This window comes from Mesorhizobium sp. M0923, assembly GCF_040319365.1.
In the GTDB taxonomy this organism is placed as follows: domain Bacteria; phylum Pseudomonadota; class Alphaproteobacteria; order Rhizobiales; family Rhizobiaceae; genus Mesorhizobium.
On the sequence record NZ_JAMYNW010000005.1, the window covers coordinates 163,388 to 220,132 of the forward strand.

At 63.0% G+C, this 56,745-nt stretch carries 52 protein-coding genes, 1 other RNA gene and 1 pseudogene (2 of these 54 only partly in view); 40 read left to right on the forward strand and 14 right to left on the reverse strand.

Translation table 11 applies throughout. The features are described from left to right. Window positions 1-1,108: the 3' portion of a serine hydrolase domain-containing protein gene (locus NKH89_RS10890; RefSeq protein WP_023721218.1), read on the forward strand. The gene continues 272 nt to the left of window position 1, outside the view; 1,108 of the gene's 1,380 nt are visible here — the last part of the coding sequence; its start codon lies beyond the left edge, outside the window; it ends in the stop codon at window positions 1,106-1,108. A gap of 209 nt (window positions 1,109-1,317) precedes the next feature. Here NKH89_RS10890 and NKH89_RS10895 read toward each other — a convergent pair whose 3' ends face one another. Genes NKH89_RS10895 through NKH89_RS10905 form a run of 3 tightly spaced genes read right to left on the reverse strand, consistent with a single transcriptional unit; the run spans window position 1,318 to window position 7,191 of the window. Further along, a complete protein-coding gene (locus tag NKH89_RS10895) occupies window positions 1,318-1,983 on the reverse strand; it encodes a class I SAM-dependent methyltransferase (protein WP_023721217.1) in 666 nt (221 codons plus the stop codon). Next, window positions 1,980-3,278 carry a BtaA family protein gene (locus NKH89_RS10900; RefSeq protein WP_031194591.1) on the reverse strand — a complete coding sequence of 433 codons (1,299 nt, stop codon included), beginning with the start codon at window positions 3,276-3,278 and terminating at the stop codon, window positions 1,980-1,982. Before NKH89_RS10900 ends, NKH89_RS10895 begins: the two co-directional genes overlap by 4 nt. 31 nt (window positions 3,279-3,309) lie before the next feature. After that, complete coding sequence (locus tag NKH89_RS10905; protein ID WP_352908852.1) at window positions 3,310-7,191, reverse strand: hydantoinase B/oxoprolinase family protein; 3,882 nt, start codon at window positions 7,189-7,191, stop codon at window positions 3,310-3,312. A gap of 172 nt (window positions 7,192-7,363) precedes the next feature. Between NKH89_RS10905 and NKH89_RS10910 the strand changes: the two genes are divergently transcribed. From NKH89_RS10910 to NKH89_RS10940, 7 genes and pseudogenes are all read left to right on the forward strand, one after another. Further along, window positions 7,364-7,570: a hypothetical protein gene (locus NKH89_RS10910; RefSeq protein ID WP_023721215.1), complete on the forward strand. Its 207-nt coding sequence runs from the start codon at window positions 7,364-7,366 to the stop codon at window positions 7,568-7,570. Between the two features lie 319 nt (window positions 7,571-7,889). Then, the gene (locus NKH89_RS10915; protein WP_023721214.1) at window positions 7,890-8,609 is read left to right on the forward strand and encodes a J domain-containing protein; all 720 of its coding nucleotides are present in this window, start codon (window positions 7,890-7,892) and stop codon (window positions 8,607-8,609) included. Further along, window positions 8,606-9,373, forward strand: coding sequence for an N-acetylmuramoyl-L-alanine amidase (locus NKH89_RS10920; RefSeq protein WP_352481545.1), 768 nt, complete (start codon window positions 8,606-8,608; stop codon window positions 9,371-9,373). Before NKH89_RS10915 ends, NKH89_RS10920 begins: the two co-directional genes overlap by 4 nt. Before the next feature lie 185 nt (window positions 9,374-9,558). Continuing rightward, a complete protein-coding gene (locus NKH89_RS10925) occupies window positions 9,559-10,302 on the forward strand; it encodes a lytic transglycosylase domain-containing protein (protein ID WP_352481544.1) in 744 nt (247 codons plus the stop codon). Window positions 10,303-10,361: 59 nt separating this feature from the next. Then, an RNA gene (rnpB, locus tag NKH89_RS10930) (RNase P RNA component class A) lies at window positions 10,362-10,760 on the forward strand. Between the two features lie 151 nt (window positions 10,761-10,911). Then, on the forward strand, window positions 10,912-11,196 hold the full coding sequence (locus NKH89_RS10935; RefSeq protein ID WP_352481543.1) for a type II toxin-antitoxin system ParD family antitoxin: 285 nt from the start codon (window positions 10,912-10,914) through the stop codon (window positions 11,194-11,196). After that, a pseudogene (locus NKH89_RS10940) lies at window positions 11,193-11,485 on the forward strand (type II toxin-antitoxin system RelE/ParE family toxin). The gene NKH89_RS10935 and the pseudogene NKH89_RS10940 overlap by 4 nt, the downstream one beginning before the upstream one ends. 9 nt (window positions 11,486-11,494) lie before the next feature. On the opposite strand, the gene NKH89_RS10945 reads toward NKH89_RS10940, so the two are convergent. Beyond that, window positions 11,495-12,610: a cystathionine gamma-lyase gene (locus NKH89_RS10945; RefSeq protein WP_352908855.1), complete on the reverse strand. Its 1,116-nt coding sequence runs from the start codon at window positions 12,608-12,610 to the stop codon at window positions 11,495-11,497. Window positions 12,611-13,016: 406 nt separating this feature from the next. On the opposite strand from NKH89_RS10945, the gene mraZ reads away from it, so the two are divergent. The 21 genes from mraZ to NKH89_RS11050 all read left to right on the forward strand — a co-directional run bounded on the left by mraZ (window position 13,017) and on the right by NKH89_RS11050 (window position 39,057). Then, on the forward strand, window positions 13,017-13,475 hold the full coding sequence (gene mraZ, locus NKH89_RS10950) for a division/cell wall cluster transcriptional repressor MraZ (RefSeq protein WP_352481541.1): 459 nt from the start codon (window positions 13,017-13,019) through the stop codon (window positions 13,473-13,475). Next, window positions 13,472-14,503 (forward strand): 16S rRNA (cytosine(1402)-N(4))-methyltransferase RsmH, encoded by a 1,032-nt coding sequence (gene rsmH / locus NKH89_RS10955; protein ID WP_023721208.1) that lies wholly within the window; start codon window positions 13,472-13,474, stop codon window positions 14,501-14,503. The genes mraZ and rsmH overlap by 4 nt, the downstream gene beginning before the upstream one ends. Window positions 14,504-14,507: 4 nt before the next feature. Continuing rightward, window positions 14,508-14,885, forward strand: coding sequence for a cell division protein FtsL (ftsL, locus tag NKH89_RS10960; RefSeq protein WP_023676771.1), 378 nt, complete (start codon window positions 14,508-14,510; stop codon window positions 14,883-14,885). A gap of 14 nt (window positions 14,886-14,899) precedes the next feature. Next, entirely contained in the window at window positions 14,900-16,627 is a 1,728-nt protein-coding gene (locus NKH89_RS10965) for a peptidoglycan D,D-transpeptidase FtsI family protein (RefSeq protein ID WP_352481539.1), read from the forward strand. A gap of 54 nt (window positions 16,628-16,681) precedes the next feature. Beyond that, a complete protein-coding gene (locus NKH89_RS10970) occupies window positions 16,682-18,136 on the forward strand; it encodes a UDP-N-acetylmuramoyl-L-alanyl-D-glutamate--2,6-diaminopimelate ligase (RefSeq protein ID WP_023721206.1) in 1,455 nt (484 codons plus the stop codon). Further along, window positions 18,133-19,566, forward strand: a complete 1,434-nt coding sequence (locus NKH89_RS10975; RefSeq protein ID WP_023721205.1) for a UDP-N-acetylmuramoylalanyl-D-glutamyl-2,6-diaminopimelate--D-alanyl-D-alanine ligase — start codon at window positions 18,133-18,135, stop codon at window positions 19,564-19,566. Before NKH89_RS10970 ends, NKH89_RS10975 begins: the two co-directional genes overlap by 4 nt. Before the next feature lie 24 nt (window positions 19,567-19,590). Next, on the forward strand, window positions 19,591-20,673 hold the full coding sequence (gene mraY, locus NKH89_RS10980) for a phospho-N-acetylmuramoyl-pentapeptide-transferase (RefSeq protein ID WP_023721204.1): 1,083 nt from the start codon (window positions 19,591-19,593) through the stop codon (window positions 20,671-20,673). Window positions 20,674-20,681: 8 nt separating this feature from the next. Beyond that, window positions 20,682-22,082 carry a UDP-N-acetylmuramoyl-L-alanine--D-glutamate ligase gene (murD, locus tag NKH89_RS10985; protein WP_023721203.1) on the forward strand — a complete coding sequence of 467 codons (1,401 nt, stop codon included), beginning with the start codon at window positions 20,682-20,684 and terminating at the stop codon, window positions 22,080-22,082. Next, window positions 22,082-23,233, forward strand: coding sequence for a putative lipid II flippase FtsW (gene ftsW, locus NKH89_RS10990; protein ID WP_023721202.1), 1,152 nt, complete (start codon window positions 22,082-22,084; stop codon window positions 23,231-23,233). Before murD ends, ftsW begins: the two co-directional genes overlap by 1 nt. Before the next feature lies 1 nt (window position 23,234). Next, on the forward strand, window positions 23,235-24,359 hold the full coding sequence (murG, locus tag NKH89_RS10995; RefSeq protein WP_352908857.1) for an undecaprenyldiphospho-muramoylpentapeptide beta-N-acetylglucosaminyltransferase: 1,125 nt from the start codon (window positions 23,235-23,237) through the stop codon (window positions 24,357-24,359). Next, window positions 24,359-25,765, forward strand: a complete 1,407-nt coding sequence (gene murC, locus NKH89_RS11000) for a UDP-N-acetylmuramate--L-alanine ligase (protein ID WP_023721200.1) — start codon at window positions 24,359-24,361, stop codon at window positions 25,763-25,765. The genes murG and murC overlap by 1 nt, the downstream gene beginning before the upstream one ends. After that, window positions 25,762-26,727 (forward strand): UDP-N-acetylmuramate dehydrogenase, encoded by a 966-nt coding sequence (gene murB, locus NKH89_RS11005; RefSeq protein WP_031194586.1) that lies wholly within the window; start codon window positions 25,762-25,764, stop codon window positions 26,725-26,727. The genes murC and murB overlap by 4 nt, the downstream gene beginning before the upstream one ends. Window positions 26,728-27,042: 315 nt before the next feature. Then, the gene (locus NKH89_RS11010) at window positions 27,043-27,969 is read left to right on the forward strand and encodes a D-alanine--D-alanine ligase (protein ID WP_023721198.1); all 927 of its coding nucleotides are present in this window, start codon (window positions 27,043-27,045) and stop codon (window positions 27,967-27,969) included. Continuing rightward, window positions 27,957-28,898, forward strand: a complete 942-nt coding sequence (locus tag NKH89_RS11015) for a cell division protein FtsQ/DivIB (protein ID WP_023721197.1) — start codon at window positions 27,957-27,959, stop codon at window positions 28,896-28,898. Before NKH89_RS11010 ends, NKH89_RS11015 begins: the two co-directional genes overlap by 13 nt. After that, window positions 28,895-30,202, forward strand: coding sequence for a cell division protein FtsA (gene ftsA / locus NKH89_RS11020; protein WP_023721196.1), 1,308 nt, complete (start codon window positions 28,895-28,897; stop codon window positions 30,200-30,202). The genes NKH89_RS11015 and ftsA overlap by 4 nt, the downstream gene beginning before the upstream one ends. 67 nt (window positions 30,203-30,269) lie before the next feature. Next, the gene (gene ftsZ / locus NKH89_RS11025; protein ID WP_023721195.1) at window positions 30,270-31,940 is read left to right on the forward strand and encodes a cell division protein FtsZ; all 1,671 of its coding nucleotides are present in this window, start codon (window positions 30,270-30,272) and stop codon (window positions 31,938-31,940) included. A gap of 279 nt (window positions 31,941-32,219) precedes the next feature. Continuing rightward, on the forward strand, window positions 32,220-33,167 hold the full coding sequence (gene lpxC, locus NKH89_RS11030; protein WP_352481535.1) for a UDP-3-O-acyl-N-acetylglucosamine deacetylase: 948 nt from the start codon (window positions 32,220-32,222) through the stop codon (window positions 33,165-33,167). Between the two features lie 204 nt (window positions 33,168-33,371). After that, on the forward strand, window positions 33,372-34,241 hold the full coding sequence (locus NKH89_RS11035) for an outer membrane protein assembly factor BamD (protein WP_352456160.1): 870 nt from the start codon (window positions 33,372-33,374) through the stop codon (window positions 34,239-34,241). Window positions 34,242-34,254: 13 nt separating this feature from the next. Beyond that, window positions 34,255-35,928 carry a DNA repair protein RecN gene (gene recN, locus NKH89_RS11040; RefSeq protein ID WP_352495123.1) on the forward strand — a complete coding sequence of 558 codons (1,674 nt, stop codon included), beginning with the start codon at window positions 34,255-34,257 and terminating at the stop codon, window positions 35,926-35,928. A 229-nt stretch (window positions 35,929-36,157) separates the two neighbouring features. Next, on the forward strand, window positions 36,158-38,365 hold the full coding sequence (gene ligA / locus NKH89_RS11045; RefSeq protein WP_023721191.1) for an NAD-dependent DNA ligase LigA: 2,208 nt from the start codon (window positions 36,158-36,160) through the stop codon (window positions 38,363-38,365). Further along, complete coding sequence (locus NKH89_RS11050; protein WP_023721190.1) at window positions 38,365-39,057, forward strand: DUF2461 domain-containing protein; 693 nt, start codon at window positions 38,365-38,367, stop codon at window positions 39,055-39,057. The genes ligA and NKH89_RS11050 overlap by 1 nt, the downstream gene beginning before the upstream one ends. A gap of 16 nt (window positions 39,058-39,073) precedes the next feature. On the opposite strand, the gene NKH89_RS11055 is transcribed toward NKH89_RS11050, so the two are convergent. Further along, complete coding sequence (locus NKH89_RS11055) at window positions 39,074-39,871, reverse strand: class I SAM-dependent methyltransferase (protein WP_031194584.1); 798 nt, start codon at window positions 39,869-39,871, stop codon at window positions 39,074-39,076. A 242-nt stretch (window positions 39,872-40,113) separates the two neighbouring features. Between NKH89_RS11055 and NKH89_RS11060 the strand changes: the two genes are divergently transcribed. Both NKH89_RS11060 and NKH89_RS11065 read left to right on the forward strand, forming a co-directional pair. After that, window positions 40,114-40,842, forward strand: coding sequence for an AzlC family ABC transporter permease (locus tag NKH89_RS11060; RefSeq protein ID WP_352855193.1), 729 nt, complete (start codon window positions 40,114-40,116; stop codon window positions 40,840-40,842). Then, window positions 40,839-41,135, forward strand: a complete 297-nt coding sequence (locus NKH89_RS11065; protein WP_023721187.1) for an AzlD family protein — start codon at window positions 40,839-40,841, stop codon at window positions 41,133-41,135. Before NKH89_RS11060 ends, NKH89_RS11065 begins: the two co-directional genes overlap by 4 nt. Before the next feature lie 42 nt (window positions 41,136-41,177). Here the strand turns inward: NKH89_RS11065 and NKH89_RS11070 are convergent, their stop codons facing one another. Beyond that, on the reverse strand, window positions 41,178-41,624 hold the full coding sequence (locus tag NKH89_RS11070) for a cupin domain-containing protein (RefSeq protein WP_502895805.1): 447 nt from the start codon (window positions 41,622-41,624) through the stop codon (window positions 41,178-41,180). A 329-nt stretch (window positions 41,625-41,953) separates the two neighbouring features. Here NKH89_RS11070 and NKH89_RS11075 point away from each other — a divergent pair, with 329 nt between their 5' ends. Beyond that, a complete protein-coding gene (locus NKH89_RS11075) occupies window positions 41,954-43,297 on the forward strand; it encodes a winged helix-turn-helix domain-containing tetratricopeptide repeat protein (RefSeq protein WP_352788536.1) in 1,344 nt (447 codons plus the stop codon). Window positions 43,298-43,386: 89 nt separating this feature from the next. Here NKH89_RS11075 and NKH89_RS11080 read toward each other — a convergent pair whose 3' ends face one another. After that, window positions 43,387-43,677: a hypothetical protein gene (locus NKH89_RS11080; RefSeq protein ID WP_156948172.1), complete on the reverse strand. Its 291-nt coding sequence runs from the start codon at window positions 43,675-43,677 to the stop codon at window positions 43,387-43,389. Between the two features lie 113 nt (window positions 43,678-43,790). Here NKH89_RS11080 and NKH89_RS11085 point away from each other — a divergent pair, with 113 nt between their 5' ends. Continuing rightward, window positions 43,791-44,681: a LysR family transcriptional regulator gene (locus NKH89_RS11085; RefSeq protein WP_352855195.1), complete on the forward strand. Its 891-nt coding sequence runs from the start codon at window positions 43,791-43,793 to the stop codon at window positions 44,679-44,681. Here the strand turns inward: NKH89_RS11085 and NKH89_RS11090 are convergent. Next, window positions 44,671-46,515: an aminopeptidase P family protein gene (locus NKH89_RS11090; RefSeq protein WP_352908860.1), complete on the reverse strand. Its 1,845-nt coding sequence runs from the start codon at window positions 46,513-46,515 to the stop codon at window positions 44,671-44,673. The genes NKH89_RS11085 and NKH89_RS11090 overlap by 11 nt on opposite strands. 36 nt (window positions 46,516-46,551) lie before the next feature. Here NKH89_RS11090 and NKH89_RS11095 point away from each other — a divergent pair, with 36 nt between their 5' ends. After that, a complete protein-coding gene (locus NKH89_RS11095) occupies window positions 46,552-46,896 on the forward strand; it encodes a hypothetical protein (protein ID WP_348633244.1) in 345 nt (114 codons plus the stop codon). Between the two features lie 31 nt (window positions 46,897-46,927). Here NKH89_RS11095 and NKH89_RS11100 read toward each other — a convergent pair whose 3' ends face one another. Further along, complete coding sequence (locus NKH89_RS11100; protein ID WP_023721180.1) at window positions 46,928-47,800, reverse strand: 50S ribosomal protein L11 methyltransferase; 873 nt, start codon at window positions 47,798-47,800, stop codon at window positions 46,928-46,930. Window positions 47,801-47,811: 11 nt separating this feature from the next. Next, window positions 47,812-48,390, reverse strand: a complete 579-nt coding sequence (locus NKH89_RS11105; RefSeq protein WP_352495129.1) for an SCO family protein — start codon at window positions 48,388-48,390, stop codon at window positions 47,812-47,814. Window positions 48,391-48,597: 207 nt separating this feature from the next. Here NKH89_RS11105 and NKH89_RS11110 point away from each other — a divergent pair, with 207 nt between their 5' ends. The 3 genes from NKH89_RS11110 (at window position 48,598) to NKH89_RS11120 (ending at window position 50,343) form a co-directional block, all read left to right on the forward strand. Beyond that, window positions 48,598-49,086 carry a CreA family protein gene (locus NKH89_RS11110; protein WP_023721178.1) on the forward strand — a complete coding sequence of 163 codons (489 nt, stop codon included), beginning with the start codon at window positions 48,598-48,600 and terminating at the stop codon, window positions 49,084-49,086. Between the two features lie 96 nt (window positions 49,087-49,182). Continuing rightward, window positions 49,183-49,824: a DapH/DapD/GlmU-related protein gene (locus NKH89_RS11115; protein ID WP_023721177.1), complete on the forward strand. Its 642-nt coding sequence runs from the start codon at window positions 49,183-49,185 to the stop codon at window positions 49,822-49,824. An 87-nt stretch (window positions 49,825-49,911) separates the two neighbouring features. Further along, a complete protein-coding gene (locus NKH89_RS11120) occupies window positions 49,912-50,343 on the forward strand; it encodes a low affinity iron permease family protein (protein ID WP_031194582.1) in 432 nt (143 codons plus the stop codon). Window positions 50,344-50,383: 40 nt separating this feature from the next. Here NKH89_RS11120 and NKH89_RS11125 read toward each other — a convergent pair whose 3' ends face one another. Then, window positions 50,384-51,247: an SDR family NAD(P)-dependent oxidoreductase gene (locus NKH89_RS11125; protein WP_352481527.1), complete on the reverse strand. Its 864-nt coding sequence runs from the start codon at window positions 51,245-51,247 to the stop codon at window positions 50,384-50,386. A gap of 129 nt (window positions 51,248-51,376) precedes the next feature. On the opposite strand from NKH89_RS11125, the gene NKH89_RS11130 reads away from it, so the two are divergent. Then, entirely contained in the window at window positions 51,377-51,658 is a 282-nt protein-coding gene (locus NKH89_RS11130) for a hypothetical protein (protein WP_023721174.1), read from the forward strand. A gap of 122 nt (window positions 51,659-51,780) precedes the next feature. Here NKH89_RS11130 and NKH89_RS11135 read toward each other — a convergent pair whose 3' ends face one another. Further along, entirely contained in the window at window positions 51,781-52,356 is a 576-nt protein-coding gene (locus NKH89_RS11135; protein ID WP_023721173.1) for a TMEM175 family protein, read from the reverse strand. A 175-nt stretch (window positions 52,357-52,531) separates the two neighbouring features. Between NKH89_RS11135 and NKH89_RS11140 the strand changes: the two genes are divergently transcribed. Beyond that, window positions 52,532-53,719 carry an MFS transporter gene (locus NKH89_RS11140; RefSeq protein WP_352481526.1) on the forward strand — a complete coding sequence of 396 codons (1,188 nt, stop codon included), beginning with the start codon at window positions 52,532-52,534 and terminating at the stop codon, window positions 53,717-53,719. Between the two features lie 9 nt (window positions 53,720-53,728). On the opposite strand, the gene NKH89_RS11145 is transcribed toward NKH89_RS11140, so the two are convergent. After that, window positions 53,729-55,201 (reverse strand): MATE family efflux transporter, encoded by a 1,473-nt coding sequence (locus NKH89_RS11145; protein WP_352481525.1) that lies wholly within the window; start codon window positions 55,199-55,201, stop codon window positions 53,729-53,731. A gap of 199 nt (window positions 55,202-55,400) precedes the next feature. Between NKH89_RS11145 and NKH89_RS11150 the strand changes: the two genes are divergently transcribed. Further along, window positions 55,401-56,189 carry a L,D-transpeptidase gene (locus NKH89_RS11150; protein ID WP_352481524.1) on the forward strand — a complete coding sequence of 263 codons (789 nt, stop codon included), beginning with the start codon at window positions 55,401-55,403 and terminating at the stop codon, window positions 56,187-56,189. Between the two features lie 147 nt (window positions 56,190-56,336). Here NKH89_RS11150 and NKH89_RS11155 read toward each other — a convergent pair whose 3' ends face one another. After that, on the reverse strand, window positions 56,337-56,745 hold the 3' end of the coding sequence (locus NKH89_RS11155; RefSeq protein ID WP_352482897.1) for an esterase-like activity of phytase family protein. The gene runs 1,070 nt beyond the window's last position; only the last 409 of its 1,479 coding nucleotides appear in the window; its start codon lies off the right edge, out of view; its stop codon occupies window positions 56,337-56,339.

Below are 56,745 nucleotides of genomic sequence, written 5' to 3' on the forward strand. Positions count from 1 at the left end.
CGGCGGGCTCGGCAAGAGTGTCGCGGTCGCCCGCGACGGGCTCGGCTGCGCCTCGGTTCCCGACAGCGATATTGCCGCCGCCAAGGCTGTCGCGGGAGTTGCACCGACGCCGGCGCCGCTGCCCGATGCGATCTGGCCGGAGGGCGACAAGGCCGATGCCTCGCAGGATCCCGAGGTCACGGCAATCCTCGACGATCCGGCATTGACCGGTGCTGGCATGCGGGCGGTGGTGGTGGTCAAGAACGGCCGCATCGTCGCAGAGCGCTATGGCGACGGCTTTTCCGAAAAGACCCCGCTACTGGGCTGGTCAATGACCAAGACGGTGAATGCGGCGATCGTCGGCACGCTGATGAAGGACGGCAAGCTGGCGATCACCAACCAGGGCCTGTTTCGACCCTGGCAAGCAGATGGCCGTGCCGTGATCAGCCTCGCCGACATGATGGCAATGTCGAGCGGACTGGAATTCAACGAGGATTATGGCGACGTCGCCGATGTGACGCGCATGCTCTATCTCGAACCGGACATGGCAGGCTTTGCCGGATCCAAGCCGCTGACCGGCGAGGTCGGCAAGGTGTTTTCCTATTCGAGCGGCACGGCGGTGATGCTGTCCCGATTGTGGCAGGACGCGATCGGCGACAAGGACAAGGCGCTGGCGTGGCCGAGGGTCGCGCTGTTCGATCCGCTCGGCATGCGGAGCGCGGTGCTAGAGGCCGACGAGCACGGCACCTTCGTCGGCTCGTCCTATCTCTATGCCACGGCACGCGACTGGGCGCGCTTCGGCCAATTCCTGCTGCAGGGTGGCGTCTGGAACGGCAAGGCGATCCTGCCCGCCGGCTTCGTCGACTGGATGCGGGAACCGGCAACTGCCTCGAAGGTCTACGGCAAGGGGCAATTATGGATCGAAGGGCCGGGCGACGAGGAAAATCCCGGCGCCGGCATTGCCGCCGGCCTGCCCAAGGACACCTACTGGATGGAGGGGCATGATGGGCAAACGGTCGCCATCATTCCCTCCGAGCAGCTGGTTGTGGTGCGGCTCGGGCTGACGCCGGCCAGGCTCGGCTACCGGCCGCAGGTAATGGTGGCGGCGCTGGTCAAGGCGCTGCATTAGGCTGTATCGATATTCAGGTGATACCGGCCTGCAAACGGCGGTTTCCTGCGCTTCCGGCCTTCGCCGGCCAAAGCACTCATGAGCGGTCGTGGCAGTTAAGGCTACGGCCGGCGTAGGCCGGTGCTCACGTACCCAAAAGTACACCCCGCGCCGGTTCTCGGAGCCCACCGTTTTCGACTCGGCCTGACCTGAATCTCAACACACCCTGGCTATCGACCTAGGCCGATCACAGCGAGCCACGCATAGCCGCGATAAAGCGCTTGGAAACGGAAGCTTGCACCGGTTCTTGCAGATTCCGAATCCAGAACCGCGCGCAGCGATTGACGTGGCTCGACATGGAATTTTTTCAGCCAGCCGCGCAGCAGCGTGCGGAACCAGCGGGGCAGGGCCTCCTGCTGGCCGAAATCGACGATATGCAGCGAGCCGCCAGATGACAGGGCAGCAAGAGCCGCGGATACCGTCTTCTCCCAGCCGGGGATCATCGACAGCGAATACGAGACAAAGACGCGGTCGAAATTTTCGACGCCGAACAGCGCCTTTGCGTCGAAATCCGTGGCATCGCCGCGCGCCAGCGTGACGCGGCCGGAGAGGCCTTCGCGGGCAAGGGCGGCGGTGGCCGTCTCCAGCATCTCGGCCGAAATATCGAGGCCGAAGAAGCGCGCGCCGGGATAGCGGCGGGCGGCAAGGATGATGTTGCGGCCGGTGCCGCAGCCGAGCTCGAGCACGGTGCCGCCGGCCGGCACATCCAGGCCGGCGATAAGCCGGTCGCGACCGAGCAAATAATATTTGCGGGTCAGGTCGTAGATATGACGCTGCCAGCGGTAAACGCCGTCCATCAGCTCGGCATGGCTGGCCGGCAACTCGGTCGTGCTCATGCGCCCTGCTTCACGTAGAGATGAAAGCCGCCATAGATCGCCGAGCGGTCGCGCGCCGAAAACTCGCGCGAGGCGTCGTTCTCGTAGCGCCACTGGTCGAGCAGCGAATTCGAGACGCGGCCGGGCAGCAGGCTGGGTTCCGCTGCGGTGCGGAAGATGACGCGGGCGCCGGTGGAGGCGGTTCGGGTGATCTCGGCCCACAACCCGTTGAGCTGGTCGTCCGTCATCCAGTCCTGTGCGTCGAGCAGCACGAAGCGGTCGACCGAACCGGCATCCTTGCCGGCAAGGAACTCGATCAGATTGGCATGGTGGATTGCCACGCGATCGACATTGTTGCGGATCGTCTTGTAGTTGCGCTTTTCGAGATAGGCGGGCAGGGCGGCCTCGCCGGGATTGGGATAGCGGCGGGCAAAAGCCTGCCAGGCGAAATAGTTGGTCTTCAGCGGAAAATCGCAGGCGAGCTTTTCCAGCCGCGCCTTGAGCACGCTGGCCATGGTGCCGTCACCCGAGGTGATCAGCGAATCGTACTGGGCCGGCGGAATGCCGAGGCCGAACAGCGAAGCTTTTCGCGAAGTCGCCCATTTCAGCAGCGGTTTTTCGAAGACCGGCGCCAGCTCTTCGTCGAAGAAGCGGCGCTGATCGGCGATGCTCTTGGCGTCCATGATGTCGGCCGGGTCGACGCCGAAGAATTTTGCGGTGCGATGGCCCATGGCGATGAACAGGCCAAGCAGGCCGGTCTGGTAGAAATTGCGGTCGAAGACAGCGATGCGGCGACGGCCGCGCCAGCTGCGGCGCTCCCAATAATGGCGGCTGACCGGGTCGAGATGCGGTGCGATGAAGCGGTCGTAGGCCTGCGAATTGTGCCCGGTCTCAGCCGCGCCGAAGAAACGGAACAGGTCGCCCTGCGACGGCAGGTGACGGACGGCTTCGAGCTTCATACGGTTCAGCGCGATGTGGGCGGTGTTGAGGTCGACGGCATCGATCCTTTCCGGCGACCGGGTGAGATAGGCGAGGATGTTGCAGCCGCCCGAGGCAATGGTGACGATGCGGTGACCCTTGCCGAGCTGCATCGCGTCCATGTCGATTTCGGGGTCTTCCCAGATCTGCGGGTAGACAAGGCCGGAGAACAGGAACGCGAACAAGCGCTCGGAGATGCCGGCTTTCGACAGCGGGCGGTTCTGGTAGACGGCTTTGCCAACTTCCTTGCCGCGGCGAAAAACCAGTTCTCCAGAAATGTCCGTCATGGCAAGGCGATTCCCCGTTTGCTTTGCCGCAAGCGGGTAGCGCAGGGTCATGACAGGCCGGTGACAGCCTGTTGACGCGAGTTCAGGCCTTGCCAAATCCACCAGGCGTCGGCGTCGTCACGATGACTGCCTCGCCGGCGTCGAGGATGGTCTGATCGCAGGCCTTCAGGACCTCGACGCGGCCATCCTTGCGCCGGACCTTGGTCGAGCCGGCCTCGCCATCGCCGCCTCCGTCCAGTCCCTGCGGCGGGCGGTTGCGATGCGAGGACAGGATCGCGCATTCCATCTTTTCAAGAAAGCGGATGGTGCGCTTGGTGCCGTCGCCGGCGCTCCATTTGCCTTTGCCGCCGGAACCTTCGCGGATATGAAAGTCCTCGAGCAATACCGGGAAACGCAGTTCCAGCACTTCCGGGTCGGTCAGGCGCGAATTGGTCATATGGGTGTGGGCGCCGGAGGTGCCGTCAAAGCCGCGACCGTTGTTCATGCGGCCGGCCGGCGAACCGGAGCAGATCGTCTCATAATACTGGTACTGCTTGTTGCCGAAGGTGAGATTATTCATCGTGCCTTGCGCATTGGCCATTGCCCTCATCGCGCCGAACAGCGCGTTGGTGACGTGCTGCGAGGTCTCGACATTACCGGCGACGACTGCCGCGGGATAGGCGGGCTTCAGCATCGAGCCGTCGGGAATGATGATGTTGATCGGCCGCAGACATCCGGCATTCATCGGGATGTTGTCTTCGACCATGACGCGGAAGGCATAAAGCACCGCGGCACGGGCGACCGGCTCTGGCGCGTTGAAATTGTTCTTCATCACTGGCGACGTGCCGGTGAAGTCGACGGTCGCTTCGCGCTTGTGCCGGTCGACCGATATCTTCACCTTGATCATTTGGCCGGTGTCGGTCGGATATTCGTATTCGGAACTGTCGGGCAGCCGCTCCACTACGCGACGCACGCTTTCGGCGGCATTGTCCTGGACATGGCCCATATAGGCTTCGACGACGCCAAGGCCGAAATGCGCGACCATCTTGCGCAGCTCGGCGACGCCCTTTTCGTTCGCGGCGATCTGCGCCTTGAGGTCGGCGATGTTCTGGTGCGGATTGCGCGCCGGGTAGGGGTGGTCGGTCAGCAGCGTCTCCAGGTCCTTCTCGCGGAACCTGCCGCGATCGACGATGCGGAAATTGTCAAACAGCACACCTTCCTCATCGACGGTAGTGGCAAGCGGCGTCATCGAGCCGGGCGCGGTGCCGCCGATGTCGGCATGGTGGCCACGCGAGGCTACGTAGAAGAGGATCTCCTCCCCCCTCGAGGGGGAGGTGGCGGCGAAGCCGCCGGAGGGGGTCGTTGCGGCAGTGCTCGACGCATTTGTGGTGCCTTCTGAGAGGACCCCACCCGGCCGCTTCGCGGCCACCCTCCCCTCGAGGGGGAGGGAAAACACCGGTGTCACCACGGTGATATCAGGCAGATGCGTGCCGCCATTGTAAGGGGCGTTCAGGGCAAAGACGTCGCCGGGGTGAATGTCGCCGGAATTGAGCCGGATGATGGTCTCCACCGAGCGGTCCATCGAGCCGAGATGCACCGGCATATGCGGCGCGTTGGCGACCAGCGCGCCATTCCGGTCGAAAACGGCACAGGAGAAGTCGAGCCGCTCCTTGATATTGACCGAATAGGCGGTGTTCTGCAGCGTTACGCCCATCTGCTCGGCGATCGACATGAACAGATTATTGAAGACCTCCAGCATCACCGGATCGGCTTCGGTGCCGAGTGCGGCCTGCCGGTGCTTCTTCTCGATGCGGCGCATCAGTACATGGTCCTTGGCGGTGATCTCGGCCTGCCAGCCGGGCTCGACGACGATGGTCTGGTTCGGCTCGATGATCAAAGCGGGGCCGGCGATCTTGTTACCGGGCTTCAGCGTTTCGCGAGGGAAGATGCCAGCGTCGCGCCAGATGCCGTCGACGAAAATTTTCCGCGTCCCGGAAGGACTTGCGGCCTTGTGTTCAAGAAATGAATCGCTTTCGTCGCGGCCGGTGCTGCCGGTATCGGTACCTTCGACGCCGACCGATTCGACGATCATCGGCTTGTCGTCATAGACGAAGCCGAACTGCGCCTTGTGCGCCAGTTCGAAGTCCGCCTTGGCCTGCGCAATCGAGCCGTGCCCAAAGTTCACAGGCAGCGCGGTATCGGTGCCGTCATAGCGGATCTGCAGCACCGGCTTCGAGGCGACCGCGTCTTCGGTGATGCCTTGCGCGGCGAGTTCGTCGATGACGGCTTTGCGCAGCGTTGCGATGAGCTCGTTGATCGCCGGCCCGGAATCGTCCGCCAGCGGCTTCAGCAGCGCCTGCTGGCGTGACGCAAACACCGAGGACAGGCCGATGCCGTATGCCGAGAGCAGGCCGGAAAAGGGATGGATCAGCACAGCCTCCATGCCGAGCGCATCGGCGACGAGGCAAGCGTGCTGGCCGCCGGCGCCGCCGAAACAATTCAGCAGGTATTCGGTGACGTCGTAGCCGCGCTGCACCGAAATCTTCTTGATGGCATTGGCCATGTTTTCGACGGCGATGGTGACGAACCCTTCGGCAACGGCTTCCGGCGAGCGGCCGTCGCCGATTTCGGCGGCAAGTGCGGTGAACGTCTCGCGAACTGTCCGCACGTCGAGCGGTTCGTCCTGGCCCGGCCCAAAAATGGCCGGAAAGAAGTCGGGCTGCAGCTTTCCCAGCATGACATTGGCGTCGGTGACCGCAAGCGGACCGCCGCGCCGGTAGGCGGCCGGGCCGGGATTGGCGCCGGCCGAATCCGGCCCGGCGCGAAAGCGGCCGGCCTCATAGTGCAGGATCGAGCCGCCGCCGGCGGCGACGGTGTGGATGCGCATCATCGGCGCGCGGATGCGCACGCCGGCGACCTCGGTGTCGAAGGCGCGCTCGTAGTCGCCATCATAGTGGGCGACATCGGTGGAGGTGCCGCCCATGTCGAAGCCGATGACTTTGCCGAAACCGGCGAGTTTTGCCGTCTCGACCATGCCGACGACGCCGCCGGCCGGGCCGGACAACAGCGCATCCTTGCCCTGGAACATGTCGGCGGCGGTGAGGCCGCCCGACGACATCATGAACATAAGGCGGGGGGATTGGCCAATCTCCCCCGTTGTGGGGGAGATGCCAAGTGGCGGCAAAGGGGGCAGGGCAGAGGGGGGCGTGACAGACTGAGATGTTGGCGGGACAGCGCCCCCCTCTGTCGGCTTCGCCGACATCTCCCCCACAAGGGGGGAGATTGGCGCGGCACCCAGTTCCGCCGCAACCCTTTGCACATACCTTGCCAGGATCGGCGACAGATACGCGTCGACCACCGTGGTGTCGCCGCGGCCGACCAGCTTGATCAGCGGCGAGACCTCGTGGCTGACCGAGACCTGCGAGAATCCGAGCTTTCGACAGACTTTGGCGACCGCCTTTTCGTGATCGGGATGTTTCCAGGCATGCATGAAGACGATCGCGACCGCATCGATACCGTCAGCCTTGGCCTGTTCGATGGCAGGACGCACGGAGGCGATGTCGAGCAGGCGTTCGACACGACCGTCGGCGCGCACGCGTTCGTCTATCTCGATGACGTGCTCGTAGAGCTGTTCGGGAAGGATGATCTGCTTGGCAAAGATATCGGGCCTGGCCTGATAGGCAATCCTCAGCGCATCGCGGAAGCCCTTGGTGATGAGCAGCAGCACGCGGTCGCCCTTGCGCTCGAGAAGCGCATTGGTGGCGACCGTGGTGCCCATTTTGACGTCGCCGATCAGAGCGGAAGGGATTGGGGCGCCGGGCTGGACGCCGAGCAGTTCGCGAATGCCCTGGATGGCAGCGTCGGCATAGGCTTCGGGATTTTCCGAAAGGAGTTTCCTGGGATGCAGCCCGCCTTCCGGGTCCCGGCCGATGATGTCGGTGAAGGTACCGCCGCGGTCGATCCAGAAATCCCATCTTGCGGTCATGGCAGCGCCTCCGGCATTTTCATTTTACGCATCCTGTTAGTGCTCAACGCTTTGTACGGCCAAGCGCTTGATGTTACACGCGGAAACGCAACGTTACGAAACTCATCATGACCTGATGCATTGTGTCCTCGATCGTCGCCGGTAACGGTGGCGTGATTAGAGGAGAGATATCATGAAGAAACTCATTCTTGCGTCGGTCTCGGCGCTTGCCTTGCTTGGCGTTGCGGCCTGCAGCGACAGCGGCACCGACAACACTACGACGCAGAGCACTAACCCGCCGGCATCCGACCAGACGATGAAGCCGGCTGCTCCTGACGCCAACAAACCTGCCGAGCCGGCCCCGGCCCCCGCTCCTGCGCCGGCTGCCCCGGCGCAATAATTGATGTGACAACCAAGAGAGGCCGGCCTCACACGCCGGCCTTTCTGCTGCTTACGATACCCGCGCTTTGCGGCCGAGTGCGCCGACGCAGGTAACCGCAACGCGAAAAGTACGCCTCGCCCCTTACTTGCGCCGAAACGACGACCCAAGGCGCCAATCGCCAGGCTCGCCGTTTGCGCGGCGAGGCTGCCGTCTGCGGATTTTCCATGGGTGAGCGCTAGCGCCAGCCGCCTCAGGCATTCCGCCAAATCGATTGGGCCAGCCCCTGCGGCACTGTCTTGGCTTGATAGCGATGGGCGGTTGGCCCTATGAAACCCTCATGTCGATTTGGGACCGCCTCGGCGACTTCGTCACACGCGTTTCATCTTCAGCGTCGTCAGGCGTCGCCGAAGTGGTCGAAGCCGTGCGCACGGTTTTCTCCGGCGATGCCGATCTGCGCCGGCGCGTCGCCTTCTCGGTGGCGATGATCGCGCTGTCGGCCAAGATGGCCAAGGCAGACGGCATCGTCACCCAAGACGAGGTGCGCGCCTTCCAGGAAATATTCGAGGTGCCGAAGGAACAGAGGCGCAATGTGGCGCGGCTCTACGATTTGGCCAAACGCGACATTGCCGGTTTCGAAACCTATGCCGAGCGGATGGCGCAGCTTTGCGGTTCGGGCCATTCGAATTGCCTGATGCTGGAGGACATACTCGACGGGCTGTTCCACATCGCCAAGGCCGACGGGCTGGTGCATGAGCGCGAGCGCCAATTCCTGCATCGCATCGCCGAGATCTTCCGCATCGATGAGGCGCACTACCAGAGCATCCTGGCGCGGCATGTCGATCTGGGCGCCGCCGATCCTTATGTTGTGCTCGGCATCGAGCGTGGGAAGCCGTTCGAGGAGGTCCGCAGGCGCTACCGCAAGTTGGTCTCCGACAATCATCCGGACCGGCTGATCGCACGCGGCCTGCCGCAGGAATTCATCAAGATCGCGACGACCAGGCTGGCGGCGATCAACGCGGCCTATGAGATGATCGAGCGAGGCCTGCGGCACGCATGAGCGGCTTTCCGCCCGACGAGCCGAGCGCCGAGGTTAGGGTATCGCCGAATTTCGGACCGCGGCGCGGCACGCTTAGACCCGATATGATCGTGCTGCACTACACCGGCATGGCGACCGGCGCCGGCGCCGAGGCATGGTTGTGCGATCCGGCAAGCGAGGTCTCGTCGCACTATCTGGTCCATGAGGACGGCCGCATTGTTCAGATGGTAAGGGAAAGCGATCGCGCCTGGCATGCCGGCAAGAGCTGGTGGTTCGGACAGAGCGACATCAACTCCTGTTCGATCGGCATCGAGATCGTCAATCCGGGGCATACTCTCGGCTATCGCAATTTTCCAAAACCGCAGATCGACGCGGTGATCGGCCTGTGCGTCGGCATTGTCGAGCGCCATTCCATTCTGGCGCAGCGGGTGCTCGCCCATTCCGACGTGGCACCGGGGCGCAAGGTCGATCCGGGCGAGAAATTTCCATGGAAAGCCTTGTTTGCCGCCGGTGTCGGCCATGTTGTGCCGGCAGCACCGATCCGGCGCGGCGCCGTACTGAAGCCAGATGATACCGGCGCCGAGGTCGAGGCGCTGCAGTCGATGCTGTCGCTCTATGGTTATGGCGTCGAGATCACCGGCGCTTTCGACCGGCAGACCGAAATCGTGGTCGAGGCATTTCAGCGGCATTTCCGGCAGCGCCTGGTCGATGGCATGGCTGACGGATCGACGATCCGCACGCTGGAAAGGCTGCTCGCTTCCGCAAGGATAGCCTCTCTCAAATAATCTTTTCCCAGATTAAAAGTTACAATCTGTTACCTAAAGTGACTTGCGCCGCCTTCTTTGGCGCCAATTCCGTCGTCAAAGGCGATCCGTACAGATTGTCGGACCTCTATCCCCCCAGATGTTCCGATGTTGATTGAGGGTATCTGCGCGAAGTTCTTTGTGCAGATCAAACAGAACAGGATCACATGCAGAAATTGACCGTTTTAACGGCAGCCATTGCTGCCGGCGTAATGACTTTTGCCTTCAGCGCGGCGAACGGCGCACCGCTGAGCCAACGGGCCGATCAGGGCTTCAGTGCCGCAGCCGGCAAAACCGCCATGCCGAAAGGTGGTGCAAAAGTAGAGAAGACCACCACCGCAAAAGTGGAAAAAGCGGCCGCGGTAAGAACGAAAAAGCCAGTCTCCGCGAAAAGGCCGACCGCTGCGAGAAAGACAATCTCCAAACAGCATGTGAAGCGTAACCGCAAACGCATCGACCGTATGGCAACGGCGTCAGTCGCTCCGAAGAGCAGGCCAGCGCCCCAGGCGGCGGTTGTCGGCGGCAGCGGACAGTATTCGGCGATCATTGCGCGATATGCCGCCAGCTACGGCGTGCCGGTGTCGCTCGCCAATGCCGTCATCAAGATCGAGAGCAACTACCAGCCGAACCAGGTCGGCAGCGCCGGCGAGATCGGCCTGATGCAGATCAAGCCGGCGACGGCAAGAATGATGGGCTATAGCGGTTCGGTTCAGGGTCTCTACGATCCCGATACCAACATCAAATACGGCATGAAGTACCTTGCCATGGCGCGGGATCTCGGCGGCGGCACGACCTGCGGCACGATCCTGAAATACAATGCCGGCCACGGCGCCACACGGATGAACCCGGTGTCCGCAGCCTATTGCGGCAAGGTCAAGGTGCAGCTGGCAGCACTTGGAGCGCCCGCCTGACAAGCGATAACTTGCTTTTTCGTTTGCGTTTTCGGGCCTGAACCCCTTTATACGCCTTGCCAGCTGGCCGGGCGGCCGCACCCGCGAAGCCGAAAGGCTGCGGGTGAGGAAAGTCCGGGCTCCATGGAGACACGGTGCCGGTTAATGGCCGGCGGGGGCGACCCCAGGGAAAGTGCCACAGAAAGCAAACCGCCACGATCTAATCGTGGCAAGGGTGAAAGGGTGGGGTAAGAGCCCACCGCGCGACTGGCAACAGGAGCGGCACGGTAAACCCCACCGGGAGCAAGACCGAATAGGGGCGGTGCGAGGGGAAACCCTCGAGGGCTGTTTCCGGCTCACCGTCCGGGTAGGTTGCGTGAGGCGCATGGCAACATGCGCCCAAGATGAATGGCCGCCACGTTCTCGCCCCGTACGGGGCGAGGGCCATACAGAACCCGGCTTACAGGCCAGCTGGCAGTTTCCCCGATAAAAGGAAATCTCCTGATATCAGCAGGTTACGTCTTCGGGCGCAGCCGTTGATTCACTTTTCGACCCGCAATCGAGCGCGACATTCCTTGAAAATGGTGCGATTAAATCGTACCAGTTGATGACGATATTCAGGAGCGCGTCATGGGACAGGTCGATAAACGTAGCATCACGCTGTCGCCGGAGTTGGCCGCGGCAGTCGACGACGTGGTCGCCGCCGGCGAATATGCCTCGGCGAGCGAGGTGATCCGCGACGCACTGAGGCAATGGAAGGACAGGCGCGACCTGCTCGGCTACACGGTCGAGGAATTGCGCAAGATGGCGCAGGAGGGGATCGACAGCGGACCGGCGCTGGACGGGCCGCCAATCATGGAACGGCTGCGCGCCAAATATCTGAAAATGGCCGAGGCCAAAGGCCTTGAGGAGTGAAATATCGCCTGCTTCCTCAGGCATTGATCGACCTCGAAGCCATCGTCGACTACATTGCCGAACAGAATCCAAATGCGGCGGTTCGCCTCGTGGATCTCTTGCAAAGGCGGTGGATTTGCTGACCCTGCATCCCTTCTCAGGTGCACCGCGCGAAGACATTGCGCCCGGCATCCGTCACCTGATCGTCGGCGAATACCTCACTTTGTATCGTGTCCGCGAAGAGGCGATCGAAATCGTTCGCGTTCTCCACGGCCGGCGCAAGATCGACGCCGGCGATCTGAATTCGTAGTCGCGCTGCTCAGGTGCCGATGCGGTCTAGCGACGTCTCGATCGCCTGCCAAAGCTCTTCCACCGGCTCGCAGCCGATCGACAAGCGAACGAAGCCGCGCGGAACGGCATCTCCCCTTTTTGATCGCCGTTCGGCCGAAGTGTGTACGCCGCCGAACGATGTCGCTGCCTGCATCAACGCGCAGTTGTTGATGAAATCCTCGGCCTTGTCCTCCGAGGCGAGCACGAACGAGATGAGAAATCCGAAGCGCTCCATCTGGGCGCGGGCAAGATTGTGTGATGGGTCGCTCTCCAGTCCCGGAAAGCGCAAGCCGCTGATTGCGCGATGGTCTTTCAGCCGTCGCGCTATCATTTCGGCGGAAGCGCACATGCGGTCGAAGCGCACGTCCAGCGTTTCGAGGCCGCGATGTACCAGCCATGCCTCGAACGGCCCGGGGATGGCGCCCGACGTCTCGCGCCAGTCGGTCACCCTCGAGATAATATCTGCGTTGCGGCTGGCGACATGGCCGAACAGCACATCGGAATGGCCGTTCGGCGCCTTGGTGTCGGCAGCAATGACGATATCGGCGCCGAGATCGAGCGGGCGCTGGCCGAAAGGCGTCATCGTCGTGTTGTCGACCACAAGCATCGCACCCGCTTTGTGCACGGCTTCGGCGACGGCTGCGATGTCGCATATGTCCAGTCCTGGATTGGCGGGCGTTTCGACGAAGGCAAGCCGGTATCCGTCAAAGCCGCCGTCGAGGAAGCTCGATGTCGGCCGGACATCGTACGCGACGCCGAAGGACTTCAGGAAACGGTCTGCCAGCGCTCTCGTCGTATGGTAGCCGTCGGACGGCAGCAGGATACGGTCGCCGGCTTTGAGCAGGCCGAAAAACACCGCCGAGATGGCAGCCATTCCCGAGGGAAAGGCGACGCATGGGGCGTCTTCCAGATGCGCCAGCATGTGCTCGACTGCATCCCAGGTCGGATTGCTGAAGCGGCCATATTGATCGTAGCCGGTGGCGTCACCCGGCGCGTGGAAAATGGCGGCCATGGTCAAGGGCAAGGGAATTGGGTCGCCCTTGGCCAGCCCGGCGCGACGCAGATGAGGAAGTGCCGCGGCGCGCGACTTGGCTGTTTCAGACATGGCTTCAAACCTCGTTACTGACCGGAAAAGGAGATGCCGAGGCTATGCGCGGCAACGATCCGCAGCAAGCCGCGTCCGGTTGGACCACACGGCTCTAAACCCTTCGTTAGGCTTAATGGAGGATAAAGACCGGAGTGCCGTCAAAGCTGCTCTCCCCAGTCGTGGCAGGCGCGTTTTGAAGACTGTTCCCGTTGACGCCCATAACACCCCATGATATCCCATTCCGATACTCAAGCCTTCGTTCCGTGTCAGGGTGAAGCGTACGCCAATCGGGCAGCCGCGGCGGCTGCGCGTTTGCCTGCGTTCGCCCGTCATAATGAAGTGGGTTTTGGACGGCGACCGGGCCGGGGCGGCGCGGACAGGAAGATGCAGAGGGGTGCGGCGGCGCAAGCGGCCGTAAGGCGTAATGGACCGGTTTCTGTCGAACGCGGTGAACAGGATCGATGCGAAGGGACGGGTGTCCGTGCCGGCGCATTTCCGTGCCGTTGTGCAGAAACGCGGCTATTCGGAACTTTATGCGCTACGCTGCCTGGATCGCCCGGCGATGGATGTCGGTGGGCTCGACCTGCTCGATCGCTACGAGCAGCGCATCGCGCAGGAAGACCCGTTCCTGCAGGCGGCGGACGACATGTCGTTCTTCTGCCATGGCGATGGAACGTTTCTGAAGCTCGACCAGGACGGCCGTATCACGATGAGCGATTTCATTCGCGAGCATACCGGCATTTCAGCGGAAGTGGCCTTCGTTGGCCGCGGCAATTTCTTTCAGATCTGGGAGCCGGGACGGCTCAGCGCCTATGGGACGGAAGCTCGCGCCCGGCTTTTGCAGCTTCGGCAGGGGACGAAGCCCGGGGAGCGGCCGGAATGATGGCGGGCGACGGCGATGAAGTTCATGCCGTTGGCGGACCAGCCCGTCACATTCCGGTCCTCCTTGCCGAAGTTCTGGAGGCGCTGGCGCCGACAAAAGGCGAGGTGCTCGTCGACGGCACGTTCGGTGCTGGCGGCTACACGAAGGCCATTCTGGCAAGCGGAGCCTCGGTCGTCGCCATCGACCGCGATCCGGATGCGATCGCGGCGGGGCGGACCCTTGAACAGCAGTCCGGCGGCAGGCTCAGGCTTGTCCAGGCACCGTTCTCAACGCTCGACGAGCAGGTTGAAAGTGCCGATGGCGTCGTGCTCGACATCGGCATCTCCTCCATGCAGATCGACCAGCCGGAGCGCGGCTTTTCATTCCGCGCCGATGGACCGCTCGACATGCGCATGGCGCAGGCGGGCCTGAGCGCCGCCGACGTCGTCAACACTTTCAAGGTGGGCGATCTTGCCCGCATCTTCGGTTTTCTCGGCGAAGAACGCCATGCTGGGCGCATCGCCCGTATGATCGAGAGCCGTCGCGAAAAACGCCCCTTTGAGCGCACGCTCGACCTTGCCGATGCCATCGAGACGCATATCGGCCGCGCGCCGAAAGACAAGATCCATCCAGCCACCCGGGTTTTCCAGGCGCTGCGCATCTTCGTCAACGACGAGCTCGGCGAGCTGGCAAAGGCGCTGTTTGCCGCCGAGCGCGTGCTGAAACCGGGCGGGCGGCTTGCCGTGGTGACCTTCCATTCGTTGGAGGACCGTATGGTCAAGCGCTTTATCGCCGACAGAGCTGATTCAGCGACCGGATCGCGGCACCTGCCCGAGGCGCAGGCGCGCACCGCCACCTTCACCAAGAAGGGCAGCGGCGTGACGCCTGGCGATGCCGAGATTTCGGCCAATCCGCGGGCGCGCTCGGCAAGGCTGCGCGCTGCGATCCGTACAGAGGCGCCGGCGCGCGCTGGTGATTTTTCGATTTTCGGCCTGCCAAAACTGCCTGGCCCAAAGCTTCCCGGTGCCGATCGACCGGGAGAGAGGTGAACACGTGTTTCGTACCAGCGACATAGTCCTGATCGCCGTCATGGTTTCGGCGGCTGCCTTGACCTACAAGACCAAGCGCGAGGCCGAGGAGCAACTGGCGGCAGTGCACAAGATCCAGGCGCAGATCCGTTATGAAGAGGACACGATCGACCTGCTCAAGGCGGACTGGAGCCTGCTTACCCAGCCGTCGCGCCTGCAGAAGCTCACCGAAATCTACAAATCGCAACTCGGACTCGAGCCGGTCAATGCGCGCCAGATCGTCGGGCTGGACGATCTGCCGGCCAAACCCGTCAACATCGAGGACCTTTCATCGCAGCGGCTGGGCGGCATGGCTGATATTGGCGGCAAGGATCCGGTGGTGACCGGAGGCATCGTCCAATGATCACCGGATTTCCAATGGCCGCCAGATTTCCACAGGTTGGCAGGCTGCTGAAGCGCGGTTCGAAGCCCGGCGCGGGCGGATCGATCGTGGTCGAAGGTGCCCGCAAGGCAACCGGTGGCAAGGGCAGGACCCGCATTGTCATGACGATGGCGGTGTTCTTCGGTATCTATTCGACCATTGCCGGGCGGCTGGTCTATCTGGGTTTCCAGAACCCCGACCTGTCGGGCGGGCCGCAGAGCCGGGTGACGGCATCGCGGCCCGACATCGTCGACCGTAACGGCGAAGTGCTGGCGACCGACATCAAGACGGCGTCGCTGTTTGCCGAACCGCGCCGCATCGTCGATGCCGACGAGGCGATCGAAAAGCTGTCGACGGTGCTTCCCGAGATCGACTACGAGCAGACATACAACAAGCTGAAGAGCGGCGCCGGCTTCGTCTGGCTGCAGCGGCAACTGACGCCGAAGCAGCAGGCCGATATCATGCAGCTCGGCATCCCCGGCTTCGGCTTCCGCACCGAAAAGCGCCGGTTCTATCCGGCCGGCGAAACCTCGTCCTACATTGTCGGCCTCACCAACATCGACAATCAGGGCATCTCCGGCATGGAGAAATACATCGACGAACAGGGCTTGAGCGATCTTCAGGCGTCGGGCCTGGCGGTGGCCAAGGATTTGAAGCCGGTCCAGCTCTCGATCGATCTGCGCGTCCAGCATATCGTACGTGACGAGGTCGCCACCGGCATGGAAAAGTACCATGCGATCGCGGCGGGTGCCGTCGTGCTCAACGTCAAGACCGGTGAGGTGCTGGCGATGGCGTCGGTTCCAGATTTCGATCCGAACAACCCCTATAACGCGCAGGACAAGGACCGGCTCAACCGTATGTCCGCCGGCCTGTACGAAATGGGGTCGACCTTCAAGAGCTTCACCACCGCCATGGCGCTCGATTCCGGCAAGATAACGCTGCAAAGCCGCTTCGACGCATCGCGCCCGATCAGGATCGGCCATCAGACCATCCATGATTTCCATGGCAAGGGCCGGGTGCTGTCGGTGCCGGAAGTGTTCATCTACTCATCCAATATCGGCTCTGCCAAGGAAGCCGAAGCGGTTGGCATTGACGGACACCGCGAATTCCTGCATCGCCTGGGAATCCTCGAGAAGATGCAGACCGAACTGCCGGAAGTCGCCCGGCCGACCGAGCCCAAGGTCTGGAAGCAGGTCAATTCGATTACCATCGCCTTCGGCCACGGCGTGTCGACGACCCCGCTGCAGACGGCGGTCGGCTGCGCCGCGCTGATGAATGGCGGCTATCTGATGGACCCGACCTTCCTGCCGCGCACCCAGGAGCAGGCGATGGCGGTGGCCAAGAAAGTGGTCAGCGACAAGACCGTCGAGGGCATGCGCTATCTCTATGCCCTCAATGCCGAAAAGGGATCCGGCCGCAATGCCCGGGTGCCAGGATACCGGGTGGGCGGCAAGACGGGAACGGCGGAGAAGGTCGTCAACGGCCGCTACTCGAAGGAAAAGAATTTCAACGCTTTCGTTGCGGCTTTCCCAATGGACGATCCGCAATACATAGTGCTTACGATCGCCGACGAACCGAAGCCGGAAAAGCCCGGCATGGGTGCCACGGCTGCCTCGAATGCGGGCATCATGGCTGCAAACATCATCCGACGTGCGGCTTCCATGCTTGGCGTGAAGCCAGATTTCAGCCATGAAAATGGTGCAACGCTGGTTTCCTATCAGTGATTCTTGGGGCGCGCCGGCAACTGCGCGCTATTTTGTTGCGATGAACGGGGTTCGATGAAGCTGAAAAATCTAGCCGGTATCCTGCCTGTCGAGGGGACAGCTTCCTTCGACATGGAGGTTACAGGGATTTCGTCGGACTCCCGCCAGGTAACACCGGGTGTTGTCTTTTTCGCGCTCACCGGCTCCAAGGCGGATGGCGCAGCCTATGCCGCCGATGCCGCGAGCCGCGGCGCTGCCGCGATTGTTGTCGGCAAGGGCAGTGCGGTCGCCGGGCTGCCAGTTCCGGTTCTTGTCGTAGACGATCCGCGCCTTGCGCTGGCGCTGAGTGCTGCCCGTATTTTCGGCAAGCAACCGCAAACCATGGTCGCGGTGACCGGCACCAGCGGCAAGACCTCCGTCGCCGCATTCACCCGACAGATATGGGAGCAGGCGGGTTTGGTCGCCGCTTCGATCGGCACGACCGGCGTGGTGGCGCCGGGCCGCAATGAATATGGCTCGCTGACCACGCCGGATCCGGTGGCACTGCACAGGCTGCTCAAGGAGTTGGCGGAGGCCGGCGTCACCCACGCCTCGATGGAAGCGTCCAGCCATGGCCTCGACCAGCGCCGGCTCGATGGCGTCAGGCTTGCGGCCGGCGGCTTCACCAATCTCGGCCGCGACCATATGGACTATCATCCGACGGTCGAGGACTATCATCGCGCCAAATTGCGTCTGTTCGATGCGCTGCTGCCGAAGGGCGCGCCGGCCGTCATCTTTGCCGACGACCCGTGGTCGGAGCCGACAATCAAGGCGGCGCGGGCAGCGGGACTGAACGTGCTGACGGTCGGCCGCCACGGCGATTTCCTGCGGCTGAAGCGGGTCGAGCACGAGCGCCACCGCCAACGCGCCGAGGTCGAAGTTGACGGCGTTCTCCATGAAGTCGACCTGCCGTTGGCGGGCGACTTCCAGATCGCCAATGCGCTGGTGTCGGCGGGCCTCGCCATTTCGACTGGAACATCTGTTGCCAAGGCGTTGATGGCGCTAGAGAAATTGAAGGGTGCGCCGGGGCGGCTCGACCTCGTTGGGACGGCCGCCAATGGCGCACCGGTCTATGTCGACTACGCGCACAAGCCGGACGCGCTGGAAAACGTGCTGGCTTCGGTGCGTCCCTTTACCACCGGCCGCGTCATCGTCGTATTCGGTTGCGGCGGCGACCGTGACCGGGGCAAGCGGCCGATCATGGGCGAGATCGCCACAAGGCTGGCCGATGTCGTCATCGTCACCGACGACAATCCCCGCTCGGAAGTTCCCGAGACGATCCGCGCCGCGATCCTGGAGGCCGCACCTGGCGCCATCGAGATCGGCGACCGGCGCAAGGCCATCCACGAGGCAGTCGGGATGCTTCACGCTGGCGACACGCTGATCGTGGCCGGCAAGGGCCATGAGGAAGGCCAGACCATCGGCACCGAGACGCTGCATTTTTCCGATCATGAGGAAGTTCGCTCGGCCCTCAGGGAGCAAGCGGCGTGAGCTATCTGTGGACCTCCGAGGCGCTGGTTGCCGCCATGGATGGCCGGCCGCTCGGTCCGATGCCTGAAGGCATCGCCGGCATTTCCATCGACAGCCGCAGCCTGCAGCCGGGAGACGCCTTCTTCGCCATCAAGGGCGAGGTGATGGACGGCCATGATTTTGTCACCGCCGCCATCAAGGCGGGCGCCGGCGTGCTTGTCGTCGCCGAGGGCAAGCTGCCGTCGCTGGGGCGGCTGACGGCACCGATGATCGTCGTGGAGGACGTGCTCGTCGCGCTGGAAAAGCTCGGCGTTGCGGCGCGCGCACGCTCGAAGGCGAGGGTGATTGCCGTGACCGGTTCGGCGGGCAAAACCACCACCAAGGAAGCACTGCGCCACGCTCTGTCCGCGGTCGGTACGGTGCATGCATCGGCTCAGTCGTTCAACAATCACTGGGGCGTGCCGCTGACACTGGCGCGCATGCCGCAGGATTGCGACTATGCCGTCTTCGAGATCGGCATGAACCATCCGGACGAGATCCGGCCCCTCGTCAAAATGGTCCGGCCGCATGTCGCCATCATTACGCTGATCGCGGCCGCTCATCTCGGCTTCTTCCGCAACCTGGACGAGATCGCCAAGGCCAAGGCAGAGGTTTTCGAGGGACTGGAGCCCGGTGGCGCCGCCCTTCTCAACCGCGACGACCAGCGCTGGAAGCTGCTGGAGAAGATGGCGAAAGAAGCGGGCGTCGAGCATGTCTACGGGTTCGGCGAGAATGCAAGGGCGACCTTCAAACTGATCAAATGCGAGCTCAATGCCGATCACTCCGTGATAGCCGCCAAGATTGGCGGACACGAGATTGTCGCCAGGATCGGCGCGCCGGGCCGCCATATGGTGCAGAATGTGCTGGCCGTGCTGGGTGCCGCGCATCTGGTCGGCGCCGACGTCACCAGGGTTGCGCAGGCGCTGGCCGATCTTTCGCCCGAACGCGGACGCGGCAAACGCTATGTGTTGCGCCATCCCAAGGGGCCGATCACACTGATCGACGAGAGCTACAACGCCAATCCGGCGTCGATGACCGCTGCAATGGCACTGCTCAACACCACACCGGTGTCGGGCGAGGGCAGGCGCATTGCCGTGCTTGGCGACATGCTCGAGCTCGGCAGCCATTCCGCGAAATTGCATGCCGCGCTTGCCGACCTGATCGTCGGCACCGATACGCGCACGGTTTTCCTCGGCGGCCCGGAAATGCGGGCGCTGGCCGACGTGCTGCCGGGCGAGATCAAGACGGAATACCGCGCCGGCGCGGAAGATCTGAAACCGGTGCTTCTGTCGGAATTGAAGCCCGGCGACGTGGTCATGATCAAATCGTCGAAGGGCATAGGCTTTTCAAAGCTGGTCGAGGCGTTGCTCGGCAAGTTTCCGGCGGAAGCCACAACCAGCAGACAGACCTAGGATCGGTCCGGGGGACGCAAGCGCATGCTAACACTGCTCGTCGAATTTGCGGACAAGATCTCGGTCTTCAACGTCTTCCGCTACATAACTTTCCGCACCGGCGGAGCGCTGATCACAGCGGCGCTGATCGTGTTCATCTTCGGACCGACCATCATCAATTCGCTGAGGCTGCGGCAAGGCAAGGGCCAGCCGATCCGCGCCGACGGGCCGCAGACGCATTTCAAGAAGGCGGGAACGCCGACAATGGGCGGACTGATGATCCTGTCCGGCATCGTCGGTTCGTCGCTGCTGTGGGCGAACCTGTCGAGCATCTACGTCTGGGTGGTGCTGCTGGTGACGCTGGGGTTCGGCTCGATCGGCTTCTACGACGATTATCTCAAGGTGACGAAGCAATCGCATCTCGGCTTTTCCGGCAAGGCGCGGCTCGGGCTCGAATTCGTCATTGCCGGCATCGCCGCCTGGGTGATCATGCATAACGGCCAGGTGCCGTTCTCGTCATCGTTGACATTCCCTTTCGCCAAGGAGTTTCTCGTCAATCTCGGCTGGTTTTTCATCCCGTTCTCGTGCTTCGTCATCGTCGGCGCCGGCAATGCGGTGAACCTGACCGACGGCCTCGACGGGCTGGCGATCGTGCCGATCATGATCGCGGCGGCGTCCTTCGGCGTCATCGCCTATCTCTCCGGCAATGCCGTGTTCGCTGAATATCTGCAGATCCATTTCGTTCCCGGCACCGGTGAGCTTGCCGTGGTCCTCGGAGCGGTGATCGGTGCCGGTCTCGGTTTCCTGTGGTTCAATGCGCCGCCGGCGGCAATCTTCATGGGCGATACCGGCTCGCTGGCGCTGGGTGGGCTGATCGGCACGGTCGCGGTGGCGACCAAGCACGAGATCGTGCTGGTCATCGTCGGCGGCCTGTTCGTCGTCGAGATATTCTCGGTCATCATCCAGGTCGGCTATTTCAAGATGACCGGCAAGCGCGTCTTTCTGATGGCGCCGATCCACCATCATTTCGAAAAGCTCGGCTGGACCGAAAGCCAGGTGGTGATCCGCTTCTGGATTATCGCCGTCATTCTGGCGCTGGTCGGGCTGTCGACCCTGAAGCTCAGATAGGAGGCCGCTTGATCCCCGCCGCATCCTTTTCAGGCAAGCGCGTTTCGCTCTTCGGGCTCGGCGGCTCGGGGATTGCCACGGCGCGCGCGCTGATCGAGGGCGGCGCGGACGTCCTCGCCTGGGACGACAATCCCGACAGCGTTGCCAAGGCCGGCGCGGTCGGCATCGCCACCGCAGACCTGCGCGGCGCGGACTGGGCGAGGTTTTCCGCCTTCGTGCTGTCGCCCGGCGTGCCGCTGACGCATCCCAAGCCACACTGGACCGTCGAGCTCGCGCGGGGCTCAGGCGTGGAGATCATCGGCGATATCGAGCTTTTCTGCCGCGAGCGGACGGCGCGGGCGCCGGCAGCAGCCTTCATCGCCATCACCGGCACCAACGGCAAGTCGACGACCACGGCATTGACGGCGCACATCCTCAAATCGGCCGGGCGCGACACGCAGATGGGCGGCAATATCGGCCGCGCGGTGATGACGCTCGATCCGCCGCAGCCCGAGCGGCACTATGTGGTTGAGTGCTCGTCCTATCAGATCGATCTTGCCCCTTCGATCAATCCGACGGCCGGCATCCTGCTCAACCTGACGCCGGACCATCTCGATCGCCATGGCACGATGCAACACTACGCCTCGATCAAGGAGCGGCTGGTGGCCGGCAGCGAGACGGCAATCATCGGTGTCGACGATTCCTGGTGCGCCCAGATCGCCGACCGGCTGGAGCGAGCGGGCCGGCAGATCATTCGCATCTCCAAGCGCCTGCCGCTGACCGACGGCTATTTCGCCGAAGGCACCAACCTGATGGAAGCCGTGCACGGCCGCTACAGCCGGGTCGCCTTTCTCGAAGGCATCGGCTCGTTGCGCGGCCAGCACAACGCGCAGAATGCGCTGGCCGCCGCCGCCGCCTGCCTCAAGGTCGGGCTCGAGCTCGGCGAGATCCAATCCGGACTGGAGAGTTTCCCGGGGCTGGCGCACCGCATGGAGCAGGTCGGCCGCAAAGGGCATGTGCTGTTCGTCAACGATTCCAAGGCGACCAATGCCGATGCCGCGGCACCGGCGCTGTCGAGCTTTGCGCGTATCTACTGGATTGCCGGAGGTCTGCCGAAAGAGGGTGGCATCGAGCCGTTGCGCGGCTTCTTCCCGCGTATCGCCAAGGCCTATCTGATCGGCGAAGCCGCACCGGCCTTTTCGGCGACGCTGGGCGAAGCGGTGCCCTACGAGATATCAGGCACGTTGGCTGCGGCGGTCGAACACGCCGCCCGCGATGCGGCCAAGGATAGTAGCGGCGAGGCGGTGGTGCTGCTGTCGCCGGCCTGCGCCAGTTTCGACCAGTTCAAGAATTTCGAAGTCCGCGGTGAGGCGTTCAGGCAAGCCGCAACCGCCATTGATGGCGTGAAGCCCATCGGAGGGACACGATAATGCAAAGCCGTCTCGACAAAAGCCCCGTGGCGACCTGGTGGTGGACGATCGATCGCTGGTTCCTGGCGGCGTTCCTGTCGCTGATGGGCCTCGGCATCGTTTTGTCCTTCGCCGCAAGCCCGGCGGTGGCCGAACGCATCGGACTAGACAGTTTCCACTTCGCCACACGCCAGATCATCTTCACCATTCCGGCACTTGGAGTGATGCTTGCCGTCTCGTTCCTTGAATCCAGGCAGATCCGGCGCATGGCGCTGGTCATGCTGTGCATCACGCTGTTTTTGATGGTGGCGGTGCTCTATATCGGCGTCGAGGTGAAAGGCGCGCGGCGCTGGGTATCGCTTGCCGGCCTGTCGATACAGCCGTCCGAGTTCCTGAAACCGGGCTTCGTCATCATCTGCGCCTGGCTGTTCGCCGAGCACAAGCGCCAGCCCGACATTCCGGGCAATCTGTTCGCCATGTTGCTGCTTGCGCTGGTCATCTCGCTGCTAGTGGCGCAGCCTGACCTGGGGCAGACCATGCTGGTGCTCGGCACCTGGGGGGTGATGTTCTTCATGGCCGGGCTGCCGTGGCTGTGGATCGTCGCGCTGGGTGCTGCCGGCGTCGGCGGCGTGTTCGCCGCCTATGCGGTGTTCCCGCACGTTGCCGGCCGCATCGACCGCTTCATGACCGGCGAGGGCGACACGTTCCAGGTCGACATGGGCCGCGAGGCGCTGATCAATGGCGGCTGGTTCGGCGTCGGGCCGGGCGAGGGCACCGTCAAGCGGGTCATCCCCGACAGCCATGCCGATTTCGTCTTCTCGGTCGCTGGCGAGGAATTCGGGCTGATCATGTGTTTCTTCATCATGTCCATCTTCGGCTTCATTGTGCTGCGCGGCCTCAACACGGCACTCAAGGAGCAGGACGATTTCACGCGCTACGCGGTTGGCGGCCTGGTCACCGTCTTCGGCCTGCAGTCGGTCATCAACATGGCCGTCAATCTGCAACTGATGCCGGCCAAGGGCATGACGCTGCCGTTCATCTCCTATGGCGGTTCCTCCCAGATCGCGATCGCCATCTCGATGGGCATGGTGCTGGCGCTGACGCGCAAGCGCCCGGAAAAGCGCAAGCAGCTGGGCTTCATGCCGTCGCCGCGTGCGATGCCGGCGGAGTGAGATGGCGAAGGGGGTCATCCTTCTAGCTGCTGGCGGAACGGGCGGACATCTGTTCCCGGCCGAGGCGCTGGCACATGAGCTCAAGGCGCGCGGCTGGGCGGTACATCTGGCCACCGACGACCGCGCCGAGCGCTTTGCCGGGCAGTTCCCGGCGACCGCCATCCATCCGATCCAGTCGGCGACGATGGGCTCGAAGAATCCTTTTGCCATGCTCGCCGCGTTTTGGAAAATCTGGCGCGGGGTGCGGCAGGCGTCGGCCGTCATCGCCAGCATCAAGCCCGCCATCGTGGTCGGCTTCGGCGGCTATCCGACACTGCCGCCGCTTTACGCGGCGACCCGGCGCAAGGTGCCGACGCTGATCCACGAGCAGAATGCGGTGATGGGCCGCGCCAATCGGGCGCTCGCCGGCCGCGTCGACGCCGTTGCCGGCGGGTTCCTGCCGGAAGACATCAGTGCCACTGGCGCCAAGACGGTGACCACCGGCAATCCGGTCAGGCCGCAAGTGTTGGAAGCAGCGAATACACCCTATGCTGCATCGGCCGGCAAAGAGCCGTTCCGGTTTCTGGTGTTTGGCGGCAGCCAGGGCGCGCAGTTCTTTTCCGATGCGGTGCCGGCGGCGATCGCCCGGTTTTCCGATGCACAGCGTAGGCGACTGGCGATCACGCAGCAGGCCCGCGCCGACGATGTGGCGCGGGTGGAAGCCGCCTATGCCGCGCTTGGCATCGAGGCCGAGGTGTCGCCCTTCTTCACCGACATGGCGGCGCGGCTCGCGGCGGCGCATCTGGTGATGTCGCGCTCCGGCGCGTCGACCGTATCGGAAATCGCGGTGATCGGCAGGCCGGCGCTGCTGGTGCCTTATCCGCACGCGCTCGACCACGACCAGGCGGCGAATGCGGCCGCCCTTGCCGCAGCGGGTGGCGCCGAGGTGCATCCGCAATCCACGCTTTCGGCGGAGCGGATCGCTGCGCTTGTCGGCGGGCTAATGGATGATCCAGGCAGGGCGGCGACAATGGCTGCGGCGGCGAAATCGTCCGGTAAACCGGATGCCGCGCGGTTGCTCGCCGATCTGACAGAGGCTATTGCGTCCAGGAAATCCGTTTCGGAATTCAGGAAGGAGACGCATTGATGAAGATGCCACAGACGATCGGCCTCGTGCATTTCATCGGCATTGGCGGCATCGGCATGAGCGGCATCGCCGAGGTGCTGCACAATCTCGGCTACAAGGTGCAGGGATCCGATCAGGCCGACAGCGCCAATGTGCAGCGGCTGCGCGACAAGGGCATCGAATGCTTCGTCGGCCACCAGGCCGAGAACCTCGGCGAGGCCGAAGTGGTCGTCGTCTCCACCGCAATCAAGAAATCCAACCCGGAGCTGAAGGCGGCGAGAGAGAAGTTGCTGCCGATCGTGCGGCGCGCCGAAATGCTAGCCGAGCTGATGCGCTTCCGGCAGGCGGTCGCGATCGGCGGCACGCACGGCAAGACAACGACGACTTCGATGGTGGCGACGCTACTCGATGCCGGCGGGCTCGACCCGACGGTGATCAATGGCGGCATCATCAATGCCTATGGCACCAACGCCCGCATGGGCGACGGCGAATGGATGGTGGTCGAGGCCGACGAGAGCGACGGCACCTTCCTCAAGCTGCCGGCCGAGATTGCCGTCGTCACCAATATCGACCCCGAACATCTCGACCATTACGGCTCCTTCGACAAAGTGCGCGAGGCGTTTCGCCAGTTCGTCGAGAACGTGCCGTTCTACGGCTTTGGCGTGATGTGCACCGACCATCCCGAGGTGCAGGCGCTGGTCGGCCGCATCGAGGACCGGCGCGTCATCACCTATGGCGAAAATGCGCAGGCCGACGTGCGCTTCACCAATCACCGCATGGACGGCCCAACCTCGGAATTCGACGTGGTGATCCGCGACCGCAAGACGCACGGCCAGATAACGATTGCCGGTCTGCGGCTGCCGATGCCCGGACGCCACAACGTTTCCAATGCGACGGCGGCGATTGCCGTCGCGCATGAGCTCGGCCTTTCGGCCGAGGCGATCAAGAAGGGCCTGTCGTCCTTCGCCGGCGTCAAGCGGCGTTTCACCCATACCGGTTCGTGGAACGGTGTCGATGTGTTCGACGATTACGGTCATCATCCGGTCGAGATCACGGCGGTACTGAAGGCGGCGCGCAGCGCCACCAAGGGCCGCATCATCGCCGTTACCCAACCGCATCGCTTCACTCGGCTGCGCGATCTGTTCGACGAGTTTTCCGTCTGCTTCAACGACGCCGATACGGTAATGGTGGCGCCCGTCTATGCGGCCGGCGAGGAACCGATCGACGGCGTTACGTCCGACGCACTGGTGTCGCGCATCCGCTCCGGCGGCCATCGCGACGCACGCTACATCGAAGGTCCGGCGGCGATTGCGCCGATCGTGCGCGAGGTGGCGAAGCCGGGCGATTTCGTCGTCTTCCTCGGCGCTGGCAACATCACCCAATGGGCCTATGCGCTGCCCAAAGAACTCGGCGGGACTATCTCATGATGCGCGGCCAGGCGTTGATCGACAAGCTTGGCGACCGGCTTGCCGGATTGCGCGGCCGCATCACGCCCAATGCCGAGATGGACAAGATCACCTGGTTTCGAGCCGGCGGGCTCGCGGAGGCATTGTTCCAGCCGGCCGACGAGGACGATCTTGCCGCGTTCCTGAAGGCGGTGCCCGAGGAAATACCGCTGACCATCGTCGGCGTCGGCTCAAACCTGCTTGTCCGTGACGGCGGCATTGCGGGCTTCGTCATCCGGCTTTCGGCCAAAGGCTTTGGCGAGACCGAAGTGATAGCGCCGACCACGATCAAGGCGGGGGCCGCGACACCCGACAAGCGCGTTGCGGCCGTTGCCTACGAGGCCGGCATCGGCGGCTTTCATTTCTACCACGGCATTCCCGGCGCCATCGGCGGAGCGCTGAGGATGAACGCCGGCGCCAACGGTGTCGAGACGCGCGAGCGCGTGGTCGAGGTGCGGGCGCTCGACCGCAAGGGCAATGTGCATGTGCTGAGCAACGCCGACATGGGCTATGCCTATCGCCATTCAGCTGCGCCGTCCGGGCTGATCTTCACGTCGGCGCTGTTCGAAGGCGTTCCGGAGGACAAGGCGGCGATCAAGGCCGCGATGGATGCTGTCCAGAACCATCGCGAGACCGTGCAGCCGATCCGCGAAAAGACCGGTGGCTCGACCTTCAAGAATCCCGAGGGCACCTCGGCCTGGAAGGAAATCGACAAGGCCGGCTGCCGCGGCCTGATGGTCGGCGGGGCACAGATGTCGCCGATGCATTGCAACTTCATGATCAACACCGGGACCGCCACAGGCTACGAGCTTGAATATCTCGGTGAGACGGTGCGTGCGCGCGTGCTCGAAAGATCGGGCATCCGGCTGCAGTGGGAGATCAAGCGCATCGGCAATTTTCGGCCGGGCCATGCCGTCCAGGAATTTCTCGGGCAGCTGCTTTAGCGCAAGTCGAAGACCGTTGCCTCCGGACCTCATGAATTCACATTTTGCTGCCGTTTTTGCGGAAAGTGAATCCATCGGAATCGTAAGCACTTGCCAGCGAATCAACTCTCTGATTCTCTGCCCTGAAGCGTTTCCTGATTTGAGTCGTTTCGACGCGTTACTCGCGTTTCCGTCTGGGGGGGCAACCTGCCGGGAGACTCGGACTCAATGTTGCGGAAACACGGGAGCAAAGCTGCTCGGCGTATTTGAGTGCGCGCGATGCTTTTCGGGCCATGCACGATGGTGCAGGCCTGCTGTGAGAGGAAATGACGGGGAATGACAAGCAAGCACGTGGCCGTCCTTCTGGGGGGATTCTCGTCCGAGCGGCCCGTGTCCCTGTCGTCGGGCAAAGCCTGCGCCGATACACTCGAGGGGGAGGGCTACCAGGTCACCCGGGTCGACGTCTCGCGCGACATCAGCTCGGTGCTCGTCGAGCTCAAGCCCGACGTCGTCTTCAACGCGCTGCACGGCCCCTTCGGCGAGGACGGCACCATCCAGGGCATCCTCGAGTATCTGGCCATTCCGTACACCCATTCCGGCGTGCTTGCCTCGGCGCTCGCGATGAACAAGGAACAGGCCAAGAAGGTCGCCAAGGCGGCCGGCATTCCGGTAGCGGAATCGAAGGTGGCCAATCGCTTCGCCATCCAGAACAAGCACCCGATGAAGCCGCCCTATGTGGTCAAGCCGGTCAACGAAGGATCGAGCTTCGGCGTCGTCATCGTGCATGAAGGCCAGTCGCATCCACCGCAGATCATCGGCTCGTCCGAGTGGAGATATGGCGATACGGTGATGGTCGAGCGTTATGTGCACGGGCGAGAATTGACGTGCGCGGTGATGGGCGATGTGGCGCTCGGTGTCTGCGAGATCATCCCGACCGGCCATTCCTTCTACGACTATGATTCAAAATACGTCGCGGGCGGATCAAAACACGAATGCCCGGCAAAACTTTCACCGAATATTTACCAAAAAATACAGACACTGACGCTCAAGGCTCACCAAGCTATCGGCTGTCGGGGCGTTTCCCGGTCGGACTTCCGTTATGACGATCGTCACTCCGAAAACGGTGAAATTGTCTGGCTCGAGGTCAACACCCAGCCGGGTATGACGCCGACGTCTTTGGTGCCGGAAATCGCCGCGCAAGCGGGACACTCGTTCGGCGATTTGTTGAGTTGGATGGTGGAGGACGCTTCGTGTCTGCGTTGAAGTGGGGACAGGGCAAGGGGAAGGGCGCGGCCGGGCCGGTGCTGTTCGGCATGCCGTTGTCGTTCGACCATTTCGTGCTGCCACGCCTGCTCCGCCGGCCGGTGCGTGTGCTGGCGCGCCTCGGCGAGGGCGATTTCGAAGCGCCGCCCTATTGCGCTGCCATCCTGTCGGCGGCACTGCTTATTTCGAGCAGCGCCTATGGCGCCTATCTCGGCGGGCATGCCGACGCCATCGTCCAGAGTGTCACCGCCCGCACCGGTTTTGCCGTCGACCAGGTCAAGGTCGTCGGCAACCGCGAAACCTCCGAGATCGATATTCTCGACAGGCTGGAACTCGACGGCTGGACCTCGCTGATCGGTTTCGATGCCGAAGCTGCGCGCGAACGCATCACCACGCTGCCCTGGGTTGAAGCCGCGGCAGTGCGCAAAGTCTACCCGCATACGCTGGAAGTGCGCGTCGAGGAGCGCGAGCCGTTCGCGCTGTGGCAGCAAGGGAGCGCGCTTTCGGTCATCGAGAAATCCGGCACCGTCATTGCGCCGTTCTCCGGCGGCAAGCAGATATTGCTGCCGCTGATCATCGGCACCGGCGCACCGGCCAAGGCGCCGGATTTCCTGGCCAGGATCAAGAATTATCCGGAGCTTGCCGCGCGGATCAAAGGCTATATCCGCATCGGCGAACGGCGCTGGGATCTTAAGCTTGAGAATGGCATCACCGTCAAGCTTCCCGAAGACGGTGAGGACCAGGCGATTGCCGACCTGGTCAGGATGGACCACGAGAACGGGCTTTTGACGCGCGACATCGCAGCCGTCGACATGCGCCTTTCCGACCGTCTGGTCGTCCAGTTGACGCCGGAAGCGGCGACGCAGCGCGAGGCTGCGCTTAACGAAAAGCCCAAGATGCTGAAGCGCAAGCCGGAGACGAAGATATGAGCTGGCTTGGCGGCAACAGCGATGCCTCGTCGCGCCGGTCCGGCATCCTGACGGTGCTGGATGTCGGTTCCAGCAAGGTCTGCTGCGTGGTGGCCAAGCTCAAGCCGCGCGACGATGGCAAGCTGCTGCGCGGACGCTCGCATCGCATCCAGGTGATCGGCATCGGCCACCAGAAATCGCAAGGCGTGAAATCGGGCGTCGTCATCGATCTCGACCGTGCCGAGCACGCCATCCGTCTTGCCGTCGACGCCGCCGAACGCATGGCGGGACTGACGGTCGATTCGCTGATCGTCAACATGACCGCCGGCCGGCTGAAGAGCGAGGCTTTTTCGGCCACCATCAATCTCGGCGGTCATGAAGCAGACGAGGCCGACATCAAACGCGTGCTTGCCGCCGGCGCCAAGCAGGCGCTGCGGGCTGAGCGCGAGGTGATCCATTCGCTTCCCGTGGCCTTTTCGCTGGATGCCGAGCGCGGTGTGCGCGATCCGCGCGGCATGGTTGGCGACCAGCTTGGCGTCGACATGCACGTGCTGACAGGCGACGCGGCGCCTCTGCGCAATCTGGAGCTCTGCATCAACCGCTCGCATCTGTCGGTCGAGCGCATGGTGGCGACGCCCTATGCCAGTGGGCTTGCCGCGCTGGTCGACGACGAGCTCGAAATGGGCGCGGCCTGCATCGATATGGGCGGCGGCACGACGACGATCTCGGTATTTTCGGAAGGCAAGTTCGTCCACGGCGACGCCATCGCGATTGGCGGCAACCACGTCACGCTGGATATGGCCAAGGGCCTATCGACCTCGCTCGATGCCGCTGAAAGGCTGAAAGTGATGCATGGCTCGGCGCTGCCAGGAAGCGCCGACGACCGCGACCTGGTCTCGATCCATCCGATCGGCGAGGACGGCGAGGTGCCGTTGCAGATCCCGCGCTCGGTGATGACGCGCATCATCCGCGCCCGCATCGACGAGACGCTGGAACTGCTGCGCGACCGGCTGAACAAGTCCGGCTACGGCAATGCCGTCGGCAAGCGGGTGGTGCTGACCGGCGGCGCCAGCCAGCTTGCCGGCCTGCCCGAAGCCGCACGCCGCATTCTCGGCCGCAATGTGCGCATTGGCCGCCCGCTCGGCGTGGCAGGCCTGCCCGAGGCGGCCAAGGGGCCGGCTTTCTCGACCCCGGTCGGACTTCTGATCTACCCGCAGATGGCGAGCTTCGAGAGCCGCCCGGCGAAGGGAATTTCCGGTCTTCGGATGACCGGAACAGGCGGAAAACTGCATCGAATGAGTCAGTGGTTGAGAGACAGTTTTTAATTTGACGGGGACAGCCCCATAGGCGGCCGCGGCGGCGAAGCGGCGGGAAAGGCAAAGGACGAAGACAATGACCATCAATCTGCAGAAGCCGGACATCACCGAGCTCAAGCCGCGCATCACCGTGTTTGGTGTCGGCGGCGGCGGCGGCAATGCCGTCAACAACATGATCACCGCCGGCTTGCGCGGCGTCGAGTTCGTGGTGGCCAACACCGACGCGCAGGCACTGACGATGTCGAAGGCCGAGCGGCTGATCCAACTCGGTGCGCATGTCACCGAGGGTCTCGGCGCCGGATCGCAGCCTGAAGTCGGGCGCGCGGCGGCGGAAGAGTGCATCGACGAGATCATCGATCATCTCTCGAACACGCATATGTGCTTCGTTACCGCCGGCATGGGCGGCGGCACCGGCACCGGGGCGGCGCCCGTGGTCGCGCGCGCTGCCCGCGAAAAGGGCATCCTTACCGTCGGCGTCGTCACCAAGCCGTTCCACTTCGAAGGCCAGCGCCGCATGAAGACGGCCGACATGGGTATCGAGGAACTGCAGAAATGTGTCGATACGCTGATCGTCATTCCCAACCAGAACCTGTTCCGGCTGGCCAATGACAAGACGACCTTCGCCGACGCCTTCGCCATGGCCGACCAGGTGCTCTATTCGGGTGTCGCCTGCATCACCGACCTGATGGTCAAGGAAGGCCTGATCAATCTCGACTTCGCCGACGTCCGCTCGGTCATGCGCGAAATGGGCAAGGCGATGATGGGAACCGGCGAGGCTTCGGGCGAGGGCCGCGCAATGGCCGCCGCGGAAGCCGCCATCGCCAACCCGCTGCTCGACGAGACCTCGATGAAGGGCGCCAAGGGCCTGCTGATCTCGATCACCGGCGGCCGCGACCTGACACTGTTCGAAGTCGACGAGGCCGCAACCCGCATTCGCGAAGAGGTCGACCAGGACGCCAACATCATTCTGGGCGCCACCTTCGATGAGGAACTCGAAGGCGTTATCCGCGTGTCGGTGGTCGCCACCGGCATCGACAAATCGGCGGCCGAAATCGCTGCAGCGCCGATCGCCATCCGCACGGCTCCGCCGAAGCCGGTCAGCCGCCCGGCGGCTCAGGTCACGGAAATGCGCCCGGCGCCTGTCCAGCAGCCGATCTATGAACCACGTGCTGCCGATCCGGTCGCCGAGGCCATTCAGCTCGCCGAGGCGAATGCGGCAGCGATGGCGCAGGCCCGCCCGGCACCGGTCGCGCATTCGGAAGACTTCCGTCCGCAGAGCAAGATCTTCCAGGCGCCTCCCGCTCAGCCGCAGCCGATGATGCAGCCAGTGGTTCAGCAAGCGATGCAGCCGGCTCCGCATCGTGAAATGCCGCAGCCGATTGCCGCGGCACCCCAGCGCATGCCGCGGGTAGAGGATTTCCCGCCGCAGGTGAAGGCTGAAGTGGAAGCCAAGGCCCGCCCGGCCGACCACGAGAACAGCGGCCCGATGGGCTTGCTCAAGCGCCTGACCAACGGCCTAACCCGCCGCGAAGAGGAACCTGCACGGCTGCAGCCGGCGCAGCCGCGCGAACCGAAACTGCGCCAGGCGCCGGCGGAAGTGCGCCGCCTAGCCAGCCAGGATCCGCAGCTTTACGCGCCGCGCCGCGGCCAGCTGGACGAGCAGGGCCGACTGACGCCGCAGAGCCGGGCTGTCCAGGAAGACGATCAGCTGGAGATTCCCGCCTTCCTGCGCCGGCAGGCCAATTGATCTGTTGACGGTTCGTAACAGTTGTTAACAGGCGAGCAGGAAACTGTTCGCCTGTTAATATTAAAAGCGATTTTAAAACAAGGACTTATGGGGCAATCCCGCGCTGGACCGCAGTTACAAAGAGTAAGAAACCGTGATTTGGAGTCTCCCTGTGGGACCATTATCTTCGCCACCGACCAAAGTCGGTTTGCTGGGAGTCTCGGGGAAGTGGCCCTGCCTGCCGATCAATCAAGAGCCGCGCCCTCAGGGCAGATGAAGCGGACCTAGGCAGTACGGGCTATGGGGATTGTTTTGCACGACTATCAGACGACACTTAAATCGCGTGCGACGCTGACTGGTATCGGCGTCCATAGCGGCAATCCGGTCACCGTCCATTTCCTGCCGGCAGATGCCGATACGGGTATCGTCTTCCAGCTTTCGAATGCAAGCGGAAGCCACGAATTTCGCGCGCTCGTTTCCGAGGTCGGTGCCACCGACCTCTGCACCATGCTTGGCGATCCGCAAGGCGAGCACATTGCCACGGTCGAGCATCTGATGGCGACGCTCTTTGGGCTTGGGATCGACAATCTCGTCATTGAAATCGACGGCCGTGAGGTGCCTATCCTCGACGGCAGCGCGGTCATGTTCATCGAGGCCATGGACCAGGCAGGCATCGAAACGCTGCCGGTCAAGCGTCGCTACATCAGGGTGGTCAAGCCGGTTCGCATCGAGAACGGCGCCTGCTGGGCGGAGTTCAGGCCCTATGATGGCACGCGCTTCGAGATCGAGATCGATTTCGAAAGCCCGGCGATCGGCCGCCAGCTTTTCGCATCCGATATGAATGCCGACATTTTCCGCCGCGACGTCGCGCGGGCCCGCACTTTCGGGTTCATGAAGGACGTCGAGCGGCTATGGGCAGCTGGCTACGCGCTCGGCTCCTCGCTGGAGAACTCGCTGGTGATCGGCGATGACAACCGCGTGATCAACATGGGAGGCCTGCGCTATCCCAACGAGTTCGCGCGGCACAAGACGATGGATGCAATGGGCGACCTGGCGCTCGCCGGTGCCCGGTTTATCGGCTGCTTCCGCTCCTATCGTGGTGGCCACAGGCTGAACGCCGCGGCGCTGCGCCGTCTCTTGTCCGACCGTTCGGCTTTCGAGATCGTCGAGACGACGCGCCGCGAGCGCGGCCGTGCCGCCGAGATGAGCGCTGTCAATGCCCCCCTCTTTGCGCCCTGGATGATCTGATTCTTAACGTTTTTGCGGCTCTTATTGCGATCAGCTGTGTTGCAAGGATGCATCACTGGCCGGCCAAATCGCACAGCTTTCCAGGTGGCGCCAAACCGCCACAAAAATGTGCGATTGGCCGGGGATAGCGTTGCCGGGCAAGGCGGTTATGGTTTATGGCTGCTGCCGTCGACTGAAATGACGCCGAAAGGGCGGAATCCAATCATGTTTTTCAAGCGAGTTGGTCAATCGAAGGCGCCGCGGCGGGCTGTTTTCCTGGCGCTTTCGGTCGTCGTTCCATCGCTGTTTCTGTCGGCCTGCATGTCGTCCGAGAAGGACGTCGATCTATCGACCTATGTCGATCAGACCGAGCCGGCCGACGTGCTCTATAATCAGGGTCTCGCCAATCTGAATGCCGGGCGCCTGCAGGAGGCAAGCCGCAAATTCGATGCCGTCGACCGCCAGCATCCGTATTCGGAATTCGCCCGCAAATCGATGGTGATGGGCGCCTTTGCCGACTACCGTCAGGGCAATTACGACGAGGCGATCGGTTCGGCCAAGCGCTACCTGACCCTTTACCCGTCGACCGACGATGCAGCCTATGCCCAATATATTATCGGGCTGAGCTACTACCGCCAGATCAAGGACGTCACCCAGGACCAGAAGGAAGCGCGTCTTACCGTGCAGACGATGCAGGACCTGGTGACGCGCTGGCCCACGTCCGAATATGCCGACGACGCCAAGGAGAAGATCCGCTTCGCCAACGATCAGCTCGCCGGCAAAGAGATGCAGATCGGCCGCTATTATCTCGAGCGCCGCGAGTACATCGCAGCCGTCAAACGATTCCGCAACGTGGTGGAGAACTATTCCAACACACGCCATGTCGAGGAGGCGCTGGCGCGTCTGACCGAGAGCTACTACGCGATGGGGCTGACGTCGGAAGCGCAGACCGCCGCGGCCGTGCTCGGCACCAACTATCCCGACAGCCAGTGGTACAAGGACTCCTATAAGCTCCTGCAGAGTGGTGGGCTCGAGCCGCGCGAGAATGCCGGATCGTGGATCTCCAAGGCCGGGAAGCTGATCACCGGCGCCTGAGCGGCGCGTCACCATGCTCTCCAGGCTGTCGATCCGCGATATCGTTCTGATCGAGAAGCTGGACATCGACTTCTCGTCCGGCCTTTCGGTGCTGACCGGCGAAACCGGCGCCGGAAAGTCCATCCTGCTCGACGCCTTGTCGCTGGCGCTTGGCGCCCGCGGCGACGCCTCGCTGGTGCGGCATGGCGCGGCACAAGGCCAGGTCATCGCTGTGTTCGACGTGCCGCGCAACCACCCGGCCCGTATGCTGCTCGCCGAGAACGCCATCGAGGACGACGGCGACATCATCCTGCGCCGCGTCCAGACGGCGGACGGCCGCACGCGCGTTTTCGTCAACGACCAGCCGTCCAGCGTGACGCTGATGCGCGACGTCGGCCATGCGCTGGTCGAGATCCACGGCCAGCACGACGAGCGCGCTTTGGTCGATCCCGGTGCGCATCGGGAATTGCTGGACAGCTTCGGCGGTCATCTGGGCGCCGCGCGTGCAACAGGCGAGGCGTGGCGGCACTGGCGCGCCTGCGAGCAGGAATTTTCACGGCACCGGGCCAAAGTCGAGGCGGCTTCCCGCGAGGCCGATTATCTGCGTGCGGCGGTCGCCGAATTGACCAGGCTCGATCCGCAACCGGGTGAAGAGACCGAGCTCGCCGAACTGCGCGCCTCGATGATGCGTGCCGAAAAGATCGCCTCGGAAATCCACGATGCGCAGGATGTGCTCTCGGGCCCGTCCTCACCCTTGCCGCAGTTGGCCAGCCTGCTCAGGCGGCTGCAGCGCAAGGTGACGGAAGCGCCCGGCTTGCTTGAAGAGGTCGTCAAATCGCTCGACGAGGCGATGCTGTCGCTCGACGCGGCGCAGTCGGGCGTGGAAGCAGCACTTCGCGCCACTGAATATGATCCGCAGCGGCTGGAGAAGGCCGAGGAGCGGCTGTTTGCGCTGCGTGCCGCCTCGCGCAAGCACAGCGTCGCTGTCGACGATCTGGCGCAACTGCGCGACACCATGGCGGCCGACCTTACCGATCTCGACGCTGGCGAAGAGCGCCTGCATGCGCTGGAGAGACAGGCTGCAGCTGCGCGTCAGGCCTATGACATTACGGCGGCCCAGCTGTCGTCGCTTCGCCATGCGGCGGCCGCAGGGCTGACCAAGGCGGTAATGGCCGAACTGCCGGCGCTGAAGCTCGAACGGGCTGAGTTCATCGTCGAGATCGCAAGCGATGCCGGGAGCCGCATGGAAGAAGGCATCGACCAGGTCGAGTTCTGGGTGCGCACCAACCCCGGCACCCGGCCCGGCCCAATGATGAAGGTCGCTTCCGGCGGCGAGCTTTCGCGCTTTCTGCTGGCACTCAAGGTGGCGCTGGCCGATCGCGGCTCGGCGCCGACCCTGGTCTTCGACGAAATCGACACCGGGGTAGGCGGCGCGGTTGCCGACGCCATCGGCCAGCGGCTGGCGCGGCTGGCAAAGCGCGTGCAGGTGCTTTCGGTCACGCACGCGCCGCAAGTGGCGGCGCGCGCCGCGACGCATTTCCTGATCTCCAAGTCAGGCGGGGCCGACCGGGTGTCGACCGGCATCGCCGAGATGGACCGGGCGGCGCGGCAGGAGGAGATCGCGCGCATGCTCGCCGGCGCCACCATCACCGACGAGGCGCGCGCGGCGGCCGAGCGCTTGCTGCGGGAGAACATCGCGGCAGCGTAGAGCGGTTCATCACGCCGAACCGCTCTACCTCTTTGTTTTGCGCAATTCCGGACGGAAAACCGTTTCACACTTTTCCTGGAATTGCTCTAGACGAGTTCGTTTCCGGCGCTCGTGACCTGAGTCAGGGTCTGGCTCCATCCTGCTGTTCAGGAATGATTTCCGTGTCTGATCTCTCCCTCATGAGAGAATCCTGTTCTATTGTGTCGCGCCACCGTGGAGGGAGCAGTGTATGGACGAAAAACCAGTCGATTCGCTCAGCGAAAGCGAGGCGGCAAGCGAGTTGAAGCGGTTGGCGCAGGAGATCGCCGAGCACGACCGGCGCTACCATGGCGAGGACGCGCCGATAATCACGGACGCGGAATATGACGCGCTGACGCGGCGCAATCTCGCCATCGAACAGCGCTTCCCTGCTTTGCTGCGTGAGGATTCCCCCTCACGCAGGGTCGGCGCGCCACCGGCGGAAGGCTTTGCCAAGGTGCGTCATGCGGTGCCGATGCTCAGCCTCGCCAAGGCCTATACCGACCAGGATGTCGCCGATTTCATCGTACGTGGCCGGCGGTTCTTTGATCGCGACAAGGATCTGGACATCGCCTTCACGGCTGAGCCGAAGATCGACGGGCTGTCGGCTTCGCTGCGTTATGAAGGTGGTGTGTTCGTGCAGGGGGCAACGCGCGGCGACGGCGCCGTTGGCGAGGACATCACCGCCAATCTGAGGACCATCGCCGACATTCCCAAGACCTTGAAGGGATCGGGCTGGCCCGAGGTCATCGAAATACGCGGTGAGGTCTATATGACCTACGCGGAATTCGAGGCGTTGAAGCAGCGCTCGGCGGCGATCGGCGGCCAGGATTACGTCAATCCGCGCAATACCGCGGCCGGGTCGCTCCGTCAGAAGGACCCGTCTATTACCGCCAGCCGCAACCTCAAGTTCTTTGCCTACGCCTGGGGCTTTACCACAAAGGATCCGGCTCCGACCCAGTACGATTCCGTGCAGAAATTCGCGGAGTGGGGGTTCAAGGTCAGCCCGCTGATGGTCCGGGCAAGATCGGTCGAGGAACTGGTCGCGCATTATCACCTGATCGAGACCCAGCGCTCATCACTGGGCTACGACATCGACGGCGTCGTCTACAAGGTCGACCAGCTGGAATTGCAGCGCAGATGGGGTTTCGTCACTGGCGAACCGCGCTGGGCCATCGCCCACAAATTTCCGGCCGAACAGGCGATGACAACCGTGCTCAGGATCGACATTCAGGTGGGCCGTACCGGTACGCTGGCGCCCGTTGCCCGGCTTGCACCCGTCACGGTCGGCGGCGTAGTGGTCGAAAACGTCACGCTTCACAACGAAGATTACATCAAGGGTCTGGACAGCAACGGCCAGCCGATCCGCGACGGCTATGACGTGCGTATCGGCGACACAGTGGTCATCCAGCGGGCAGGGGACGTCATTCCGCAGATCGTCAGCGTCGTAGCCGATAAGCGTCCGCCAGATGCCGTGCCCTACGAATTCCCGCACAAATGTCCGATCTGCGGCTCACCCGCAACGCGCGAGATCAACGAGAAGACCGGCAAGGAGGATTCCCGCCGCCGCTGCACCGGCGAACTGATCTGCCCTGCGCAGGCCGTGGAAGGATTGCGCCATTTCGTGTCACGCGGCGCCATGGATATCGAAGGCCTGGGCGCTGAAAACATAGATCTGTTCTTCAACGCCGGGTTGATCAAGACAGCCGCCGATATCTTTACGCTCAGGGATCGTCGTCCCGCCGTTACCAAGGCGCTGGCCGAGCGGCGGGAAGAGCAGGCCAGGCAGCGTGAGGCCGCGTCGGGCAAGACGCGCAAGAATGTACGCAGTGTCGAGGAACGCAACTACGACGGCCTCGACAAGCTCTTCGCTGCCATCGACGCTCGCCGCGAACCGGAACTCGATCGCTTCATCTTTGCGCTGGGCATCCGCCATATCGGCGAAACGACGGCCGCTGTGCTTGCCCGAACCTTCTCGACGATCGAGGAGTTGATCCGCATTGGCAAGGAGACAGCAGCGGCAGCCGATCCACACACCGTTTTTCCTTCGATCAACGGCATCGGCGATACGGTGATAGGTGCGCTTCGCGATTTCTTCGGCAATGAACGCAACGACGCCGTGCTTGAAGCGCTGCTCACACAGGTCCACCCGAAGCCATACATCGTGAACGTCTCAGCCGATAGTGCGGTCGCCGGCAAGACAATCGTGTTTACAGGCACGCTGGAAAAGATGACGCGCCCCGAGGCCAAGGCGATGGCCGAACGTCTCGGCGCGAAGGTCGCCGGCTCGGTTTCTGCGAAGACCGATCTCCTGGTAGCGGGGCCGGGCGCCGGTTCCAAGCTGAAGGACGCGACCAAATTCGGCATCGAGGTGATCGACGAGGACACCTGGTTGCAGCGGATCGGCAAGGGCGCGTGATGGCGGCTGCGTTCAACGGTTTTGGGCAAAAGGCCATTCCCTTCCTCAAGGCGCTGGATTTTCATCAGAGCCGGGAGTGGTTTTTGGAAAACCGCGACCTTTTCGAACGGGATCTGCGCGACCCCTTCGGCGATCTGGTCGAAACGCTCTCCGAGCGCTTCACGGCCGCGGGGCTCGGCCTGCGCGGCGACCGCAAGAAGTCGCTGTTCCGGATTAATCGCGATGTGCGTTTCGCCAAGGACAAACGGCCTTATAACCGGCATTTGTCGGCGATCCTTTCGCCTGACGGCACCAAGATGGAACAGGGCGTGTTTTACGTCCATATCGGGCTCGATCGCTGCTTTGCCGCCGTTGCCTGGTGGCAGCCCGGACCGGAGCTATTGCTGGCGCTGCGCAACGCGATCGCGAAGCGGCCGGCTGAATTCCGCACCCTCGTCGCGGCGCTGAAGAAGAACGGCCTCGAGCTCGACCCGGACGGCTGCATGAAGCGCACGCCGCGCGGCTTCGAGCATATCGCCGAGCCCGATCTCGCTGCCGCGATCCGCAATCGGCATTTTGCCGTCCGGCACGCAGTCGAGCCGGCGGATATTTATGGAGCTGGATTGGTTGACGAACTCGTCGACTTCGTCATGCGGGCAAAACCGCTGCTCGACTGGGGCAGGGCGATCGAAGGCAAGGCTTCGCCGCGCTAGCGGATAAATCAGACAGTCAAATGCGCCGCGCAGTGTAGAGGCTGGTGGTCATGTTGCGGGTTATGGAGCCTTGGAACTCGTCGCGGACGATGCGACCCAGCTCCGCCAGGATTGCTTTGCGGTCGCTGCGGATGTTGATGTTGGAAAAAGTGGCATAGAGGGCGACCGTCTGGTCAGGATCGAGGACGAGCGACCAGACACTTGTCCCATGTTCGATGGAATCGAACGCGCCGGTTCGCTCCAGCGCCGCCACGCGGGCCTCGGCATCAAGGGCGAACGGAATACCATTTGAGCCCGCCGAAGGGCTCGAAGGCCCTTCAAGCAGTGCCTTCGTCGCATCATGAAAGGGATCGGGGCGACTGTTGTCGCCGAATACATTCCAGACCATTGCCCACCAGCCGCCCGGCCGAAGCAGCTCGGCGACCTTGACCAGCGCGGTGTCCTCATCCAGCCAATGAAAGGCAGTGGCGCTGACGCCGAGATCAAAACCGGCCTTCTCAAGGACGGCATCCTCAAACGCAGAGACGCTCACCGAGAGCGCCTTGTCCTGAATAGTCTCGCAAAGGAAAGTCGCGAGGCGAGAATCCGGCTCGATGGCGAGCATCGGGCTCGCGCCCAGTTCGAGTAAGCGGCGCGTAGCAGTTCCTGTACCTGCGCCAATCTCGAACGTCGCCGTGCCAGGGGCGAGACGGCACCGTTCACATAGAATTTCGAATACCCAATCAGGATAGCCAGGCCGCGTCGCGTGATAGCTGCCGGGATCGGCGCCGAAGGCCAGGCGGCCGAATTTTGGATCGATGAAAAATTCGCTCATTGCAACCACCTCTGGGGAACCACCTCTGGCCTTGGGTCTGTGGCCGCCACTTTTGGCAAGGACCGATGGGCGCCAACGGATATGCCCTCCCAGGTGCCAAGCGTCTGATTTTTGTCCACTGGGCACTGGAGCGCCTTGCCGCCCGCCTCAGCCATCACTTCCGCTGATCATTTGCCTCAATCGAATTGGTGTGACAAGGAGGGCGGCCCTCCCTACATACGACCGTCCCGAGGAGGCGATTGATGTCGGCGGAAGCAATCTCCGAAAACAGTGCGAAAAGCGATTTCTGGGACGGCGTGCGGCTCAGCATGCCCGTCGTGGTGGCATCGGCGCCGTTTGCATTGCTGTTCGGGGCGCTCGCAGTCGACAACGGGTTTTCCGTGCTCGAAGCGTTCCTGATGAGCGCAACGGTGTTCGGCGGCGCCAGCCAGATGGTCGGCATCGAGCTGTTCGGCCAGCATGTCGCGCCGTGGCTGATCGTGCTGTCGATCTTCGCGGTGAATTTTCGCCACGTGCTCTATTCGGCCGGTATCGGCCGGCGCATCGCGCATTGGCCACTGATCCAGCAGGCGATAGGCTATTTCGTGCTCACTGATCCGCAGTTCGCGATGGCCGAGCGCAAGGCGGAGGCCGGCGAAACCGTCGGGTTTACCTGGTATATGGGGCTTGGGCTGCCGGTCTATGTGTTCTGGGTCATCGAAAGCGCGCTCGGCGCGATGTTCGGCAAGCTTATTCCCGACACCCATGTGCTGGGCATCGACTTCCTGCTGCCGATCTATTTTCTCGGCCTGGTCATGAGCTTCCGCAAGCGGCCGCTGTGGCTGCCGGTGGTCATCGCCAGCGCTGCCGCCTCCACCATTGCGTACAAAACCGTCGGCTCGCCCTGGCATGTCTCCATAGGTGCGCTGGCCGGCGTGCTGCTCGCCGTCATCCTGCCGCCCCGCCACAGCGGCGTGGAGACACGGCCATGAGCACGACCTTGTGGATCATCGTCGCCGCTTCGATCGCGACCTATCTGACCCGCATCGGCGGTCATCTGGTGATCTCACGCTTCGACCATATCCATCCGCGCGTCGAGGCCGGGCTCAGCGCCGTGCCGGCGGCGGTGCTGACCACGCTGGTGGCGCCGGCGGCGCTCAGCGCCGGACCGGCGGAATGGGCAGCCTTGATTGTTGCCGGCCTGGTCTCGCTGCGCGGCGGGCTGATGGCGATGTTCCTGGCGGGTGCTGCCGTGCTGATCCTTGCGCGGCAGCTCGTCGGGTAGTGGACCGACGGAGTACGCCTGTCTTCCTGCCAGATCGCCGCTCTATGGTATTTTGCCGTCCATCTTCGGGAAGAGAATGACACTCTCCTGTGCGGTCGGTTCGTTGCGGGCGCCAATAAAGGTGGCCGGCGTGCTTGCCCGGTTCACGGCAACGTGAAGCACGTTGGCGGGAATGTAGAGATAGTCGCCGGGATGCACGAGGTCGCGAAACTGCAGTTCGTCCCCGCTCCACATCTCCAACTCGTCTCCGCTCAGCATATAAAATGCTGTTTCGTGGCGCGCATGGACATGGGCTTTGGTCCGCTTGCCCGGCGGGATTGAGGCGACGCCCAGCCAAAGGGCCTTCGCTCCGACGGTCTCAGCACTTATTCCCGGCAGATAGTCCGACCCCTGTTCGGCCCGATAAGCCTCGCCGCCCCTAACAACCAAAGCCTTTCCCTCGCTGGGCGCAGCACTGTCCATTGCGGCCGGCTGTTTCAACATCATCATCTTGAACCTCCATTTGTGTTAGTCTGTGCGAAGGACGGCCAGAATGATCAGTCCCCCGTCCGAAGTCCTTAACAGGAGGCGAAAAGTTCCGAATTCTTCCGAAGCCGGAAAGCGAGATGCTTCAGCACCGCGACGCTTCGCGTTCGGGCCGTTCGTGCTCGACCTGCTGCGCGGGACGCTTGTTCGCGAGGGCAAGCCAGTTGCGGTCGGGCAAAAAGGCTTGTCGTTGCTTCAGGCCCTGGTGGAGGCACCGACGCAGGCGCTGAGCAGGACGGCCCTCATGGAGGCCGCCTGGTCCGATGCCGTCGTCGAAGAAAGCAAATCTTTCGGTGCAGATTGCCGCCCTGCGCAAGCTACTCGGCCCGCAGCCGGACGGCAGCGAATGGATCGCCACCGTCCCCCGCACCGGATATCGCTTCGCCGGCAGTGTTCATGTGCTTGACCCCGCTGCAGACGATGCGCTTCCGAGCCAACTGGCGGGTCTCTCCGAAAGGGCGTCCATTGCGGTGTTGCCGTTCGCCAATGTCAGCGGCGACAGGGAACAGGCCTATCTGGCTGACGGCATCACCGAGGACATCATCACCGCGCTGACGAGGTTCCGATGGTTCCGGGTGATCGGGCGCAATTCCAGCTTCGTCTATAAGGACAAGTCGGTCGACTCCAAACAGGTGGCCCGCGAGCTTGGCGCCCGTTATGTCTTGGAAGGAAGTGTGCGCCGGTCCGGCCAGCAGATCCGGGTCTCGACGCAACTGGTCGATGCCGCCTCGGCCAATCAGATCTGGGCCGAACGATACGAGATGGAACTGACGGAGGCGTTCGCCGTCCAGGATGCCATAGCCGAGCGGGTGGCTGGTGCGATCGAACCCGAACTGCTCAAGACGGAGTCGCTCCCAGCCGTTGGACGCAACAGCGGAAATGCGACGGCCTGGGACCTGGTGCGGCAAGGTACCTGGCATTTTCACCACGTCGGCCGTCAAACTCACTTGCGTGGCCGCGAGTTATTTCGGCTGGCGTGCAAGCTCGATCCTGAACTCGCAGAGGCCCATCTCTGGCTCGGTCGGGTGAGCGCCGGCATCGTCGCTTACGGCTGGAGCGACAAGCCGGCACAGGATATCCGAGAAGGCCTGGATGCAGCCCTGAAGGCGGTTCGGCTCGACGAGAAAAATCCCTATTCGCATTATGCGCTCGCCATCTGCAGCATCTATGCCAATGCGCAGGAACAAGCCGTTCTTGCTGCGGAAAGAGCGATCGAGATCAGCCCAAGTTTCGCTCTTGGTCATCTGGCTATGGGAATGGGGCAGCTTTTCCGCGGCAGCGCATCCGAAGCGATAGCGCCGCTCGAACACGGCCTTATGTTGAACCGGTACGATCCGCAGAACTTCGTCTGGTTTAATGTCCTGGCGCTCGCTTATCTATTTGCGGGGCAGGCAAACGAGGGGCTCGTCGCGGCGATTGAGGCTCGCAAGGTCGGTCCCACGTGGCGACCCACCCATGAAACACTCGCCTGCTGCTACGTCTCGCTTGGACGTCTGCCGGAGGCAAGATCTTGCGTCGAACTGATGCGGGAGATGGAGAACCCTACAGGCGATGCCTTGGCGCCGCTCAGGCTGCGCAATCCACATTGGGCAGACCAGATGGCGGATCTGTTGAAGAAAGCCGGTTGGCAGCAGTAAGGCTGCGGTCAATCCCCTGCAGATTGGCGTCGTCTGTGTGATGTCGGTCACGCAGTTGTTGGGCAGCACAAGCCAGGTCGGCTTCGCACTCAGGGTGATGCTGCGGTCCGGTCGATAGCCGACCCACCGCCATTGCGAAAATCACCACTTCTGATCGTACGCTTCGCCGCAGCGCCCATAAGCCCAGCGAACGAAACAATAGCTCCTGCCCAGCCAGCAGGCTTCTTGAATATCGACGCGACCCGCGACAGGCTCAGCCGGATCGCCTCCGCTCTCTCCTGGTGGGCGCGACGCACGGCGCCGCTATAGAGCGCCTCGCGCTGCTTCGGCGTCAATGCGCTTAGATCGATCGGCTGGATGCCGAAGGGCTCAGGCGACATTTCCATCTCCCCTGGTTTGCCGTGTTGATCGGCAGCTACACCGACGATTTACGGGAAAGGGCTAATCAGCTAAAATGAATAATTAAGATCGTTATGTTCTCCAGGAGAGATATATGGATTTGGCCGATCTGCGCATCTTCCGCACGGTGGTGCGCGAGGGCGGAATCACCAGGGCAGCGGAAAAACTGTTTCGAGTGCAATCGAACGTGACCACACGCATCCGGCAGCTCGAGGAGGATCTCGGCGTGCAGCTGTTTATCCGGGAGGGCAAGCGCCTGCACGTATCGCCCGCCGGTCACAAATTGATCGGCTATGCGGATCGGCTGCTGGCGCTTGCAGAGGAGGCGCGAACGGCGATGCTCGATCCACGCCCGCGCGGCACGCTTCGCCTAGGTGCCATGGAGAGCACCGCCGCGGCACGGCTTCCAAGTCTGCTCGCCGACTATCACGCACGTTATCCCGAAGTGGAAATCCAGTTGCGCACCGGCAACCCGCAGGTTCTCGCGACCGCCATGCTTGCCGGCGAACTCGATGCAGCCTTCGCCGCCGAGCCGATCGCCGACGCTCCGTTCGAAAAGCAGTCAGCATTCCAGGAGCAACTGGTCATTGTCTCGGCGGCATCGCGCGTTTCGATCGACGACCGCCTGGACATGCCCAAAACCATGATAGCCTTCGAGCACGGCTGCCCGCACCGCAAGCGGCTGGAACAATGGTACGCGCGCAGAGGGTTCATGGCCGAGAAAACCATCGAGCCTGGTTCATACCATGCCATCCTTGGTTGCGTGGTGGCTGGCATGGGCATAGCGCTGATGCCGAAAAGCGTGCTTTCGGGTTTCCCGGAGAGCCGCTGGCTAAAGCTGCACGAACTGCCCTCTGACGAAGACAACGCCGTTACGGTGTTGTTCTGGCGCAAGGGAGCCGGTTCTTCCAACGTCACGGCTTTGCAAGAACTGCTTGCGGAGCAAAGCCTGTCAACCGGCGTTGCCGCCGCCGCTATTGCTTGAAGTCGTGCGGCAGGGGGGCGGTTGCCTTTTCCAGCCAGGCCAGCGTCTCGCCGTCGAGCATCGGTCCGATCTCGGCCAGCACCCGCGCGTGGTATTCGTCGAGCCAATGCAACTCGTCACGCGTCAACAGATCCGACCGGATCAGCCGCTTGTCGATCGGCGCCAGCGTCAGCGTCTCGAAGCCATGCATGGCGATGTCACCGCCTTCGACCATCTCAGCCGGAGTGACCAGGACAAGATTTTCGATGCGGATGCCGTAAGAACCTTCCTTGTAATAGCCGGGCTCATTGGAGACGATCATGCTGGCCAGCAGCTTTTCGGTGCCGGTCTTGGCGATACGCTGCGGGCCCTCATGTACGGCAAGATAGGAGCCGACACCGTGCCCGGTGCCATGGGCGAAATCGCAGCCGTGTCTCCATAGCGCCAGGCGCGCCACTGCATCGAGTTCGGAACCGCGCGTGCCTGGGGGAAAGCGCAGCATGGAGATGCCGATCATGCCTTTCAGCACCAGCGTGAAGCGTTCGCGCATCTCCTCGGCCGGCGTACCGATCGGCACTGTGCGGGTGATGTCGGTGGTGCCGTCCTGGTACTGTCCGCCGGAGTCGAGCAGGAACAGCTCGCCATGCTCCAGTTTGCGATTGGTGGCGCGGGAGACGCGATAGTGCATGATGGCGCCGTTGGGGCCGGCGCCGGAGATGGTGTCGAACGACACGTCGCGCAGCGGCATCTGTGTTTCGTCGCCGGTGTGCCGGCGCGTCTCTTCAAGCCTGGTGACAACGGTGATTTCGTCGAGCGTGCCGGGCTCCTGACGGTCGAGCCAGCACAGCAGCTTCGCGACCGCGGCGCCGTCACGGCGATGCGCGGCGCGGGCGCCGGCGATCTCGGCTTTGTTCTTCGTTGCGCGTGGGATGCGGGCCGGATCCGGTGCGGCAGTGACGGTGCCGCCATTGTCCTCGACCAGCATGCTGAGCTTCTCCGCCGCCAGAGCGGGGTCCAGCGCGATTTTTGCACCGCCCTTGGCCAGGGTGACGATCGCTGTTTCGAATTCACCGGGTTCGTGCAATTCGGCGAGCTGCGTCAGATAGGCTGCGACGGTGCGTGAGAACTTGCGCTGGTCCATGAAAAGCAGATGCGATCCGTCGGCGGCGAGCACGGCAAAGCCGAGCGCCAGCGGTGTGTGCGGCACGTCGCCACCACGGATGTCGAAGGCCCAGGCGATGGAGGAGGGGTCGGTCAATACGGCATGGGTGGCGCCCTCCTTCTCGATGGCTGCCGCCAGCCGGACCAACTTGTCCTTGGCCAGTTCGCCGGCAAAGCCGATCGGGTGGATCTCGACCGGCGCCAGTGGCGGCCCGGGCTGGTCCTGCCAAATGGCGTCGATCGGATTTTGTTCGAGCGGCACCAGTATCGCGCCGGACTTCACGGCCGAGGCCCTCAGCGCCTTGACGTCGCTGATCGTATGCAGCCATGGATCGAAGCCCAACCGCACGCCCTTGCCGAGATTGTCCTTGATCCAGTTGGCCGGCGGGTTGTCGACAAGGCTCTCGATCGAAAAGATGTCGAGATCGACCTCCTGGCGCACCTGCAGCGTGTAGCGCCCGTCGACAAACATGGCGGCGCGCTTGCCAAGCACAATGGCGACGCCGGCCGAGCCGCTGAAGCCGGTCAGCCATTTCAGCCGTGCCGAGCGGTCGGCGACATATTCGCCCTGGTGCTCGTCGGCGCGGGGCACGATGAAGCCGTCCAGCCCATTCGCCGCCAACCATTGGCGTAGCATTGCCACGCGCGGCTTGCCAACGGCCGGATCGCCGGCGGAATCGAAGGTCTGGAACATGTGGGCTCTCCTCGAATGCTGGCGCGACCGTAGCGCATGACCTCGAAAATCGGAATCGATTTTCGGAACGATCATGCCTGGTCGCGACAGCCTCTTTTTGCGCATGGAGGCCATGCAGAATCGGCGATTTCAAAAAGCGTCAGCAAGGCTTACCTTCTTAACGTGGAGGAACGTGTCTTATTGCCTGCAAAGGAGACCATCATGTCCACGATTTCAGCCAGACGCGGATTTTTCAGAAGCGCTGTGAACGCGCTGATCGAAGCTCGCCAGCGCGAAGCGAGCCGGTATGTGAGCGGCGTTTTGCTTGGCTTTGATGACGAAACGCTGAAAGCTCACGGCTACGATCGCGAAGAGCTGAAGAAAGCGGCGAACTCTCGCTAGGTCCGAGCGGATGCGTTGAAGGCGCGGCGCCTCAGCGCTTGAGATGGATCGTCACCCAGCCTTCGCGGTGCAAGGTGCGGACGTGCCGGAATTTCTGGCCGACATAGGCCGCGATCACCGCGTCGCGCTGGCGCTCGAGAATGCCTGACAAAACGATCGAGCCACCGCGCGCGATATGCCCGGCCATTTGCGGCGCCAGCCGCATCAGCGGCCGCGCCAATATATTGGCAATTATCAGGTCGAAGGGCGCACGCGCGGCAAAGATCGGATGATGAAAACCGGGTGCAGCCACCGTTTCAATGAGCGCCTTGACATGGTTCAGCCGCGCATTGGCGGCGGCCACCTTGACGGCGACCGGGTCGATGTCGGTCGCCAGCACTGGAATATGAGCGAGCTTGGCCACCGCGATGGCGAGCACCGCGCTGCCGGTGCCAAGGTCGAGCGCGTTGCGCGGATGCTCGCGCTCTATGACCTGCTCCAGCATTTCGAGGCAGCCGGCGGTGGTGCCGTGATGGCCGGTGCCGAAGGCAAGGCCGGCCTCGATCTCGATGGCGAGCTCACCGCTGTGGCGCTTCCTGCGGTCATGCGCGCCATGGACGAAGAAGCGCCCGGCCCGCACCGGCTTCAACCCCTCCAGCGAGCGCGCCACCCAGTCGATGTCGGGCAGCGCTTCGCGCTCGATCGATTTCGACAGCGACAGTCCGGCAAGGATGTCCCTAAGCCGCGCCTCGACCGCATCGACGTTGTCGTCCGCATAGAGCGATACTTCGTGGATGTCGCGGTCCTCGTCGACCTCGAGCACCGCAACCGGCAGGCCCTCATCGTCGAACGCCGCACCGAGCGCCGCGAAGATGCGATCAGCCTCGATCTTGCCCGCGGTGAAATACAAACGCGTCTGCGTCATTACCGGATATGTCAACCTTCCGCCGCCAGCCGTTTGAGCTTGGCGATGGCGGCGTCCGGGCTTTCGCCATAGGCAATGGTGCCGGCGAAATCGCCCTTGGCATTGAGCAGCAGCACCGAAGCGGTGTGGTCCATCGTGTAGTCGCCGTCGTTCGTGTCGACTTTCTTCCAGTAGATACCGAAGGACTTGGCCATGGCGTGGACCTTGTCGGGATCGCCGGTGATGCCGAGGATGCGATCGGAGAAATTGCTGACATAGGTGTTCATGATTTCGGGCGTGTCGCGCTCCGGGTCGACCGTAACGAAATAGGCGCGCAGATTCTTGCCGTCGTCGCCCATCGTCTTCAGCCAGCCGGCCAACTCGAAAAGCGTGGTCGGGCAGACTTCCGGACAATGCGTGAAGCCGAAGAAAACGACGCTGGGGTGGCCGCGAAAGGCGGCTTCGGTGACCGGCGCGCCCTTCTGGTCGACCAGCGTAAACGGCGCTCCGAACGGCTCGCCGCCATAATGTCCGCGGTACCAGTCGAAGGTGAGCCAGCCGATGCCTGCGGCCATCAAGAGCAGAATGCCGACCAGAATTGAACGCATCATCAGTGAAAGTCCGTCGTGATTTCCATCGGCCGCCATATTGGCGCCGTGAAGGCCCTGGCTTGGCGAACACTCTTAGCGGTTCGGTCGCGCCGACGCAAAGATGTCGCGTTGCCGCAACCGGCAATCCAGTGGGAAGGCGATCTGCTTGCAAAGCGCTGCCGTTCGTCCCACCTGAGGTCGGCAAAATTCGAACCGCAGGAGGCCTCTTTGCGAAAATTGATTGGCGGCGCGTTGGCCGCATGCCTGGTCATTGGTGCCGGCGCGGCCGTCGCCGAGGAAGTCGGCAAGGTCGGCGTCGATTGGCTCGGCAACGACATCATCGTCGAGGCGATCAAGGATCCGAAGGTCGAGGGCGTGACCTGCCACGTCTCCTATTTCGACCGTGGCATGATCGACCGCCTGCAGAAAGGCAACTGGTTCGAGGACCCGTCCGATTCTTCGATCTCCTGCCGCCAGACCGGGCCGATCACCATTGGCGATATCGACATGAGCGAGGCCGGCGAGGAGGTGTTCAAGCAAGGCATCAGCCTGATCTGGAAAAAGCAGGTGGTGAACCGGATCTACGACAAGGCCAACGAGACGCTGATCTACCTCTCGCATTCGCGCCAAGTGCAGGATGGCTCGGCAAAAATGTCGGTCACCACCGTGCCGCTCTACGGCCAGAACGTGGTGTGGACCAGCGGCAAGCCGAAATAGAGACTGAAGGTGCTACAGGGTCCTTGGCGCATCCAAACGGATGCGCGGCGCTGCACTCGGCTTGCGAGACTATGCGTGCCGGCGTAAAGCGCGCGCATGGACCGTCCCGAACACCTTGTCCTGAAAGATCCCGAGCCGCGCATCCATCCGACGGCGGAGCTGAAGGCTTGCAAGCTTGGACGCTATGCGTCGATCGGCGAGCGGGTCATCCTGCGCGAGGTGGTGGTCGGCGACTTCTCCTACTTCGAGCGCCACGCCGAGGCGATCTACACGACGATCGGCAAGTTCTGCTCGATCGCCGCCAACAGCCGCATCAATGCGCTGGAGCATCCGGTCGAGCGGCTGACGCAACACAAGATCAGCTACCGGCCCAACGAGTACTTCCGCTGGCTGGGTGTCGATCAGGCGTTCCGCGACCGGCGGCGGGCGAAAGCCGTCAGCATTGGCCATGATGTCTGGATCGGCCATGGCGCGGTGATCATGCCTGGCATAGTGATCGGCAATGGCGCGATCGTCGGTGCCAACGCGGTGGTGACGCGCGACGTGCCGGCCTATGCAATCGTCGCCGGCGTTCCGGCCAAGCCATTGTACCAGCGCTTCAGCGCGGAAACTGCGGCACGGATCGAACGTCTTGCCTGGTGGGACTGGCCGGTCGAGAAACTGGCCAGGGCAGTCCCCGACATGCAGGCCTTGCCTATCGAGGCTTTCCTCGACCGCTGGGAAAACGACGCCGCCTGATCGTTGCGAGCGCGGCGCGTGCGCTGTTTGACCGTGAATTCCTCCTCGCAGGGAACTCGAAGCAGTTGCCGATTGTTTCTCCCTGCCATGATCGAAAAGCTGTTCACCAGGATCGCCAACCATATCGCCCATCTTGCCGGTCTGCCGCCGACGTTTGCCGTCTGTTTCCTGATCATTGTGGTCTGGGCGGCAAGCGGTCCGGTCTTCGGCTTTTCCGACACGTGGCAGCTCGTCATCAATACCGGCACCACGATCGTCACCTTCCTGATGGTGTTTCTCATCCAGAACACCCAGAACCGCGACAGTGCAGCGATCCAGGCCAAGCTCGACGAGTTGATCCGCGTCAGCAAAGCCAAGAATACCTTTATCGGCATCGAGCACCTGACCGAATCCGAAGTCGAGGAAATCCGGGCCAAATGTGAACGCGCGGCGAAGCGGCACGACGAACAGGTTGCCGACATGGCCGCACCCAAAGCCGTGGCCAAGAAGCGCAACGCGAAGAAGCACGCTTCGGCGTGAGGGAGCCTGTTGTCCGGGTTCCTGCGCGACGTTCGCCGGATCATTTCATGAATGCTGCAAAGGCTTCCTTGTAGTCCGGGTGCCAGCGCGACAGGGCAGGGCGGTTCTCGATGATGTCGCCAATCGCCCAAGCCATGCGCTTTTCGTCCATGGACCGGGTCGCCTCGTTATCGGGACACAGGATGTAGAAATCGCCACGCAGCACCGAGGCCAGCATGAAGTCGATGACCTGCTCGCCGGTCCAGGCGCCGGCCGGCTTTTCGGTCGCACCTTCGGTCAGGCCGGTAAAGGTAAACCCGGGAATGAGCAAATGCGCCGCGACATTGGCGCCGGGCTCGTTGCGCAGCGCGTGTGCAAGGCCCTCGGTATAGGTCTTCACGCCAGCCTTGGAGACGTTGTAGGCGAGGTTGCCGGGCGGCGTGGTGATGCCTTGCTTGGAGCCGGTGTTGACGATCAGACCCGGCTTTCCCGCCGCCAGCATGCGCTGCGCAAAGGCCTCGACGCCATGGATGACACCCCAGAAATTGATGTCCAGCAACTGCTTCCAGGCCTCGCGGTTCTCCCAGGGCTTGCCGGGGTTGTTGCCGACGCCGGCATTGTTCATCAGCAGCGAGACGTCGCCGAAGGCGCCGAATGTCCGTTCGGCCAGTCGGTCGAGCTCGTCGGCTTTCGAGACGTCAGTTGCAACGGCAAGCACGGCGCTCTCGCCGGCGATGGCGGCGACGGCGTGTCGGGCCTCATCGAGGCGTGCGCCGCCGATGTCGGCCAGCACGATCTTCATGCCCATCGCCGCTAGTCGTTTGGCCGCGGCAAGGCCGATGCCGCTGGCCGCGCCGGTGATGACGGCGACATTACCGGAGGCAAGTGCGGGCAGGGCGGTCTGGATCTCGGCGTTGGTGGTCATGATTTTCTCCTGTTCTGGCCGCGGCGAACTTAGCGCGGAACGAGGCTCGCGCAAGCCGATGCCGGTATCTTCGGGTTGACCGCGTCGGCGGGCGCTGCGCATGCTGATATCGAAAAAGGAGACTGACGATTGACCGACTGGATCGAGATCCTGAAAGAACAGACCGCAACCGGCGACCAGATGAGCCGCGAAGTGCCGCAAATGCTTGCCAATCCCGACATCAGCGAAGCGCAAGTGAAAACGCTTTTTTCGGCGCTCGAAAAACAGGCGGAGTTCGTCGAAAAGCTGCGTATGGCGCTGGAAAAGTTCGGCCATGATTTTTCAGTGATCAAGGCGGCCGAGCGGCTGGAGGAGCGCTACGCCGACCTTGCCGCCTCGGTAGCGGAAAAGCTGAAGGAAATGCGAGGCTAGAGCCTGTTCCATCCCGATAAAATTCGGGATGGGCTCTATCTTCTCGTTGGACCATGATCTTTTCCGAAAACCGGCATCCACTTTTCGCTGACGCGGTCCTTCGGTTCGGGATCATGGTCTGTCTATTTCTCGATTAGCCGCTCGAAGCGCCTGTCCGGCACTAACCAGATCAGCGCTACCAGGACATAGATCGAGACACCGATCCAGTGATTGACGAAGGTCAGTGCGACGGCGGCGATATAGAGGGCCAGCGAGATCTTTCCCTTGAGGTCATTGCCCAATGCCCTGGCGAAAAGGGTTTCGCTGCTGTGCAGTCGATGCAGGGCCATGGTGAGGATGTTGAAGCCGATGGCGCAGAGCGCCAGGTCGACGCCATAGACGGCGACCGGCACGGGCGCGAAATGGTTCTCACCCATGAAGGCTGTCGTCGCCGGCATCAGCGATAGCCAGAACAGCAGGTTGAGGTTCGCCCACAGCACGCGGCCGTCAACCCGCTGCACGGTATGGAACATGTTGTGCAAATTGTTCCAGTAGATGCCGACATTGATAAAGGACAGCACATAGCTGAGGAATATCGGCCAGAGTGGTGCCAGCGCGGAAAAATCCTCGCCATGCGGCACCTTCAATTCCAGCACCATGATGGTGATGATGATGGCGACCACGCCATCGGTGAATGCCTCGACCCGTCCTTTGCCCATGAATCTCCCCTGACAATCCGCTGAGGTTAAAAGAGGATCTCGCTCAGCGCCATCGGCAAAGCTGCCAAACTTGTCAGGAGCAAGTCGGGAAGGGGGAACGGCTGACGCGAAAAAGGCGTTTGGTGTCAGATCCCGAACAGCAAAAGGTCGAAAAATGACAGCTCACGCTCAAGTCATGACGCGCGATCACGAACTCGGCGGCAGCGCCGCAGCGGCTGCCGTGGCTGCCATGATCGCGGCTCTTTTCGCCGGCAGCACGGCGCTGACGCCGCTTTACATCATCTACAAGCAGGTCTTCGGCTTCTCGCAGATCACTTTGACGCTGGTCTACGCCGTCTATGTCATCGGCAATCTGGCAGCGCTGCTGATGTTGGGCCGTGTGTCCGATGTTATCGGGCGCCGTCCGATGGCATTGGCCGGGATGGCGGTGGCCGTCGTCAGCGCGGTGTTTTTCCTGTTCGCAGAAAATGTCGCGTGGCTCGACATCGCCCGGATTTTGAGCGGATTGGGAATTGGCGTCGGCGCCGGGACTGGGACGGCCTGGCTCGCCGAATTGCTCTCGGCCAACGACAAGTCACAGGCGGCGACGATTGCCACCAGCACCAATTTTCTCGGCCTCGGCATTGGTGCGCTGGGGGCCGGGTTGCTCGCAGAATACGCACCTTGGCCGCTCAGGCTGATATTCGTCGTCCACCTGGCGATGCTAGCGATCGTAACCCTGCTGATCTGGCGTACGCAGGAAACCGTTTCGCGGCCGGGAAAACTGGCTGACGTCTCGATGCGGCCGCGGCTTTCCGTGCCTGATGACATCCGCGCAAATTTCGTTGCGCCGGCGGTGACCGGCTTTGGCGCGATGGCGCTCGTCGGCTTTTATGCGGCACTCGCGCCGAGCATCCTGGCGCAGCAACTGCAGGTAGCCAACCATGCGGTAGCCGGCGCTCTGTTCTTTGAATTGTCGATCGTGGCGGCCGGCACCATCGTGGCGACGACGCGTCTTTCGAGCCGGGCCGCGATGTTTGCGGCACTTGCGCTGATGATCCCCAGCGTCGCACTGATCGTTGCGGCGCAGGTCTTCGCCTCGATGGCCATCATGGTCGCCGCAAGTGCTCTGTGTGGCGTGTCGGCAGCGCTCGGCTATCGCGGCGGCTTGCAAGTGGTGAACGAGATCGCGCCGGCGGACCGGCGCGCCGAAGTGGTCTCGGCCTTCTTCATCTGCTGTTTTTGCGGCAACGCGCTGCCGGTCATCGGCATCGGCATCCTGTCGACCGTGGCAAGCGCGACCGTGGCGAGCCTGGCCTTTGCCGGCATGATTGTCGTCTTTTCCCTGGTGGCGCTCGGGTTTGGCGCGAAATACGCGCGCTGAGCCGGCCTTTCAGCCGTTCGGCGTCTCGGGCGAAAGATGCGCGCGCTGGCGCGGCACGCCGAGGCCGGTATCCGGCGGTTCGCCGGCAGCCGGCCGGCTCTCGATCATGTGCACGCTGCGCCAACCGCCGAAGCGATAATAGGCCGTGGCCAGCACGAGCGAGGTTATCGAGCCGGCCGGAAAGCTCCACCACAACGCTTCCTCACCGATCGCACTTCGAAAGAAATAGGCGAAGCTGGTGCGCACCAGAAGTACCGAGATCACCAGGATGATCAGCGGCGGCATCACCGCGCCCGTGGCACGCACAGTGGCGAAGAGCACGATGGTGATGCCGAACAGGATGAAGGACCAGGATGCGACCTTGTTGATGTGAGTGGCGATGTCGATCGCTGCACTGTCGCTGCTGAGGAAGAGGCTGAGCACCGCGCGATCGAATACGAACAGCAGCGCGACAAGCACGCCGGTAAGCACAAGGTTGAAGCCGACGCCGGACGCGGCGATGCGGCCGATCCGGTCCCAGCGCCCGGCGCCGACATTTTGCGCCGCCATGGACGAGACCGCGGCGCCGATGGCGAGCGCCGGCATCTGGATATAGGTCCAGAGCTGGGCGGCTATGCCGTAGGCAGCCGCGACCTGCGAGCCGTAGGCATTGACCATGCCCATCACAGTCAGCGCCGCGGACGAGACGACGATCATCTGCAGGCCCATCGGCACGCCCTTGAAGACGACAATGCGCAGCAGCGCCGGGTCCGGCCGCAGCAGAGCAAGATTGGCGCCGGCCAGCCGCAGCGGGTGCTTGCGCGCATAAAGCACGATCAGGATGGCAAGCACGCTTACCGTCTGGCCGATCAGCGTCGAGGTGGCCGAGCCGGCGATGCCGAGTTCGGGGAACGGGCCGATGCCGAGAATAAGCAACGGGTTCAAAATGACGTCGAGCACGACGGCCAGCGCCATGAATAGGAAAGGCGTGCGCGAATCGCCGGCGCCGCGCAGCACCGTCATGACGAAGGACAGCAGGTTCATCATCGGTACGGCGAGAAAAATGATACGCAGATAGGAGCGCGCCAGCGGCAACGCATCGGCCGGCGTGCCGAGCGCATTGAGGATTGTATCGACCCAGATCCAGCCGCAGACCGCGAACACCACCGAGACAAGGAAGAAGAAGGTGGCGCTGGTGCCGACGATGCGGCGGGCTTCGGGCAGATCGCGGGCGCCGACCGATTGCGCGACCAGGATGGTCGCCGCCATGCCGATGCCGAAGACGGTGCCGAGGATGAGAAACAGCACGAGGTTGGCATTGGACGTGGCGGTCAGCGCCGCTTCGCCGAGGAAACGACCGACCCAGACGGCATTGATTGAGCCGTTGAGCGACTGCAGAACATTGGAGCCGAGCACCGGCAGGGCGAACAGCAGCAATGTACGCGGGATAGGTCCACTGGTGAGGTCGCTGGTCCGCCGGCGTGCGGGCATCTTGTCGTCCATGGCAGGCAACTCGGCGAAGGCTTATCTTGAGTCCGGTCCGCAATGATTGCCGATTTAACGAGACAGGTCGACGCAGCGTTGCGAATTCCGCCTGGCGTGCCTTGATCCAATCATGTTCTCAAAGCTTCCGGAATCGTATATTGATCCTGCACGCGTGGGGCCGCATCTTTCCTGGATCTCATGGGCAAGCCGGGGGTTCATGTCCGATATTCCGCTGTTTTTTGAGCGCCTGAACCGGCGTGCGTTTCTTGGTGCATCCGCTTTGGGCGCGGCCTCCGTGGCTCTTTCGGCGTGCACCACGACGGACGTAGCGGCGCCGCCAGTGACCGCGGCGCCAAGCGATCCGGCTTTCGGCGATGCCGCAAGTATGTATGCGGCGCGCGTCGACGAGGGCTATCAACTGCCGGCAATCCCGGTAGCCAAGGTCGATCCGAAATTCGTGCGCCAAATCGTGTCCGATCCGACCGGAGAAAAACCCGGCACGATCGTCGTCGATACCTCCGAGCACTTCCTCTATCTGGTGCGCGACGGCGGCAAGGCAATTCGCTATGGCGTCAGCCTCGGCAAGGCCGGTTTCGGATGGACCGGCAGCGCTGTGGTTCAGGCGAGGAAGAAGTGGCCGGTCTGGACGCCGCCGCCAGAGATGATCCAGCGCCGGCCGGAACTGGCGAAATACAAGGACGGCATGCCGCCCGGCCCGCACAGCCCGCTGGGCGCACGCGCGCTATATCTCTTCCGCGACGGCAAGGACACGATGTACCGGCTGCACGGCACGCCGGAGTGGGATTCCATCGGGAAGAACGCTTCCTCCGGCTGTGTGCGCTTCATGAATCAGGACATTATCGACCTCTACAGCCGCGTCGACGGCGTCGCGCCGGTCTTCGTGCGCCCGAACCTGTCGGCCGCCGGGAAGATCGCCGCCGTGTCGGACAGGACGGCCGAGCCGATCGATGCGGGCGTGCCAAAGGACGCGGAGATGTTGAGGTAAGTGCCTTCGACGGATCGTCAGTCTTAGGTTTTGCAAACCCACTAGAACACAATCCTTGTGCCGGCGAGCCGCAACTGAAGGGCCCGACCGTTCGATCGTGCCAGGCAGGCGGACGCGTTCGGCGCGTCCGCCTGCCTGGGGGTGTCGCTACTTCCCGGCGAGGCCTGGAAGCGTGACCTGATAGACCAGGAACATCGTGTCGACATCGGCGCCATCTTCGGCCTTGTAGGCCGCGCCGACCTGGAAGCCGTCCTGGGTGAGAAAGTCATTGTCGTTGGCGACGAACAGGAAATAGTCGTCGGGCCGTGTTGGATCGAGGACGCTCACCACCGACATCGCCTCCCACTTCTCCGAAAGGTTGTTGCGGTCATTGGGCGCGCCATTGTGCAGCCCGAAGCGGCCGAGCTCGGTCTTGTCGTTGATGTCGATGAACGGCGTCAGCTTGGCCGGCGTCACCGAGGGATCGAGCTCACCTTTGGGCGCAACCGGCTTGTCCTTGTCGAACTCGGTGCCGGCGATGTCGGTTGCCACCGACACATCGACGACGCTGATCTCG

Bases quoted from the DNA above. Each gene is read 5' to 3' on its own strand.
- NKH89_RS10895 (WP_023721217.1), bottom strand. From the start codon at position 1,983: ATGAGCACGACCGAGTTGCCGGCCAGCCATGCCGAGCTGATGGACGGC.
- NKH89_RS11080 (WP_156948172.1), bottom strand. From the start codon at position 43,677: ATGTCGCCTGAGCCCTTCGGCATCCAGCCGATCGATCTAAGCGCATTG.
- ligA (WP_023721191.1), top strand. From the start codon at position 36,158: ATGGACGAAAAACCAGTCGATTCGCTCAGCGAAAGCGAGGCGGCAAGC.
- NKH89_RS10945 (WP_352908855.1), bottom strand. From the start codon at position 12,610: ATGTCTGAAACAGCCAAGTCGCGCGCCGCGGCACTTCCTCATCTGCGT.
- murC (WP_023721200.1), top strand. From the start codon at position 24,359: ATGAAGATGCCACAGACGATCGGCCTCGTGCATTTCATCGGCATTGGC.
- NKH89_RS11060 (WP_352855193.1), top strand. From the start codon at position 40,114: ATGTCGGCGGAAGCAATCTCCGAAAACAGTGCGAAAAGCGATTTCTGG.
- NKH89_RS10935 (WP_352481543.1), top strand. From the start codon at position 10,912: ATGGGACAGGTCGATAAACGTAGCATCACGCTGTCGCCGGAGTTGGCC.
- ftsW (WP_023721202.1), top strand. From the start codon at position 22,082: ATGCAAAGCCGTCTCGACAAAAGCCCCGTGGCGACCTGGTGGTGGACG.
- NKH89_RS11145 (WP_352481525.1), bottom strand. From the start codon at position 55,201: ATGGACGACAAGATGCCCGCACGCCGGCGGACCAGCGACCTCACCAGT.
- NKH89_RS11140 (WP_352481526.1), top strand. From the start codon at position 52,532: ATGACGCGCGATCACGAACTCGGCGGCAGCGCCGCAGCGGCTGCCGTG.
- NKH89_RS11070 (WP_502895805.1), bottom strand. From the start codon at position 41,624: ATGATGATGTTGAAACAGCCGGCCGCAATGGACAGTGCTGCGCCCAGC.
- NKH89_RS10905 (WP_352908852.1), bottom strand. From the start codon at position 7,191: ATGACCGCAAGATGGGATTTCTGGATCGACCGCGGCGGTACCTTCACC.
- NKH89_RS11010 (WP_023721198.1), top strand. From the start codon at position 27,043: ATGACAAGCAAGCACGTGGCCGTCCTTCTGGGGGGATTCTCGTCCGAG.
- NKH89_RS11135 (WP_023721173.1), bottom strand. From the start codon at position 52,356: ATGGGCAAAGGACGGGTCGAGGCATTCACCGATGGCGTGGTCGCCATC.
- NKH89_RS10965 (WP_352481539.1), top strand. From the start codon at position 14,900: ATGGCCGCCAGATTTCCACAGGTTGGCAGGCTGCTGAAGCGCGGTTCG.
- NKH89_RS11120 (WP_031194582.1), top strand. From the start codon at position 49,912: ATGATCGAAAAGCTGTTCACCAGGATCGCCAACCATATCGCCCATCTT.
- mraY (WP_023721204.1), top strand. From the start codon at position 19,591: ATGCTAACACTGCTCGTCGAATTTGCGGACAAGATCTCGGTCTTCAAC.
- NKH89_RS11035 (WP_352456160.1), top strand. From the start codon at position 33,372: ATGTTTTTCAAGCGAGTTGGTCAATCGAAGGCGCCGCGGCGGGCTGTT.
- lpxC (WP_352481535.1), top strand. From the start codon at position 32,220: ATGGGGATTGTTTTGCACGACTATCAGACGACACTTAAATCGCGTGCG.
- NKH89_RS11125 (WP_352481527.1), bottom strand. From the start codon at position 51,247: ATGACCACCAACGCCGAGATCCAGACCGCCCTGCCCGCACTTGCCTCC.
- murG (WP_352908857.1), top strand. From the start codon at position 23,235: ATGGCGAAGGGGGTCATCCTTCTAGCTGCTGGCGGAACGGGCGGACAT.
- mraZ (WP_352481541.1), top strand. From the start codon at position 13,017: ATGGACCGGTTTCTGTCGAACGCGGTGAACAGGATCGATGCGAAGGGA.
- ftsA (WP_023721196.1), top strand. From the start codon at position 28,895: ATGAGCTGGCTTGGCGGCAACAGCGATGCCTCGTCGCGCCGGTCCGGC.
- NKH89_RS10920 (WP_352481545.1), top strand. From the start codon at position 8,606: ATGAGCGGCTTTCCGCCCGACGAGCCGAGCGCCGAGGTTAGGGTATCG.
- NKH89_RS10915 (WP_023721214.1), top strand. From the start codon at position 7,890: ATGTCGATTTGGGACCGCCTCGGCGACTTCGTCACACGCGTTTCATCT.
- NKH89_RS11105 (WP_352495129.1), bottom strand. From the start codon at position 48,390: ATGATGCGTTCAATTCTGGTCGGCATTCTGCTCTTGATGGCCGCAGGC.
- rsmH (WP_023721208.1), top strand. From the start codon at position 13,472: ATGATGGCGGGCGACGGCGATGAAGTTCATGCCGTTGGCGGACCAGCC.
- NKH89_RS11095 (WP_348633244.1), top strand. From the start codon at position 46,552: ATGACCTCGAAAATCGGAATCGATTTTCGGAACGATCATGCCTGGTCG.
- NKH89_RS11100 (WP_023721180.1), bottom strand. From the start codon at position 47,800: ATGACGCAGACGCGTTTGTATTTCACCGCGGGCAAGATCGAGGCTGAT.
- NKH89_RS11050 (WP_023721190.1), top strand. From the start codon at position 38,365: ATGGCGGCTGCGTTCAACGGTTTTGGGCAAAAGGCCATTCCCTTCCTC.
- NKH89_RS11090 (WP_352908860.1), bottom strand. From the start codon at position 46,515: ATGTTCCAGACCTTCGATTCCGCCGGCGATCCGGCCGTTGGCAAGCCG.
- ftsZ (WP_023721195.1), top strand. From the start codon at position 30,270: ATGACCATCAATCTGCAGAAGCCGGACATCACCGAGCTCAAGCCGCGC.
- NKH89_RS11085 (WP_352855195.1), top strand. From the start codon at position 43,791: ATGGATTTGGCCGATCTGCGCATCTTCCGCACGGTGGTGCGCGAGGGC.
- NKH89_RS11115 (WP_023721177.1), top strand. From the start codon at position 49,183: ATGGACCGTCCCGAACACCTTGTCCTGAAAGATCCCGAGCCGCGCATC.
- murB (WP_031194586.1), top strand. From the start codon at position 25,762: ATGATGCGCGGCCAGGCGTTGATCGACAAGCTTGGCGACCGGCTTGCC.
- recN (WP_352495123.1), top strand. From the start codon at position 34,255: ATGCTCTCCAGGCTGTCGATCCGCGATATCGTTCTGATCGAGAAGCTG.
- NKH89_RS10970 (WP_023721206.1), top strand. From the start codon at position 16,682: ATGAAGCTGAAAAATCTAGCCGGTATCCTGCCTGTCGAGGGGACAGCT.
- NKH89_RS11150 (WP_352481524.1), top strand. From the start codon at position 55,401: ATGTCCGATATTCCGCTGTTTTTTGAGCGCCTGAACCGGCGTGCGTTT.
- NKH89_RS11065 (WP_023721187.1), top strand. From the start codon at position 40,839: ATGAGCACGACCTTGTGGATCATCGTCGCCGCTTCGATCGCGACCTAT.
- NKH89_RS11055 (WP_031194584.1), bottom strand. From the start codon at position 39,871: ATGAGCGAATTTTTCATCGATCCAAAATTCGGCCGCCTGGCCTTCGGC.
- NKH89_RS10900 (WP_031194591.1), bottom strand. From the start codon at position 3,278: ATGACCCTGCGCTACCCGCTTGCGGCAAAGCAAACGGGGAATCGCCTT.
- NKH89_RS10910 (WP_023721215.1), top strand. From the start codon at position 7,364: ATGAAGAAACTCATTCTTGCGTCGGTCTCGGCGCTTGCCTTGCTTGGC.
- NKH89_RS10925 (WP_352481544.1), top strand. From the start codon at position 9,559: ATGCAGAAATTGACCGTTTTAACGGCAGCCATTGCTGCCGGCGTAATG.